Source organism: Mesorhizobium sp. WSM4833 (assembly GCF_055811095.1).
The window spans coordinates 222,486-279,974 of record NZ_JBVVQG010000009.1; the positions used below are offsets into that span (position 1 = coordinate 222,486).

At 61.2% G+C, this 57,489-nt stretch carries 51 protein-coding genes and 2 pseudogenes (2 of these 53 running past the window's edge); 17 read left to right on the plus strand and 36 right to left on the minus strand.

The features are described 5' to 3' along the window. Positions 1-316, minus strand: the 5' end (the start) of a protein-coding gene (gene tagH, locus AC0L2D_RS20235; protein WP_473542110.1) for a type VI secretion system-associated FHA domain protein TagH. Its footprint begins 725 nt before the window's first position; the window shows 316 of its 1,041 coding nt (coding positions 1-316); the start codon lies at positions 314-316; its stop codon lies off the left edge, out of view. Between the two features lie 365 nt (positions 317-681). Here tagH (AC0L2D_RS20235) and AC0L2D_RS20240 point away from each other — a divergent pair, with 365 nt between their 5' ends. Genes AC0L2D_RS20240 through AC0L2D_RS20250 form a run of 3 tightly spaced genes read left to right on the plus strand, consistent with a single transcriptional unit; the run spans position 682 to position 3,787 of the window. Next, on the plus strand, positions 682-3,009 hold the full coding sequence (locus AC0L2D_RS20240; RefSeq protein ID WP_473542112.1) for a type VI secretion system Vgr family protein: 2,328 nt from the start codon (positions 682-684) through the stop codon (positions 3,007-3,009). Positions 3,010-3,020: 11 nt separating this feature from the next. Beyond that, a complete protein-coding gene (locus tag AC0L2D_RS20245) occupies positions 3,021-3,446 on the plus strand; it encodes a DUF6484 domain-containing protein (protein ID WP_473542114.1) in 426 nt (141 codons plus the stop codon). Continuing rightward, a complete protein-coding gene (locus tag AC0L2D_RS20250) occupies positions 3,446-3,787 on the plus strand; it encodes a hypothetical protein (protein WP_224621389.1) in 342 nt (113 codons plus the stop codon). The genes AC0L2D_RS20245 and AC0L2D_RS20250 overlap by 1 nt, the downstream gene beginning before the upstream one ends. A 34-nt stretch (positions 3,788-3,821) precedes the next feature. Here AC0L2D_RS20250 and AC0L2D_RS20255 read toward each other — a convergent pair whose 3' ends face one another. From AC0L2D_RS20255 to tssA, 17 genes are read right to left on the minus strand one after another with little or no spacing between them, the layout of a single operon-like run. Then, entirely contained in the window at positions 3,822-4,772 is a 951-nt protein-coding gene (locus tag AC0L2D_RS20255) for a hypothetical protein (protein WP_473542116.1), read from the minus strand. Between the two features lie 23 nt (positions 4,773-4,795). Then, positions 4,796-5,770, minus strand: coding sequence for a DUF4150 domain-containing protein (locus AC0L2D_RS20260; protein WP_473542118.1), 975 nt, complete (start codon positions 5,768-5,770; stop codon positions 4,796-4,798). After that, positions 5,771-6,796, minus strand: a complete 1,026-nt coding sequence (locus tag AC0L2D_RS20265; RefSeq protein ID WP_473542120.1) for a beta-ketoacyl synthase N-terminal-like domain-containing protein — start codon at positions 6,794-6,796, stop codon at positions 5,771-5,773. It lies immediately after the preceding gene. After that, entirely contained in the window at positions 6,793-7,896 is a 1,104-nt protein-coding gene (locus AC0L2D_RS20270; protein WP_473542122.1) for a DUF2169 family type VI secretion system accessory protein, read from the minus strand. The genes AC0L2D_RS20265 and AC0L2D_RS20270 overlap by 4 nt, the downstream gene beginning before the upstream one ends. Then, entirely contained in the window at positions 7,896-8,438 is a 543-nt protein-coding gene (gene tagF, locus AC0L2D_RS20275) for a type VI secretion system-associated protein TagF (protein WP_473542124.1), read from the minus strand. Before tagF ends, AC0L2D_RS20270 begins: the two co-directional genes overlap by 1 nt. After that, positions 8,420-11,959: a type VI secretion system membrane subunit TssM gene (tssM, locus tag AC0L2D_RS20280; RefSeq protein WP_473542126.1), complete on the minus strand. Its 3,540-nt coding sequence runs from the start codon at positions 11,957-11,959 to the stop codon at positions 8,420-8,422. Before tssM ends, tagF begins: the two co-directional genes overlap by 19 nt. Before the next feature lies 1 nt (position 11,960). Continuing rightward, positions 11,961-13,283, minus strand: coding sequence for a type IVB secretion system protein IcmH/DotU (gene icmH, locus AC0L2D_RS20285; protein ID WP_473542128.1), 1,323 nt, complete (start codon positions 13,281-13,283; stop codon positions 11,961-11,963). 4 nt (positions 13,284-13,287) lie between these two features. Beyond that, a complete protein-coding gene (tssK, locus tag AC0L2D_RS20290; protein WP_013525301.1) occupies positions 13,288-14,622 on the minus strand; it encodes a type VI secretion system baseplate subunit TssK in 1,335 nt (444 codons plus the stop codon). A gap of 40 nt (positions 14,623-14,662) precedes the next feature. After that, positions 14,663-15,115, minus strand: coding sequence for a type VI secretion system lipoprotein TssJ (gene tssJ, locus AC0L2D_RS20295; RefSeq protein WP_013525302.1), 453 nt, complete (start codon positions 15,113-15,115; stop codon positions 14,663-14,665). A 3-nt stretch (positions 15,116-15,118) separates the two neighbouring features. Beyond that, positions 15,119-16,591, minus strand: coding sequence for a type VI secretion system-associated FHA domain protein TagH (tagH, locus tag AC0L2D_RS20300; protein WP_013525303.1), 1,473 nt, complete (start codon positions 16,589-16,591; stop codon positions 15,119-15,121). Continuing rightward, positions 16,588-17,655, minus strand: a complete 1,068-nt coding sequence (gene tssG, locus AC0L2D_RS20305) for a type VI secretion system baseplate subunit TssG (RefSeq protein ID WP_473542131.1) — start codon at positions 17,653-17,655, stop codon at positions 16,588-16,590. Before tssG ends, tagH (AC0L2D_RS20300) begins: the two co-directional genes overlap by 4 nt. After that, positions 17,619-19,493 carry a type VI secretion system baseplate subunit TssF gene (gene tssF, locus AC0L2D_RS20310; RefSeq protein WP_013525305.1) on the minus strand — a complete coding sequence of 625 codons (1,875 nt, stop codon included), beginning with the start codon at positions 19,491-19,493 and terminating at the stop codon, positions 17,619-17,621. Before tssF ends, tssG begins: the two co-directional genes overlap by 37 nt. A 1-nt stretch (position 19,494) precedes the next feature. Beyond that, positions 19,495-20,250: a type VI secretion system baseplate subunit TssE gene (gene tssE / locus AC0L2D_RS20315; RefSeq protein ID WP_013525306.1), complete on the minus strand. Its 756-nt coding sequence runs from the start codon at positions 20,248-20,250 to the stop codon at positions 19,495-19,497. Then, positions 20,237-20,695 (minus strand): Hcp family type VI secretion system effector, encoded by a 459-nt coding sequence (locus tag AC0L2D_RS20320; protein WP_013525307.1) that lies wholly within the window; start codon positions 20,693-20,695, stop codon positions 20,237-20,239. The genes tssE and AC0L2D_RS20320 overlap by 14 nt, the downstream gene beginning before the upstream one ends. Before the next feature lie 46 nt (positions 20,696-20,741). Beyond that, positions 20,742-22,247: a type VI secretion system contractile sheath large subunit gene (tssC, locus tag AC0L2D_RS20325; RefSeq protein WP_024504477.1), complete on the minus strand. Its 1,506-nt coding sequence runs from the start codon at positions 22,245-22,247 to the stop codon at positions 20,742-20,744. Between the two features lie 2 nt (positions 22,248-22,249). Beyond that, positions 22,250-22,789 carry a type VI secretion system contractile sheath small subunit gene (gene tssB / locus AC0L2D_RS20330; protein WP_013525309.1) on the minus strand — a complete coding sequence of 180 codons (540 nt, stop codon included), beginning with the start codon at positions 22,787-22,789 and terminating at the stop codon, positions 22,250-22,252. Between the two features lie 6 nt (positions 22,790-22,795). Next, positions 22,796-23,968: a type VI secretion system protein TssA gene (tssA, locus tag AC0L2D_RS20335; protein ID WP_013525310.1), complete on the minus strand. Its 1,173-nt coding sequence runs from the start codon at positions 23,966-23,968 to the stop codon at positions 22,796-22,798. 327 nt (positions 23,969-24,295) lie between these two features. Here tssA and tssH point away from each other — a divergent pair, with 327 nt between their 5' ends. Continuing rightward, a complete protein-coding gene (tssH, locus tag AC0L2D_RS20340) occupies positions 24,296-27,061 on the plus strand; it encodes a type VI secretion system ATPase TssH (protein ID WP_013525311.1) in 2,766 nt (921 codons plus the stop codon). 421 nt (positions 27,062-27,482) lie between these two features. Here the strand turns inward: tssH and AC0L2D_RS20345 are convergent, their stop codons facing one another. Continuing rightward, a complete protein-coding gene (locus AC0L2D_RS20345; RefSeq protein WP_013525312.1) occupies positions 27,483-27,698 on the minus strand; it encodes a hypothetical protein in 216 nt (71 codons plus the stop codon). 37 nt (positions 27,699-27,735) lie between these two features. Between AC0L2D_RS20345 and AC0L2D_RS20350 the strand changes: the two genes are divergently transcribed. After that, positions 27,736-28,302 (plus strand): hypothetical protein, encoded by a 567-nt coding sequence (locus AC0L2D_RS20350; RefSeq protein ID WP_473542135.1) that lies wholly within the window; start codon positions 27,736-27,738, stop codon positions 28,300-28,302. Here the strand turns inward: AC0L2D_RS20350 and AC0L2D_RS20355 are convergent. Next, positions 28,227-28,409, minus strand: a pseudogene (locus AC0L2D_RS20355) (helix-turn-helix domain-containing protein); the annotation flags it as partial. The gene AC0L2D_RS20350 and the pseudogene AC0L2D_RS20355 overlap by 76 nt on opposite strands. A 458-nt stretch (positions 28,410-28,867) precedes the next feature. Here AC0L2D_RS20355 and AC0L2D_RS20360 point away from each other — a divergent pair. Then, complete coding sequence (locus AC0L2D_RS20360; RefSeq protein WP_013525315.1) at positions 28,868-29,068, plus strand: hypothetical protein; 201 nt, start codon at positions 28,868-28,870, stop codon at positions 29,066-29,068. Between the two features lie 410 nt (positions 29,069-29,478). Further along, the gene (locus tag AC0L2D_RS20365; protein WP_027163183.1) at positions 29,479-32,115 is read left to right on the plus strand and encodes a bifunctional diguanylate cyclase/phosphodiesterase; all 2,637 of its coding nucleotides are present in this window, start codon (positions 29,479-29,481) and stop codon (positions 32,113-32,115) included. Positions 32,116-32,376: 261 nt separating this feature from the next. Here the strand turns inward: AC0L2D_RS20365 and AC0L2D_RS20370 are convergent, their stop codons facing one another. Further along, positions 32,377-32,583 (minus strand): hypothetical protein, encoded by a 207-nt coding sequence (locus AC0L2D_RS20370; RefSeq protein ID WP_245265372.1) that lies wholly within the window; start codon positions 32,581-32,583, stop codon positions 32,377-32,379. A gap of 236 nt (positions 32,584-32,819) precedes the next feature. Between AC0L2D_RS20370 and AC0L2D_RS20375 the strand changes: the two genes are divergently transcribed. Further along, positions 32,820-35,033, plus strand: a complete 2,214-nt coding sequence (locus AC0L2D_RS20375) for a putative bifunctional diguanylate cyclase/phosphodiesterase (RefSeq protein WP_050596337.1) — start codon at positions 32,820-32,822, stop codon at positions 35,031-35,033. Between the two features lie 202 nt (positions 35,034-35,235). Here AC0L2D_RS20375 and AC0L2D_RS20380 read toward each other — a convergent pair whose 3' ends face one another. From AC0L2D_RS20380 to AC0L2D_RS20425, 10 genes are all read right to left on the minus strand, one after another. Then, the gene (locus tag AC0L2D_RS20380; RefSeq protein WP_032809278.1) at positions 35,236-37,215 is read right to left on the minus strand and encodes a D-apionate lactonase family protein; all 1,980 of its coding nucleotides are present in this window, start codon (positions 37,213-37,215) and stop codon (positions 35,236-35,238) included. Then, positions 37,212-38,306 carry an ABC transporter ATP-binding protein gene (locus tag AC0L2D_RS20385; protein WP_013525320.1) on the minus strand — a complete coding sequence of 365 codons (1,095 nt, stop codon included), beginning with the start codon at positions 38,304-38,306 and terminating at the stop codon, positions 37,212-37,214. The genes AC0L2D_RS20380 and AC0L2D_RS20385 overlap by 4 nt, the downstream gene beginning before the upstream one ends. 12 nt (positions 38,307-38,318) lie before the next feature. Next, a complete protein-coding gene (locus AC0L2D_RS20390) occupies positions 38,319-39,167 on the minus strand; it encodes a carbohydrate ABC transporter permease (protein ID WP_013525321.1) in 849 nt (282 codons plus the stop codon). Then, on the minus strand, positions 39,167-40,108 hold the full coding sequence (locus AC0L2D_RS20395) for a carbohydrate ABC transporter permease (RefSeq protein WP_063170586.1): 942 nt from the start codon (positions 40,106-40,108) through the stop codon (positions 39,167-39,169). The genes AC0L2D_RS20390 and AC0L2D_RS20395 overlap by 1 nt, the downstream gene beginning before the upstream one ends. 104 nt (positions 40,109-40,212) lie before the next feature. Beyond that, on the minus strand, positions 40,213-41,868 hold the full coding sequence (locus AC0L2D_RS20400; RefSeq protein WP_024504468.1) for an extracellular solute-binding protein: 1,656 nt from the start codon (positions 41,866-41,868) through the stop codon (positions 40,213-40,215). Between the two features lie 114 nt (positions 41,869-41,982). Then, complete coding sequence (locus AC0L2D_RS20405) at positions 41,983-43,014, minus strand: NAD(P)-dependent oxidoreductase (RefSeq protein ID WP_245267626.1); 1,032 nt, start codon at positions 43,012-43,014, stop codon at positions 41,983-41,985. A gap of 35 nt (positions 43,015-43,049) precedes the next feature. After that, on the minus strand, positions 43,050-43,826 hold the full coding sequence (locus AC0L2D_RS20410) for an HpcH/HpaI aldolase family protein (RefSeq protein ID WP_050596335.1): 777 nt from the start codon (positions 43,824-43,826) through the stop codon (positions 43,050-43,052). Between the two features lie 50 nt (positions 43,827-43,876). Further along, positions 43,877-44,182: a putative quinol monooxygenase gene (locus AC0L2D_RS20415; RefSeq protein WP_050596334.1), complete on the minus strand. Its 306-nt coding sequence runs from the start codon at positions 44,180-44,182 to the stop codon at positions 43,877-43,879. Then, positions 44,179-44,889 (minus strand): transcriptional regulator NanR, encoded by a 711-nt coding sequence (nanR, locus tag AC0L2D_RS20420; RefSeq protein WP_027163180.1) that lies wholly within the window; start codon positions 44,887-44,889, stop codon positions 44,179-44,181. Before nanR ends, AC0L2D_RS20415 begins: the two co-directional genes overlap by 4 nt. Before the next feature lie 52 nt (positions 44,890-44,941). Further along, positions 44,942-45,232, minus strand: a complete 291-nt coding sequence (locus AC0L2D_RS20425; RefSeq protein ID WP_473542141.1) for a hypothetical protein — start codon at positions 45,230-45,232, stop codon at positions 44,942-44,944. Between the two features lie 400 nt (positions 45,233-45,632). Between AC0L2D_RS20425 and AC0L2D_RS20430 the strand changes: the two are divergent. The 6 genes and pseudogenes from AC0L2D_RS20430 to AC0L2D_RS20455 form a co-directional block, all read left to right on the plus strand. Next, positions 45,633-45,947: pseudogene (locus AC0L2D_RS20430) on the plus strand (type IV secretory system conjugative DNA transfer family protein); the annotation flags it as partial. A 939-nt stretch (positions 45,948-46,886) separates the two neighbouring features. Beyond that, positions 46,887-48,089: a plasmid partitioning protein RepA gene (gene repA / locus AC0L2D_RS20435; protein ID WP_013525328.1), complete on the plus strand. Its 1,203-nt coding sequence runs from the start codon at positions 46,887-46,889 to the stop codon at positions 48,087-48,089. A gap of 77 nt (positions 48,090-48,166) precedes the next feature. Further along, positions 48,167-49,132 (plus strand): plasmid partitioning protein RepB, encoded by a 966-nt coding sequence (gene repB / locus AC0L2D_RS20440; RefSeq protein WP_013525329.1) that lies wholly within the window; start codon positions 48,167-48,169, stop codon positions 49,130-49,132. 153 nt (positions 49,133-49,285) lie between these two features. Next, on the plus strand, positions 49,286-50,491 hold the full coding sequence (repC, locus tag AC0L2D_RS20445; protein ID WP_127369049.1) for a plasmid replication protein RepC: 1,206 nt from the start codon (positions 49,286-49,288) through the stop codon (positions 50,489-50,491). Between the two features lie 194 nt (positions 50,492-50,685). Beyond that, positions 50,686-51,075, plus strand: a complete 390-nt coding sequence (locus AC0L2D_RS20450) for an MbcA/ParS/Xre antitoxin family protein (RefSeq protein ID WP_473542144.1) — start codon at positions 50,686-50,688, stop codon at positions 51,073-51,075. Next, the gene (locus AC0L2D_RS20455; RefSeq protein ID WP_473542146.1) at positions 51,072-51,590 is read left to right on the plus strand and encodes an RES family NAD+ phosphorylase; all 519 of its coding nucleotides are present in this window, start codon (positions 51,072-51,074) and stop codon (positions 51,588-51,590) included. Before AC0L2D_RS20450 ends, AC0L2D_RS20455 begins: the two co-directional genes overlap by 4 nt. 23 nt (positions 51,591-51,613) lie before the next feature. Here AC0L2D_RS20455 and AC0L2D_RS20460 read toward each other — a convergent pair whose 3' ends face one another. Continuing rightward, a complete protein-coding gene (locus AC0L2D_RS20460) occupies positions 51,614-52,786 on the minus strand; it encodes a site-specific integrase (protein WP_224673565.1) in 1,173 nt (390 codons plus the stop codon). 124 nt (positions 52,787-52,910) lie between these two features. On the opposite strand from AC0L2D_RS20460, the gene AC0L2D_RS20465 reads away from it, so the two are divergent. Together AC0L2D_RS20465 and scpB are read left to right on the plus strand one after the other, a co-directional pair. Beyond that, positions 52,911-53,864, plus strand: a complete 954-nt coding sequence (locus AC0L2D_RS20465) for a DUF1403 family protein (RefSeq protein ID WP_473542148.1) — start codon at positions 52,911-52,913, stop codon at positions 53,862-53,864. 2 nt (positions 53,865-53,866) lie between these two features. After that, complete coding sequence (gene scpB, locus AC0L2D_RS20470; protein WP_013525335.1) at positions 53,867-54,589, plus strand: SMC-Scp complex subunit ScpB; 723 nt, start codon at positions 53,867-53,869, stop codon at positions 54,587-54,589. A gap of 37 nt (positions 54,590-54,626) precedes the next feature. Here scpB and AC0L2D_RS20475 read toward each other — a convergent pair whose 3' ends face one another. The 4 genes from AC0L2D_RS20475 to AC0L2D_RS20490 all read right to left on the minus strand — a co-directional run bounded on the left by AC0L2D_RS20475 (position 54,627) and on the right by AC0L2D_RS20490 (position 56,620). Continuing rightward, positions 54,627-55,151 carry an RES family NAD+ phosphorylase gene (locus tag AC0L2D_RS20475; protein ID WP_027163175.1) on the minus strand — a complete coding sequence of 175 codons (525 nt, stop codon included), beginning with the start codon at positions 55,149-55,151 and terminating at the stop codon, positions 54,627-54,629. Further along, positions 55,148-55,534 carry a hypothetical protein gene (locus AC0L2D_RS20480; protein WP_013525337.1) on the minus strand — a complete coding sequence of 129 codons (387 nt, stop codon included), beginning with the start codon at positions 55,532-55,534 and terminating at the stop codon, positions 55,148-55,150. The genes AC0L2D_RS20475 and AC0L2D_RS20480 overlap by 4 nt, the downstream gene beginning before the upstream one ends. A 335-nt stretch (positions 55,535-55,869) precedes the next feature. Beyond that, the gene (locus tag AC0L2D_RS20485; protein WP_366216727.1) at positions 55,870-56,367 is read right to left on the minus strand and encodes an N-6 DNA methylase; all 498 of its coding nucleotides are present in this window, start codon (positions 56,365-56,367) and stop codon (positions 55,870-55,872) included. Between the two features lie 4 nt (positions 56,368-56,371). Continuing rightward, entirely contained in the window at positions 56,372-56,620 is a 249-nt protein-coding gene (locus AC0L2D_RS20490; RefSeq protein ID WP_198032133.1) for an N-6 DNA methylase, read from the minus strand. Positions 56,621-57,076: 456 nt separating this feature from the next. Here AC0L2D_RS20490 and AC0L2D_RS20495 point away from each other — a divergent pair, with 456 nt between their 5' ends. Then, a protein-coding gene (locus tag AC0L2D_RS20495; RefSeq protein WP_164920107.1) for an autotransporter domain-containing protein crosses the window boundary here: on the plus strand, positions 57,077-57,489 show its 5' portion. 4,000 nt of this gene lie beyond the right edge of the window; 413 of the gene's 4,413 nt are visible here — the first part of the coding sequence; it begins with the start codon at positions 57,077-57,079; its stop codon lies beyond the right edge, outside the window.

Consider the following 57,489-nt stretch of genomic DNA (forward strand, 5'->3'; position numbering starts at 1 on the left):
GCTCTTCGTCGATCGATACCAAGATGACATAACGGCCGATCAGTATCCGGTCGCCATGGCCAAGCCGGTGTGGCCCGGTCATGCGCTGGCTCGATCCGTTGATGAAAGTCCCATTGCGCGAGATGTCGTGCAGCCAGAACGCGCCCGCCTCGTAGCGAACCTCGCAGTGGCGGCCCGAGATGAACTTGTCGGGATCCGGCAAGGTCCAGTCGCAAGCATCGCGTCCGATTTCGAAGCCGCGATCACGCGCCGCGTAGCTGGTCGAGGTACCAGCGGGCAAGGCGTCGACATTGTTGATTTCCAGACTGATGTGCATCCGAGATCGCCGTCGATCGTTGATCGGTACTCCGCCATTCTAGCAGCTTGCGGGTAAAACAGGACAGAAGCGTTTCAAGTCGATGAACCGGCTGGTTAATGCATGTCGCCCAAAAGTGCCCTCCGTTTGAGAAAACGACATTGCATGAAACAAGACCTGAAGGTGCAGTGCGTGAATCCGACCAACCGCGATACGGTTTGGGTTTCTGTCGCCCCATGTCCTCTTTGGCCAGCAGGAAAACATGTGGTAGGCTCAACATGGCCTGGCGTGGCGGATTTAAGAAGTTCCTGAACGGAATGCTGTTAATATAGCGGGAACTTCAAATCCATCACATTGGCGGCCGCGTCCAGGAGGGGGCTCGACCCATGCCCAATGAACGTGCCACCGTTGTCCGGACACCGGTTGGCTCCGAGCTGTTGACCTTCACGCATCTTGTCGGACGCGATGAGATCAGCCGTTGTTTTGCCTATACGGTCGGATTCGTGAGCACCGACTCCGATATCGATCCGTTGAAGATGCTGGGCGGGCCGCTCTCGATCGAAGCTGAATCTGATCCGAAACGCTGGTTCAGCGGCATCGTCTCCGAGTTCCGGCTCACCCGGCTGGAAGATCGGCTGGCCTACTATGAGGCGGTCATCAGGCCGTGGCTCTGGTTTCTCGGCAACACCACCGATTGCCGTATTTTCCAGAACAAGAGCGTCCTCGACATCGTCAAGGACATCTTCAAGAAATACGGTATCGCGGAATTCGATCTGCGCCTGCAAGGGTCCTATCCCCCGCGCGAATATTGCGTGCAGTACGACGAACCCGACCTGGATTTCGTGCAGCGGCTGCTGGAGCATGAAGGCATCCTGTATTTCTTCGAGCATGATGACGGCAAGCACACGCTTGTCCTGGCCGATGCGATGAGCAAGCTGAAGCCTGCGCCGGGCTACGAGAAAGTGCTCTATAACTTTGAAGGTCAGGGTTCGCGGCGCGATGTCGAATACATCACTGAATGGATACCGGGCAGTTCGGTGCGCCCAGGCGCCTATGCCCACACTGACTATGATTTCACGAAGCCGGGCGCCGATCTCATGGCCAAGTCGGCCCAGCCGTTCAGCCACAAAGAGGCAGCGGGTGAGAACTACCGCCAGCCCGGCGCGCATCTCGAAACGGGCCGGGGAGACAGCCTGGCCGCGATCCGGCGTGAGGAAATCCAGGCCGTCCACCAGCGCATCGCCGCTGTCGGCACCGTGCGCGGCCTCTATTCGGGCTGCACGTTCAAGCTGGATAGCTTTCCGCGCGAGGACCAGAATCAGGAGTATTTGGTGGTCAGCGCCGAATACAGACTGTTTGATCCAGGCTACAGAGCCCATGCTGACGTCGACAGCGAGAACTTCAAGGTGATCCTCGGCCTGGCGCCGACCGCCTTGCCCTATCGTCCACCACGGATCACGCCACGGCCGATCATGCGCGGGCCGCAGACGGCGACGGTGGTCGGCCCGTCCGGCGAAGAAATATTCACCGACAAATATGCGCGGGTGAAGGTGCAGTTCCATTGGGACCGTCTGGGCAAGAACGACCAGAACAGCTCCTGTTTCGTGCGAGTGTCGCAGACCTGGGCCGGCAGCGGCTGGGGCTTCATCCAGATCCCGCGCATCGGCCAGGAGGTGATCGTCGACTTCATCGAAGGCGACCCGGACCTGCCGATCATCACCGGCCGGGTCTATAATGCCTCGCAGATGCCGCCCTATGGCCTGCCGGGCAGTGCCACGCAATCGGGCTGGAAGTCGGACTCCTCCAAAGGTGGTGGCGGCTACAACGAGCTGATGTTCGAGGACAAGGCCGGCTCCGAACTGGTCAATTTCCAGGCGCAGAAGGACCACAACCTTCTGGTCAAGCACGACCGCACCAAGCTGGTGCAGCACGACCAGTCCGACCGCATCGACCACGACGCCAAGCATTCCGTCGGCCACAACCTCGACGAGGACGTCGGCAACAACAAGACGGTCAAGGTCCGCGTCGACCAGACCACCAACATCGGCAAGAACGATACCGAGACGGTGGGCGTCAACCGCTCGCTGACGGTTGGCTCGAACGAGACGATTGGCATCGGTTCGAACTCGACGGAGACGATCGGCTCCAACCACTCGCAGACGGTGGGGATTGTCCAGACGGTGACTGTTGGCGCTGCCCGCATCGACACGGTCGGTGCATCCGAGACACGAAGCGTTGGCGGGCCTCAGACAAACACCATCGGCGCGACACGGTCGGTGACAGTTGGTGCGGCGCAGAGCCATACGATCGGGGCCAGCGACAGCTGGAACATATCCGCCAGCCAGAGCATCGAGATCGGCGCGGATCAGGGCATAAAAATTGGCGGCGCCCAGATGGCCGAAATCACCAAGACCCGCAAGACAGAGATAGGCGCCGACGACAGCACACAGGTAGCGGGCGCACATGAGCTGAAGGTTGGAAAAAAGAGCCTGGTCCAGATCGCCGACGACTCGGCCTTAAACGTGGGCAAGAACTACACGCTTGAGGCGAAGGACTCGATCACGCTGAAGTGCGGAAGTGCCGAGATCATCATGAAGAAGGATGGGACGATCGACATCAAAGGCAAGGATATTTCCATTGATGCGTCCGGAAAGATCAGCGGCAAGGCATCCGGCGATATCAAATTCAAGGGCAGCAAGATCCACCAGAATTAGAGGGACGAAGTATGGCTGAAGTTCGTGATCGCATCGATGGTGTCGTAATCGGCATTTTCCTGGGATTTGGCGACACATCGCCGCTGGTGGTCTTTCCTGGAAACCCTATCGAGACAGCTATCGCCGCGCGAAGCCTGACCAGGCTCGATGCCAGCATGATCGGCGCTGAAGTTGCGCTGCTCTTTCAGGAGGGTGATCCCCTGCACCCGCTGATCGTGGGTAAGCTTGTGGAGCCTTCGCGTCCGGCTCACGCGCAGCAGATCGTGCGCGACGGTGACTTGGTCCACATTGTCGGTAATGAGCGCATCGAACTGCGTTGCGGCAAGTCCGTAATTATCATGGAGAAGGATGGTCACATCACCATCCGTGGAACCTATGTCACCAGCCATGCCAGCGCGGCCAATCGAATCCGCGGCGGCTCCGTGAATCTGAACTGATGCCGGCGCCAATCCTTTACGAGATCGTGCGCCAGCATGTTGAACAGGCCGCCTTCCTGTGGACGGTGTATCATTACCATTTGCTGCATCCTGATGAAAACCCGGACATGGATGATGAGCGCCTTGCCAGGTTGATTGAGCGCCTTGAAGCTTTTCTCGATGGAGCCAGGGTCGCGGGTGAGGCCGGCCGAAAGATCGCGCAACAGCGCTTCGAAGAATTCCCGGAAGCGGGAGAACTGTTCGTGGTTCAGATGCTATCCACTCAAAAGCCGATCCGCATCATTGACCTTGATATTGCCAAGGTGCAGCGCTTTATCGAAGTCAATCTGGGAAAAGCCTGAGGCGACCCTCGACAGGGTAACGTTCCGTGGCGGACTATTCCGATCTTTCGAGAAGTACGGGAGGCACAGGCATGAGAGTCCAGCCCGTGCCGTCGTGACGAGCCAAGCCTTCACGATCGAAGTACCAGATGATGCCTTGCTTGACCTCGATGTTCTTCGGGCTGCGATACTCGGCGGGCAGGGGTAGAGTGTCCAACAGGTTCAGCTTGGTGTCGAATATGAAGATTGCTGTCTTACCCAACACATAGAGTTTCGAGCTGTCCAAGCGGATGCGGAGGAACTTCTCGAGCAAACCTTCGACGGAGGCGTCCTCCATCGTGCCAGGTCCTGTTCCCGTAACAATAGTACCGCCGCCGCCCACGGCAACAACACGCGATGCGTCCACAAAGACGAGATCGTACAAGGCCTGATTGTTTGGGAGTTCTGCCTGGCCCCACTCCCCATCGTTGTAGAAGTAGAGGCAACCTCGCGCGGCATGCTTGGGGCGGCTGTGGGTGTATCCGCAGACCGCCAGTTTGTTCGGGCTGATCGCGGCGATGCCCTCCAAGAAATTGTTTGCCATTCCATCGACGTCACGTTCGCAAATCCGGACCCATTCATCCTTCCTGGGTCTGAAATAGACTTGGGAACCGTCGCCGCAAACATAGAGGATGCCCGCTTTCTGGGTGATGCCAAGCGTCGAACCAAGATCCTCGGCATCCTCACTGAGCACGCCGGCACCGGGGATCTTTTCGTAGTCCACGTCCTCGGTAAGAAAGTAGAGGTCGCCCTCATTGGTTAGAGCGACGAACACATTCTCGTTGTCGCTCTCGAATGGGTAGGCGCAAACGGAAACGACTGTTCGAGGGATGTCGACATCCGCGACCTGTTGCTCCGTCGTGTCCTGAAACATGAGGAAACGCGAATACGGATCCTCGTCGTCGAGCTCGGTTGGGACTGCGGCGATAAGATCTGGAGCAATGTAGCCCGACGCTCGAATCTTCATCTGTGTACTCCTGGTGTATCGGTCTATTTTCTAGGCTTTGGCGGCTTCATCGTCTTCTTGGCCTCCTTGCCGGGCAACGGGTTGGAAGTTCTACCCTTCTGGCTGGCCGCGAATGCGCTTTGCTGCTCCTCGACTGCTTCCTTCGCCTTCTTGATGCAATTCGCATTGAGATCCTGAAGGTCATCGAGACATGAAATGGTCGCTTCGGTAATCTTGCTCATCGGTGCAACGCCTAGTTTGCCCTGCGCTTTCAACTTGGCTTTCGCATCCGCTAGTTTTTTGCCTTTGAGTTTGGCCAGGCCGGGGCGGCCCAGCGTAACGATCTGCTCACGGTCAGCCTCATGAATCCGTTCGTGATCATCAGGACTGAGACAGATGCATACCCCCTCTCCGAGCGTCGGAGCATTGGCGATGCGCGTCGATGCAACATCCGCGTTCGCCCGACTGCCCGTTCGGAAGCACTTGTCCGGTACGATATGATGTGCCTCGCCGCCATTGTCGTTGCAGACTGCGGCGATCGCATCATAGGAGCCAATCAGACATTTTTGCGTGCTGTAAATCACTCCGGCGCCGGTGGCGAGCTTCGGAAACGTCAGCGTATTTCCCTGCGGCGAGGCATGATTGTTGGTCGACAGGTCCGTCATCCGGTTGACGGGCTCGCCGTCGGCCTTGACATTGCTCGACCAGGCGACGGCGTATTCCTTGCCGGTATTCTTCGATGTGATGATGCCCTTCTTGGTCGCGCAGCCCGCTTCAGTGCCGCTTGTCTTGGTGTAGTAGGATTTGTTTTTCTGCGTGATCGTCTGGCCGCCGATCTTGACGGTGCTGGTGCCTTTGTCCGTGTCGCTGTCGAAGCCGAAAGAGGGATAAGGAACCGGAACGCCAGGGGGAGTTGCCGGATTCTCCGGCGGCGTGAAGCAGACATCAGGAAAGGCCGCTATGACCTTGTTGCCCTGCGCCTTGCATGCGACTTCCAGACTGTTGGCGTAGACCGTCATCTATGCAGCCCTCGCAGCAAAGATGGCTGCGCCGCACGCGCCGGAGTCTTCGGACGCCTCGATCAGGACCGGATTGCCCGCCGCGTAGCCCTTCCTTGCCGCCGCGAAGGCCATGCCGATCATCACAGGCGCCGCCGCCGCTCCGATATTTCCAAGCGATTCACCCGGCGACCACAGGTCCTGAAAGTCATGGGCACCTCGCACGAGCCGAAGGCTTGCCAGGGCCGTTTGCTTGAACCAGTACTGCTCGCCGATCAGGTCCGAAATACGGAACCCCAACTGGTTCATCTCGATGCCAGCCTCATTCAGCGCGTGCCGATAGGCGGTCGTCAATCCGTCCCCGCGCAGCGGTTCGTCAGCCTCGTTGTAGATATATGCATTCTCTCGAGCGAGGCCCAGACCGTGCAGCCTAAGTCCGGATCCATGACCAGCATGGGTGCACAGCACGGCGGCCGCGGCCTCGCCGGGAATAAAACCGTTCGGGTTGTTGGTGGCCAATAAGCGACGGTTCGCCAGATAGAAGCCTATCGCCTCGGGAGTGAGGTAGCTGTCTACCCCTGCGACAATGACTGCTGACGTTCCCCCTTCGGCCAGCAGCCGGCGCGCCTGCTCAAGTGCTACCAAACCGGATGGCCGGCCATGCGATATGGTGCGCGATCGTGGGTCGACGGCCATCTCGAGGATCGCACATACATTCCGCAAGAACGCAGAGGCATCCTGGACGGGTGAACCAGGCCGCGACGCCTCCGGAAGGCACAACAACATCGGCGTCCGTTCGCGTGCTTGCGGCACCGCGGTCAATACCTCGCTTATCGCAGCCGCCAGCATATGCGTCATACGCTTCTGGCCGATCCATTTTCGTGGCATGGTGACAGGGGAGCCAAGCAGCCACTCGCCTTCATCGTCGGCGTACTGCGTCTCCTTGAAGCCGTCCAGGCGAGCGCGGAGCGCAGCACAAGACGACGGCGCATCAAGGCCGACAGCCGTGACCATCCCGGTCGCCACAATGTCGAGCTCAGCCGTCATGCGTCCTCGGCCTCCGGCTGAATCGGCTCCGCGATCGACCGCACGTATGGCTTCCTGACGGCTTTGGCGTGGAGCATGCCTGGCGTCGGCGGCCCGACCCAGCATTCCGTAAAGTCGAGGATCGTGCGCTGAAGGCGTTGCGACACACGCCAGACCAATGAAAAGCGACGATTTTCAGTGTCGAACAAAATAGTGTCCGGATGAATATCAGTCTCGAATGCCTTGGTGTAGCCCTTGAACATGGCAACTTTGATGGCCGTGGCTGGCATTCTAAAATGTTCGCGGCCCCTTGGCGTCAAATTGATGAGCTGCATTTCCTCGCCACCGCGCGGCGGATCGATTTGCTGGTCGGGCGGGGCCACCTGGAAGTAGCGTTCGTCGAAGTCCGGCGGCAGAAACGGGAAAATGTTGTTAGCCCAGTTGTCGTCATAGGTGCCGCCATATTCGATACGGCCCGGCCAGCCGCGGCCCATCGGGCCAAAGCTCATCGGCTTGTAGTCGCCGAATGGTGAGCGAATCTCTTCGCCGACAGCTTGCGTGTTCGGTAGACGCAGGCCGGGGATGAGGCGCTGGTTCCTGGTGCGCGACCAGCCGGTTCCGACTGGATTGTATTTGTAGCTGGCGGGGAGCTTGTCCTCCGCATCCAGCCTGTCGACGCCACCCCAGGCGACGTCATAGGAGATGGGCAGTTTCAGGAAGGGTTGCGGCGATGTGGCGGTAAAAACCGGGCCGATGGCGCGCCATTCGCGGTGGCCAACGACCTCGAACAGTTTTGACCAATTGCCAACCTTGATGCCGACCGGCACGCGCTCGGCCGGTCGCCCGCCGGGCGCGTAGGCGCAGCCATTGGCGATCACGTCGCAGCGCGGTTTGCGGAAGGCGAAGTCGCTTTCCCATAGCGTGGCGGAGGAGCCGGGTTCACCGGTTTGCGTGTCAGCAAAAACCAGCGGCACTTGTTCTGCTGAACTTTGCACCAACCCCCCAGGTGTCGCGGGAAAGTCGAACGTGCCCTTGACCACCACGACGACCCACTCACGCCCGGTCGTGTCCGCGCTCACGCTGAACTCGTGCCGGTAACCCATCTGGTTCCAGATCCGCATCAGCCGGGTTCCCAGCTGGCGGCGAGGATCTGTTGCAGCGTCGTCTGAGGCGATTGCGGATCGATATCGAAAACGTCCGAACGAGCTGTCCACATCACCATGCTGCCGATGACCTCGTCGCTCGCCTCGACAGGGGGCAACGGCAGTCCCGAGAGCGCAGCATCCAGCTCGTCGGGCGTCAGCTCGCCGTTTTGAGCGGCGATGGCCGCTCCTTCGATCTGCGAAAACCACGCTTCGGCGTCAGCCAGCTGAATGGGAGCTTCGACAAGCTGCGCAAGGATGCTCAGAGGGAACTTCCTGCCGACCCTGTCGGCGCTTTGCACGATGATGCCCGCCGATGCGCCGAAGGAAGCCGGGCCTGCCAGGAAGCGCAGCGCGGTTGTGCTTGGCCAAAATTCCGAGCCCATCAGCGGGACAAGATGTTGCGCAAGCCAGCGGTCCCAGCCTCGCACAAAGTCACCCGGCAGTCGCCGCGCGACGAAATCGCCGGTGGCGGGCATTTTTCCGTAAAAACCGGGCACATTCATATCTGCGGCGGACATGTGAACTTCTTGAACATTTCGAGGTTGTACGGATTTTCGACGCTGGCGGCCTTGAGCTCGAAATCGGCGTACATGCCTTTCGTGCCCAGACGCAGGCTGTAGACGTCGGTCAGCGAAGTGCTGGCGAAACGGCCACTGCGGAGCATCCTCAGCCACGCCCAGCTGCCGGTTTCGTTGAGCATTATTTCAGGCGATCCGTCGATCGGCTGGAAGGCGAGCGAGATGACGCCCGTGCCGTCCTTGCCGGGCCATGTCATGGGTTGCGGCCGCGTTGCGTTGTTGTAGTAGACGAGGCTCTGGCCATCGAGATTGAGCGTGACGCGCGTGACGTTGGGAGACAGGTCCTTCGGTTCAAGCGTGAAGCTCATCACGGGTCCGCTGCCGCCCGCAAACAGATCGTCGCGGATGTGCCTGGCCTGCTCGAATGCCGCCAGGGCCGAAGCATCAAGGCCGAAATCGGCGCGCCACTTCCACGGCTGGCTGGTCATGTCGACATAGTTGATCAGGTGGTCGTTGATGAAACCGTCGATCAGCCCGGCCGGTCCGAACAGCCTTGCGAAATCCCGCACGTTGACGTCCACCGCGCTCTCGGCGCTGAACGGATAGCGGTCGTTCAGCGCCGCCTGGCAGAAAGGCAGGATATCGGCCCGCCAGATGGCGTTGAGCTCCGAAGTGACCGCCTTCTGAGTCAAATTGCTGGTGTCGCCGGCAATCCCGCCCAGCCAGGCGTTGATAGGGTCGGGCAGGATCTGTGCCTGCCGGGCGACCGCTCCCGTCAGTTCGGCAAGGCCGCCCTGCTTCTTAATGGCATCCTGCGGATTGGGGTTCGCGGTGACTGTCTGCAGCACGTTGGAAAGTGCGGTCAGCGCGACGACCGCAGCATCCAGTGCCGGCGGCTGGCCATCGACCTCGGCAATGGTGCTCTTGAGTGGTTTGAAATGCTCGGCCACAAGATTGCCGGTCAGGTCCACCTCGCTGGCCGAACCCGCCCGTGGCAACAGTTTTGCCCCTGTTTTCACTATCTTGCCAAGCTTGCCCAGTTTGCCGAGCAGTTTCGAGCCGCCTTTGGCTGCCGCCTTGTCATCTCCGGCGGGCGCGTCATCCGAACGGGTGAGCTCCGTCTCTTGCACCACTGCCGTCAGCAGGCGCTTCAGCGCGGAATCGGCGCTCGAAAGATCCTTGAGGTTCTCACTGGCGACGATGAGATCGGTCAATGGCGCGAGCCTCATGTCGCGCAGGAAGCTGTCCCATTGCGCGATATAGTCGTCATAGTAGAGCTTCAGAATATCCTCGGACAGCGCCGAAACCGAGGTTTCGGAGTTCTCCGAGCAGCCGCCGGCGAAAACGGCACGATCGAGCGCCGCCTGTGCGGCGACATCGTCGATGCGATCGAGAATGACGTCGTGGAATCCGGCATAGGTGAAGGCGCCGGAAATGCCGACGCGAAGCGTCTTGGCTGAACGGCGCGCAAACACCTTGCCGCCGTTTGGGCCGGCGAAATTCGCCGGGATCCACTCCTTGAGCCCGGCCACTGCCGGATCGGCCAGCAACTGTTTGTAGGCGCGCGCCGGCAACGAAATGGTACACGCCGTTTTGAGCGCTTCGGCAACCAGGGCCTGGTCGGGCGCGACATAGCTCTCGTCGACCGTCATCCGGCGGATGGCGGCAAGCTGATGCTCTTCGGCATCGGCGGTCGGAAATGGTGCCGCGGCCGCGAATTCGGGCAAGCTGTTCGCCCACCAGTCTTGGGCGTAATCGGGATCCATCTGAGACAAGCCCGTCATCATGCGATAGGTTTTCAGCGCTCCGAGCATGAAATCCGGGTCGCGGATCTGCCGCCACATCGTCGCCTCGAGCAAGGCGATCATGCGTGGCTCAAGAATATTGCGCAGGGCATGATCGTACGTGTCGGTCTGCGCCCGCACCATTTCCGCGGAGGCCGATGGTCCCAGTAGATCCTGGGCGGCGCCAGGCGGTGCTGTCCGGGCGGTTGCGACCGCGTCCATCGCACCGAGCGCGCCGTCCATGGCGGGCTGCTCCACCGATGCCGGCGTTGCAGCGATGGAGGTCAGCGGCGTCTGCAGCGCTTCGAACTGGCCTGCCTGGGCCGTTATCGCGTTGCGGTTGTCAAAATAGGACCAGGTGAACAACCCGCCGGCCAACAATGCCGCCGCCGCGCAAGCGGCTGCCGCACCCCGCCAGATCCAGGCGCGGCGCCGTTGCGCCAGCGGATCGAACGTGCCGAGGCCCGCTTCCTTGAAGATGACTTCGGTCAGCAGGTTCTTCAGGAAGAAGCTGCGTTTTTCGACCCTTGGTGCGGGCAGCGCCCGTCGCGGCGGCAGGCCGAAGGACGAAGACAGCGCCGCGGTCAGCCGGTCGATGGGCGCTCCTTCCTGCGTCGCCGATGTCAGATAGAGCCCGCGCAGCCACGCGACCTCTTCATACCGGCTTTCGCCGAACATTGCCTCGACCAGCACCTGTATCGGTTCGGACAGGCTTGCCAGTTGGGCGGGAAAGCGGAAAATCTCGGCACGGGCGGCGAGTTTGTCCTCATCTTCCAGCCGCGGCACCAGCCTCCGCTCAAGTTCCGTCGCCAGCGCGGAAATTTCCCGTTCAATGGTCTTGGCATCGACACGCGCTTCCAGCGCGAAGGTGGTCCCCCATACCTGCTCGCGCGAAGCCGTGGACAAGCCGCCGAAGAAAGCCTCGAAACCCTTGATCAGATCGGCCTTGGTCAGCATCAGATAGACCGGAAGGCGGATTTCGAGCCGGTCGTTGAGTTCGGCCAACCGGCGGCGGATCTTGCGGCCGTGCGCCTTGATGGCTTCATCGCCCTCCCAAAGCACGTCGATCGAAAGCGCGACGATTACGCCATTCAGCGCGCGGCGTCCGCGGTGCTTTTTCAACAGGTCGAGGAAGCCCAGCCATTCAACCGCGTCCACATCGGGCTGGCTCTCCTGCTGGACATAACGGCCGGCGGTGTCGATCAGAACCGCATGTTCGGAAAAGAACCAGTCGCAGTTGCGCGTGCCGCCGACCCCCTGCAGGTCCTCGGTGAGGTCGATCGGAAAATTCAGCCCGGACTGCCGCAAGGCCGTGGTCTTGCCGGTGGCCGGCGGCCCGACGATCACATACCATGGCATTTCGCGCAGAAACTTTCGTCCGCCCAGCTTGCGGCGCTTCAGTTCGGCCATCACCTCGGCGAACTTGGCACCGACGGCCGCGACATTCTCTTCGCCGGGTCTGAGCGGCTTTTCCACCACCGGCGCGGCAATCTCGGCGACGAACATGCGGTTGGCGCGGATCGCCCGGCGCTGGGCGACGATCAGCCAGGTCAGCCAGAAGATGACCAGCAGCGCAATGATGACGATGCGCACGTTATCAGAGGCGAACGGTTCATAGGGACCGACCCTGACGATCGGACCGAACACCCAGATGACCAGGGAAAGCAGCGTGAGGCCGATCAGCGTCCATAGCCAGCGTGATGTCAGGACAGCCCAAAGGAAGCGCAGGAGGAACATCTCACAGCCTCTTTTCGACAAGCACCTCGACGCGGCGGTTCAAGGCCCGCCCCTCGCGCGTGCTGTCGGTGGCGACTGGATCGGTGGCCGCGCGGCCCTCGGAATGGACGCGATCCCGCGGCACTCCGTTCTGGACCAGCATGTCGGCAATCGTCTGGGCGCGAGCCTCCGACAGTCGCTGGTTGGTCGACAGCGGATTGGTCTTTTGCAGGGGAACGCTGTCGGTATGACCGACGACGGTGATGTTTCCGATCAGCTCCTGGTTGGCGAGGATCACCTTGGCGAGCGACCCGATCAGGGGCTCGAAGCCTTCGGTCAGTTGTGGCCGTGACGACTGGAACAGTTCGGGATTGGAGGCCTGGATCGTCAGCTTGGCCAGCGAAACGCTTTCGGTGCCGCTGAGGGCGGATCTGAGGTCGGCGGGCGCCCCGGCCTGAAATTCCGGCAACAGCGCAAAATCCACCTTCTCCGGCGGCGGGGCATCGACCTTGGGCGACGTGCGGGTGATGTCGCCGCGCGCGGGCGGCGGCAGCGCGCGAACAAGTGCGGAGAGCTCGACCGCCTGGCTGCTCAGTGCCATCGAGAGCCCGACATGGATTGTCATGGCTGCAACCGCCGCACCGAGCGCCATGACCCAGATCGGAACGATGAAGCGCTGCGGCTCGTCAGATGCGATCACGCCTTTCCAGTTTGGCGACAGTGGCGCGCCTTCGGCGTCGGCATCGCGTAGGAAGCGTGCCGCCGCCACGCGAACGGCATTGAGCGAGCGGTCGCCGGATCGGGCCGACACGCGATATTTGCCACGAAAGCCAAGCGCCATGCATTGATACTGCAGTTCCAGCAATTCGCGATCACGGTTGGGATGGCGCTCGAGTTCTTCGAGACGGGTGAAGAACTGCGTGCCGGCATCGACATCGCCGCGCAGCATGACCACAAGCGGCTGCCGCGGCCAGGCGCTGGCACCGCCCCATGGCGTGTTCAGGGCCAGATCGTCGAGCAACGCCGCCACCACCCAGGCCGCCTGGTCGGCGCGCTCCATTGAGGATCCGACCGACATAGCCGTGTCGCGTGCCCGGACCAGTTCTTCGAGCAATCGGGTACGCAATGCTTCCGGATTGTCCGGCGGCAGCGCACTTTCAAGCTCGGGAGCGAATTCGAGCAAGGGCGCAAATGCGTTGACGAGTGCGTTCGGATGGGTGCGGGAGCGCTTTACCGACGCGCTCGGCAAAGGTGGCGCCATCGGCCGCGGCATCGGCGCGCCGGTCAATCGAATGCGGGTGCGTTCGCGATCCTCCGACAGTCCGAACGGATCATCGCGGCTCATGATCTCACCTGTTCACCGAATAGCAGTCCACCTGCGGCTCGCTTGGCAACACGCCCGAAACGCCGATGACGAAGCCGGGAGCGTCGAGCAGCGACGCCCAGTGCTCACTTTTCTGGTCCAGTTCCAGGCATAACCGATCGCCATCGTAAGGAATCTCGCGCGGCTGGGAATGAAGCGGTTTCAGCGGAATGCCGGGCAAGCGCGATTTCCACAGGCCCTCGAACTGGTCGGCCGAGCCGACGGTTGCCTGATTGACGAATATCTTGCGCAGCGCGTCTTCCGACAACTCCGAACCGACCCGGATGACGATCCGGCTGGCCACCAGCAGCTTCGGATTGTCGATGCGGATCTTCCAGACATTGGTCGAATGCCGCATGACAGGCAGCGCACGCGATTTGGGCTCGATGTAACGCAGGCTGAGGATGAGCGAGCGCAGCGCATCCGCCAGCGCCGAATAGGCGGGGCCAGGCGCCATGTGATCGTAGGCGGGCAACTCGCCCAGCCGCCGCGCGCTCGATCCGTAGGTCGCCATCGAACCGGCGAGACCGGCAAGTTCCAGGTAAAGCTCGGCTGGATGGAACACATCCTGAGCCAGCATGTGGGCCAGCCGCGGACGTGCCGCATTGGCGAGATTGAGCATCAGCAAATCTTCGACGCTGCGCCCAGGTCCGCCCATGACCATCTTGCCATGCGCCTCGGCGATCTGGTCGAGGCCGGTGACAACTTCCAGCAGCAATTGCCGGTACCAGGCCACGGCGCCCGTAACCAAGGTCGGTGGCAGGAAGGTCTCGTCCAGGGAGACGCCGCCATCGGCTCGAATCCCCTTGAGGTCGGCGATCGGCAAGGCCGTGTAGCCACCGACCGACTTGCCGGGTGCGAGCAGCAGCGCCTGCGGCCGGGCAATTTCGATTTCTTCAGGGTCTGAACCGCCCTGGACGGCGTCACGCACCGAAACGATCCGCCCATGATATCGCGCACCCGAGGCGGCAGCGTGTGCCGGATCGAAGCCGACACCGCCCGGAGGCTCCAGCGGCAAGGCGATCAGCACCGGTCCGGCGCCCGTGTCAGGGGTGACCGGCAGCGGTCGCGGCGCGTCCATCATGTCCGGGATGGAAAAAGGTGTCCCATCCGGAAAGATGCCCCGCGCGGACAGGATCGAGATCTGGCCGGCTTCCAGCAACGCCTGGTCCAGCGTCAGCTGTTGGAAACCGAACGTATGCAATTGCCCGGCCTGCAACGCGCCGCGCACCGTCGCCTCGAAAAAGCGATCCTGCTGCTGGAAATGCTGGGTCCGCAGGAAAAGCCCTTCGGACCATAGCACCCTGTTTGCATTGCTCATGCCGCTACTCTCTGCATCGAGCTCCCCTTGCCCTTTGCCGCTAGGCGGAAATGCCGCCGCTGCCAAGCGTGACGTTGATCGTGAATTTCGATCCCGACGACACCGACTTGGTTGTCCGCCAGTTCCGGCCGCCGGGCTCGCGGATCAGAGCAACAAAGCCCAGCGCCGTCGCGTCCGGCTCGACCGTGATGGTTTTGGATGCGGATTTTCCCGGCCCGACGGAAATCTGGTCGGATCCGATGAGATCGCCCGCCAGCGCCGTGCCGGTATCCCCCTGCAGCGCGAAATAGTCGGCGGAATTGAATTTGCCGGTGCTTTTCAGCCGCATCACCAGGATCGTTACCGGCCGGTCGCCGCCGCCTGGTCCCGGGTTCATGCCAGCACCGCCGGTTACGTTGACGGTGATCACCGATGGTTTCGGCGGACCACTCTGGCAAGCCGCAAGCAACCCTGTCGCGCCCAAGGCAACAACAAATTCACGTCGATCAATCATCTCTCACTCCTCCTCATATGCATCTCGAAAATCAGCGCCGATTTCGCCAAGGAAGCTCTTTTCAGCACTCTCGGCGATTTCACGATGGCGCTTCTGGTAAAGTTCCCACAGCTTGGCGCCCCGCCCCCCAGAGAGAAGGGTTCCGATCGCGGAATTCGATTTCAGCTCTTCCTCGATCACTACCGGGTCAAAACGGTCGATCATCCGCCGCATGGCGGTCTGTATGCCTCGCCAGGCGCGTACGTGATGTTGCGCGAGATCGCGCACCGCATCGGTGATTGCCGCTTCACCGCCGAGAAATCCTGGGCTGCGCTCAGCGATAAGCGTTATGATGGCGTCGTCGACGGTCGGCAGGAACTTGAGCGGATTGACTTCGGAGGCCCCGACCATGGTCTGCGCGACGCGCGCGTTTCCCTTTTCCTCGGCCCGCTTGCGCAGAAGCTGCATCAGGCCTTCCATCATCATCCGGTATTCGCGACCGAACTTCTCCATTTCCGCGATGCAGTCGCGTCCGGGGAAATCGGCTTCCTCGACACCCATGCCATGCAGGAATGCGGCGCGAAGCGCCATCTCCTCCGGCCGCGCCGCAGCCAGCGCCGGGGCGCCTTTGGGAGCAGCACCCACACGTGGTGATGCAGGGGTAGCTGCGGGCTGCACCGGCAAATCCCAGGGATTGGCTGATTGGGATCGCTGGGCGATGCGCTCGCGCTGTTCGATCGAACTGGCGCCGTTCGCCGAACTGAGCGTGGCGGCTGGTCCGAAAGCAAAGTCATCATGGGTTCCGGACGGCTTGTCACGGGCAGCTTGGGCTGCGCGGTCGGGGGACGGTACCGCGTCGAGGCTGAACGGGTCCGCTTGGCTCGCCGCGCCGCCCGGTTCGCGATAAGGGGCGGGATTTTTCGACACCGGCGTCGAAACCGGATCGAGGCTGAACGGGTCATCGAAAGCGGCCGAGTGGCGCTGGTCGGAGTTGGCACGTTCGAATGCACCCGCAACCGGCTGCTCGAAAGGGTTCGGCAGATCGGCCGGACGTGGCCGTCGCGGCTCTTCTTCGACCTTGGCGGAAAAGAAGTCATCGCGACCGATGCTCACCGGGGCCCGGGATGCTGGCGGCGCGCGTTCCGAAACCGGCTGGCCGGCCGCTGGTGCTTGAGTGGCTGGCGTTTGCAGGTCGACATGGACGACGTAGTCGCCCAATCTCAGCCGCATGCCACTTTGAAGGCGCGTCGACTTGCCGGCACCGAGCGGGCTGTCGGAGTCGTTTATGAACAATCCGCTGCTCGACGTGTCGGTGACGAAATATCCATCTCGCCCGCCAGAGATCTTGCAATGTGCCCTTGAAACGAACATGTCGGGATCGTTGATCTGCCAACCCGCGTCCGCGCTGCGGCCGATCACCAGCTCACCCTCGTCAAGCCGGGCCTGCCGCACCGCCTGGGTGCGTGGCCCTTGCTCCAGTGTCAGCAGCAGGCTCATGCCGCGACCCCCGTCATTTCCGGCCGCCATCCGACGATTGTCCGCAGCCGCATGTCGTCAGCATCGCCCCTTTCGATGGGTCGCGCAAGCCAGGCGGTCCGCCCGAGCCGAACCGCTCCGATTTGGGGCGGCGGTACGGCTTCACGCGCAAGCACGATGCGCAGATCGACGTCGAGCGACTCCCCGACCATGTCGCGAACGGCCTGCTTGAACAGCTTGAGCCGCTCGCCGCCAGGCAGGAACGCCTTGAACTCCTCATACCCCAGCGGGCCGACACGCAGTTCGATCCTGCTTTGGCGGCTGAAAACGCGTGGGCCGATCGTCGCGCCCTTGCCGAGCCCTGCAAAGGCCTTTGCAAGACGGGTCTGGAGACCGGTTGGTACTGTTATCCAGGCGGAGATGAACTCCTTGATCTGTACCGGCGCCTTGAACGCTTCCGCCAGGAACAGCGTCAGCCGTTCCGGGCCGTCGACCTGATTGGCCAGCGAAGCCGCCTGGCGAAGCTTCACCGTATCGAGATTGGGGTCCTGCGTGCCGGGAAGTCCGATCCCGGCCATGGCTTCAAGCATGGCGCGAACGCGCCCGCCGACCGCGCGTTCGGCCTGCACGGCCGGGTGCGCATCCGCCCAGGCCCGATAGTAGAGGGCGATCATACGGTGCTGCAGAATGTTGACGAAGTCGACGAACGTCGTGTCGCTGGTCAGTTGTGCCTCGGCGCCGGCGAACCAGCGTTGCGAGAGCCGGTCGAGCACCCAGCGCGTCAGATGCAGCGGCATTGGACCCTCGGGTCCCAGCAGACCATAATTTGCCACCGTGACCCGGGCCGGTGCCGCATCGCGGGCTTCGCGGAACACAACCAGGTCCCGTGCGGAAAAGGCGAGGCGCACATGCTGGCCGAGCCGTGCCGGCTCACGGTCGGGACGGCCGGAATGGCCGAACAGACCGTTCCGTTGTTCGAGGCGGCGCAGCAGTTCGAAAAAGTCGAACGTCTCGGACAGACCTTCGGCCCTGTTCGGGCCGGGCTTGTCTAGATCAGGTAGCGATTGCCGGGCGTCATCGGCCATGGCACATCCTCCTGCTTCTGCAGCAGCCGCGTGCGAGTTCGCACGAAGCCGTTTATCCCGGCGTGACGAGCAAACAACCGCGCCAGCAAGGCCGAAAGCAGCAAGGTACTTTGGCCGGCCAGGACCGATTGATCAACATGCAACGTGACTTCGGTACCGCGTCCAAAGCACATCGGTCCATCGATTTGCAGACGTTCGATGACCGGCTGCGAGTCGATACGCACGATCGAATGCACATTTCGGGCAAGGCTTGGATCGCCGCGATCGGCATAAAGGTCGAGTAGCGCATGCAGGGGATCGATGCCGCGGCCTTCTTTGGCAAGACTGAGAAAGTTGAGCGCGAGCTGCGCCACCAGCCGCCAGGCGAGATCATCGGCCCGCGATTCCCCGTCGGCCCCAGCAGGCAGTGCCGCAGGAATAGCTGGCTGCGGCGCACGCAAGGCGCCAAGAAGCCTCACGGTTTCGACCGGGTCGCCGGCCTCTAACGTCAACGTCGGATTGTCATCGAGGATCGGCAGATCACGATTGGTGCAAAGCGCCATCACGTCGAGCCGCTTCAGCGGCCGGGTCGCCGGCCTTACGAGCGGCCGGGACACGGCCAGGAAAACGTCATCCCCGGTATAGGACGTTCGCGTCAGGCCTTCGCGGCGCTCCTCCTCCATCGCGCGGCGAGGGCGCCTTTCGGTCGAATAGACCCAACCACTACCGCGGTTCTGACCCAGGCTGAAGAGCTCGGGGATTTCGGCGTCGTTGCCTTCCGTGTCGGCGTCCTCGACGCGGATGACCCGGTAGATTTCGAAGTCACGCGCCCGCGTCCGGTCCGCATGCAACACCTGGCGCGTCTTGCGTTCATCGACTTCGACGACGTTGCACTCGCGTTCGAACAGATTGATGATCGGTGTCGCGAAAAGTTCGAAGTCCGCCGGCGTCAGATCGGCCAGCTCGGGAACCGTGCGTTTGAACAGGAAAATGATCTCGAGTCCGGCCGCGCATTGGCGCACGACAGGCTGCAATCCCAAAACCCGTGCATAGTGAAAACGCTCGGGCATCATGAAGTATTCGCGCAGCAACCGGTATCCTTCGAATGTCGGGCGGGTGCGCGGCATCAAGGCCTCGTCGTCGCTGATGCCGATCATCTCGGGTGCCGGCAACGGCGACAGCGGGTTGGTCTTGCCTTCCGGTCGCGCTGCTGTGGCCGCGCAGGCGCCGAAAATCGCATCGAACAGTAGCGGCGCCTTGGTGCGTCCGGCAAAATAGAGGTCAAGCCGGTCGAGAGCCAGTTCGTCGAGCTTGCCTTTTCCGGTCCTGGCCAGCGTGAGGCGGAGCGCCGACTCGCCGCTGACACCGCCGATCGGTCCTATGCCAGCCATCGCCATCGCACTGCGGTCCTGAAAAAAGCTGACCGAAGTGACCGCGATCGGCCATAGAGTCATTTCCTGGGCGGTTGAGAAAATGCAGCGCGTTGACAGGCCTGGCTGCAGGCTGGAAACCAGCCGTGTGTTGCGCTTGACGACGTGGCCGGCCAGCATGGTCTGGACCTGCTGGCCGGGTTTCAGCACCGCCATCGCCGTTGCCGGCGCCGGCGTGACCAGATCGGGATAGAGAACGTCGAGCACACTGCGGGAAAATCGCGAGCGCTCGGCATCGACCTTTAGCCGGGTGCGCGCGGCCAGGAAGGCTACGCCATCGAGCAGGCGCTCGACATATGGGTCCGGACACGGCACCGTATCGAGGGAAAGGTTGCGCGCCACCGCCGGATGCATGTCTGCGAATTCCGATGCAAGAGCGCGGATATGGCTCAGTTCCTCCTCGTAATATTCGACGAAGACCCGATCCATCTCAGGCCTCCCCAATTTCGGTCCGCGCCAAACCGTTGTCGAGATTGATCGTGGTGCGCAGGCGCATGCGTTCGGGAGTCGGGGTCATGATCAGAACGGCGTCTATCTCGATCTTCAGGCCGACGGTGTTGTCGCCAAGCGTGACCGTTACCTTTGTTGCGCTTTCCTTCAGGCGGGGCTCGAAGGTCGCGAGCACCATGCGGATCTCACGTGCCAACACCTCGCGATCGAAGTCGCGCGACGAGCGGCCCGAGAAGGAGGGCACGCCGTAATTGACCACGCTGCGGCGGACCTCCGGGAAATCGGCAAGCGAAGGGGGATTGTCCGCAACCTGTTCATTTTCCAGGTCGGAAAGAAGCGGCGTCGCCTCGAAGCGCTCTGTGTTGAAGAGCGCCTCGATGTCACGCCGTACCGCTTCCCTGAGCACGCGCGCCGATACCACCACGCCACGGCTTTCGATTTCGACGCGGTGCTGGGTCTGAACGGCCAACCGATGCAGACGGCGTTTCTGATCCGGTGTCAGTACCACATCGGCGTCGATGGCACGCGTGCTGCCGGCAACGAGTGTGTCGAGACGGTCCGCGCCAAGCTCGTCGAGCAGGACATGGCGCAGCCCGTCTATTTCCGAGGTCAGGCCCGGCAGATCATTGACGAGACGATCCCAAAGCGACGGCTGGACGGCTTCGCTTTTCGCCCGCAAGCTGCCAGTGGTCTGCTGCATGCCCGCGCCGGGTCGCCGAACCTCACTTGCCGACATAGACATCCATTTCGGCTTCATCATTGCCGTCATAGACGAATTTGATCTTCTTGTAGGCGAAGCTGACCTCTTCCTGGATCAGGTCTTCCTCATCCTCGGCCTGCGACATGTCGTATTCCATGATCGAGGCGTCGGTGAGGGTAACGACCAGGTAATCCTTGGTCTCGCCATCGATGGTCCGGCGGGCCGAGAACACCACCTCATCAAGGGCCTTGTTTTCGAACAAAGCCTTTTTCAGATAGGGCGATGATTTGTCGTAGTGCTTGGTGAATTTGATCATCCCCATGGAGACGCGGCCACGGCGTGACAGCGAATTGGGATCATAAGGTGCGACCATCTTGTAGTCGACGCCATGGATTTCAATCTCGTCATCGTGGCCGTCGCGGGTGCTGGGGCCTTTGATATCGGGAACCTTCAGGAAGCCATCAATCTTCGTAGTCGGCATTGTGTTTCTCCACCGCTTTCAAAAAACCAGGTTGTCGTTGCTGCGATCAAGTCTTAACGGACGGTAGTTCCGAGACCAGTCGGAGCGACGCATTGATGCCCTCCAGCTGGTAATGCGGGCGCAGATAGAAGCGGGCATTATAATAGCCCGGCCGCCCCTCCACGCTGTCCACCTGGACCTCGGCGGCGGCAAGCGGGCGCTTGGCGCGCGCCTTGTCGTCGGCAAAGGCCGGGTTGGCCAGCACGTATCGATTGATCCACTCGGTCAACCAGATCTGCATGTCGGCGCGCTCCTTGAACGAGCCGACCTTGTCGCGCGCGATCGCCTTGAGGTAGTGCGCAAAGCGCGAGACCGGGAACAGGTAGGGCAGGTTGGCGCTCAGCCGCTCGTTCGACTGTGCATCGGGGTCGACCAGCCGCCCCGCCCGCGTTTCGTCGTCCTGCAGCGAGTGTGCTCCGATGAAGGCCGCGAGATCGGTATTCTTCCGGTGCAGGATGGGCATCAAGCCAAGCTTGGCCAGTTCCGCCTCGCGCCGGTCGTCGATGGCGACTTCCGTGGGACATTTCATCGCGATCGAGCCATCATCGGTCGGGAAGCTATGCACCGGCAGGTTGAGCACCGTGCCACCATTCTCGACGCCGCGGATCTGCGTGCCCCAGCCGAAAAGCTTGTGACTGCGGTTGATGTTGACGCCCATCGGGAAGGCGGCGTTCATCCAGACATATTTGTTGTGATCGCCCTCCACCTCTTCCTCGAAGGTGAAACCCTTCACCGGAACGGTATCGGTGCCGTAGGGCAGCCGCGCCAGGACGCGGGGCATGGTCAGGCCGATGTAGCGAGCGTCCTCACTCTCGCGCAACGACTGCCACGAGGCATAGGCGGGGTTGGAGACGATCTGCTGCAGGTCTTGCGGGTTCGGCAGTTCCTGCCAGCTGTCCATGCGAAATAGGCGCGGCGAAGCGGCCGCGATAAACGGCGTATGCGCGGAAGCGCAGATGCCGGAGATGTTGCGCAGCAGGCCGACGTCACGTGGGTGATTGGAGAACTCGTAGGCGCCGATCACGCAGCCGATTGGTTCGCCGCCAAGCATCGAATACTCGTCTGTGTAGACTTTCTTGAAGATCGGGCTCTGGTCCCACATCTGACCTTCATAGTCTTCAAGCGTATCGGCCAGCTGCTCTTTGGAGATGTTCATCACCCGGATCTTCAGCTTCTGATCCGTCTCGGTGTTGTTGACGAGATACCACAGCCCTCGCCATGTGCCTTCCATCTCACGCACTTCCGGCGCGTGCAGGATTTCGTTGACCTGTGTCGTCAGCATCTTGTCAATGCCGGCGATCAGCGACTTGATCGATTTGATGGCATTGGAAGAGATGGTCGTGGTGTCGGAACGGGACTGCGCCGCGAGCGCGAGATTGCGCACGAGCTGTTGCAGCTTCTCGCTGTCGTCCTTCTTGACCTTGAAATCTTTTTCGAGGAGTCCGCTGAATTCATCGAGGTTTATGGCTTCGGCCTCCGCGGCGACTGAGGCGGTCTTTTGCTGTTCGGCCATGATCATTCCCCAACCTTGTCGTCGTCGGCCAGCGCCTGGCTGGCAATCTTGCCAAGAAGCGGTTCGTTGTTCAGAAGCTGCGCGATGCGCTTTTCAGCATCGACACGGCCATCCATGAAGCCGAGCAATTCCTCGAGTTGTCGACGCATCTTGAGGATCTCGGCCAGTTGCGGAACTTGCTCGGCAATCTTGTCGGGGGCGAAATCACCCATCTTGGAAAATGTAAGATCGAGCGCCAGTTCCTCGTCACGCTCCTGGCCCTCGGCCTGCGGCAGCGTGTTCTTCACCCGCGCTTTGACGCGGGGGCCGAGCGCCTCCATGAATTTTGGGAAGCGGTTCGCGTCGGTCTCGACAAAGGAGCGGTCCAGCACCGACTTTGACGCTTCCTTGGTTTGCGAAGCACCGGCAAGGTCGGCCATCACGCCCATGACAAACGGCAGTTCGATCGTCGTCGGGCTGCCGTAGGTTTCCACATCGTAGGCGATCTGCACCCGCGGCGCGCGATTTCGTTCGATGACCTTGGCTTTGCTTTCGGCTGGCATGTGTTGTTACCTTTCATCCTTCTGAGCCGTCTTCTTGGCATCGGGAACGCCGGCCAGCAGCCTGAACTCCTTCAGCCCCGAAGGGGCGAGATCTTCCATCAGTTCAACGAAATCCATGTGCACCATCCGACGGACCCGCCGAGCCAGGTGCGGAATTGGGCTCGACGGTTCGGTACGGTCATAGAAGGCGACGACCAGGTCGAGGCATTTCACCACGTCGTCGCGCGAGGAGATCCGGTCGGGGAGTCCCGTGCTCGAGTCCGCATAGCTTGCCATACTTGCCATAGCATCGGCTCCATGACCGTTTCGAGCAGGCGTTGCCAGTTCCGTCGGCACCGCCTGCGTGGCTGCGCCATTCGTCACCGCGCCGGCCGCTGAATTCCGTTCAAGTGTCGTCAGCAAACGCTGCAGGAACCGTTTTAAGTCCGGAACGGGAGTGCCGCTGCCCTCGAGACGAGCGTTGAGCGCAGTCTCGAGCGCATCCAGTGCCGTGATCGTCGCCCGGGCGTCGGCGATGAGCTGGACCATCTCCGCATTGGCCTGATCGATCTGTGCCGCACATGCGGCACGCACCCGATTCAAGAGTTGTCCGTGCGCACTGACCAGCTGCGCTTTTTCCGCCGCATTCAGCCCCGAGGCGGCTTCCTGGAGCATGACGCGATCGTCGAGCGCACCCTTCTCCAGGTCCTTGCCCTGAACCGGGCCGATTGCGCGCGGCGCGAAGAACGTCATTTGCCGCAGATTCGCCAACAACCCGTCCTGACCATTCTGCAGGTCGATCAGCGCGTTGATACGGCGCAAGGCGGCATCGCGCGGCGAAGCGTTGGGCCGCATAGCCGGATGCATGGTGTCCCAATGCTGATCGAAGGTCTGCGCGATCAGCGTCAGACCTTGCGCCAATCCGGCCAGCCCGTCTTCATTGGCCAGCGCGCGCGTGACGATGACAAGCAGGCGCAAGTCCCTGCCATGCGCGCGCAATTCCTCCGCCTTTGCGAGCACAGCGGGCCAGTCGACTGGAATCGTGCTTTGCGAGCCGGCCTTATTGTTGCCGTCGTGGACGACCTTGAGTTGGGCTTCGGTCAGGCGCTCCAACTCATGGAAAGCCGGGTCGTTGCGCAAATCTTCCCCGGACGGATTCTCACCGTCTAGCGAAGAAAGCCAGAGTGCGAGATCAATCACACCAACCCCCAGCGAAGGCCCTCAAACCTTATGTGACCTTACGTTATCACACCGGTGCACTTTACCACAATTCAACGAGTGCTCCAAAATTAACAGAAGCTGAACACCGCCATGAGTACCGAACTCCGTGGCGCAATTGTCAATCCGTATGAGAAATGCATCGCGCAGGGCGCGCAATTCCGCTGTTGTTTGCAGCCGGTGGTGCAAGACTTCCACAATACGAGGAAGCTGGCTGAACCAGGCATTGAGGCCTCGTCCACAACGCACTTTGTCAAGTGGCGGCATCTGTGGCAGTTTATCGGCTGGCAGATTGCAGGAGCACGTTCGATGGAACAGCGCCGGTCGTCGCAGAGCTTCAAGCGTAAGGAACTGGTCGGCAAGCTTGATCCTGTCGGGGTGCGCGCCTTCAAGGCCGCGGCCGATAGCGCCAAGCTGCGCGGCAATCCTTACGTCGAACTCGTTCACTTCATCGAGCAGCTGGTGCTTTCCGACCGCTCCGATGTGCAAATGATAATCGCCGATGCGGGACTGGATGCCAGCCGGCTCACGGCAGATATGACCCGTGCCGTCGACAAGTTGCCCTATGGCGCAACCTCGATCGAGGAATTCTCCGATCATATCTTCCATGCAATCCAGGAAGCCTGGAACCTCGCGACGCTGGAGTTCGGCGTCGAGGAAGTCCGCAGCGCCCATATTCTGCTTTCCTGCCTGAAAACCCCGGTTCTGGAAGGCCTGCTGTCGAAGATCAGCGGCGAGTTCGACAAGATCGACGCCGATGCGGTTGTCGCGCGGTTCGCCGATGTCGTGGAAGGTTCGCTCGAAGGCGGCGCAGCCATCGCGGTTCCCGCGGCTGAAACGCCGAAGCGGACCATGGGCGGAGATTCGGCCTTGGCGAAATTCGCCACCGATCTGACCCAACGCGCCCGCGAGGGCAAGATCGATCCGGTCGTCGGCCGCGATCCGGAGATCCGGCAGATAGTCGACATCCTGATGCGGCGTCGGCAAAACAACCCGATCCTGACCGGCGAGGCCGGGGTCGGCAAGACGGCGGTCGTTGAGGGCTTTGCCTTGCGTATCGCTCAGGGCGATGTGCCGCCCACGCTGCAAGGCGTCAGCGTGCGCATGCTCGATGTCGGATTGATGCAGGCGGGCGCCAGCGTGAAGGGCGAATTCGAAAAACGGCTGAAGGCTGTGATCGACGAGGTTCAATCGTCCGAAACGCCGGTCATCCTGTTCATCGACGAGGCCCACACCTTGATTGGCGCCGGCGGTGCTGCCGGAACCGGTGATGCCGCCAATCTCTTGAAGCCGGCGCTGGCACGGGGCGAACTTCGCACCATCGCCGCAACGACCTGGGCCGAATATAAGCAGCACATCGAGAAAGACCCGGCGCTGACCCGCCGTTTCCAGGTGGTCAAGATCGACGAGCCGTCGGAGGCGGTGGCCGTTCTGATGTTGCGCGGGGTGGCAGGGGTTCTGGAGCAACACCACAAGGTGCAGATACTCGACGAGGCGATCGAGGCAGCAGTCGGCCTGTCGCATCGCTACATCCCGGCACGGCAACTGCCTGACAAGGCGGTGAGCCTCCTCGACACCGCCTGCGCCCGTGTCGCCATATCGCAGCATGCTACGCCAGCCGAGGTCGAGGACATCATGCGCCGCCGCCAGGCTCTGGAGGTCGAGCGCGGCATCATCGGGCGCGAGGCCGCGATCGGCATCGAGGTGGCTGAACGGCAGGCGCGCGTCGACACCGGGCTTGCCGAAAGCGAGATCACCCTGGCTGCGGCGCAGCAGCGTTGGGATCGTGAAAAGGTGCTCGTCGCCGAGATACTCGAACTGCGCGCCAGGCTGCGCGGCGAGGGTGTGGCGCTCGATGCGGCCACCGTTGGGGCCGATGCCGAACCGGCAGCGGCGAACGCAGAAAAGACCAAGGTAGCGGAGTCGTCAGAGACTGAGCCGCCCAAGGCCGCCCAGACGGACGCGGAGACACAGGCCGCTGCCGATCCTGCCGCCGATCTCGCCCGATTGCGCGCACTGATGGCCGAATTGGCAGCGGCACAAGGCGAGACACCGCTGATTCTGCCCTCGGTTGACCGCAATGCAGTGGCCGCCGTGGTCCAGGACTGGACCGGGATCCCGACCGGACGGATGCTGTCCAGCCAGACCGAAAAAGCGCTCAAGCTCGCCGCCACGCTTTCGGAACGGGTTGTGGGGCAGGATCACGCCATGGAGATGATCGCCAAACGCGTGCAGACCAGCCGCGCCGGGCTTGGCGCGCCTGAAAAGCCGGTCGGGGTCTTCCTGCTTTGCGGCCCCTCGGGCGTCGGCAAGACCGAAACGGCATTGGCGCTGGCCGAAACGCTTTACGGTGGCGAGCAGAACCTGATCTCCATCAACATGTCCGAGTTCCAGGAGGCGCACACCGTCTCGACACTGAAGGGCGCACCGCCCGGCTATGTCGGCTACGGCAAGGGCGGCATCCTGACCGAAGCGGTGCGCAGAAAACCCTATTCGGTGATCCTGCTCGACGAGGTCGAGAAGGCGCATCCCGACGTCCACGAAATCTTCTTCCAGGTCTTCGACAAGGGCATGATGGACGACAGCGAGGGCCGCCGGATCGATTTCAAGAACACCCTGATCCTGCTCACCTCGAATGTCGGCTCCGAAGTTATCATGGACCGCACAAGGAATGGCACGCTGCGGACCGGGCTCGACGATCTGGATACCGCCTTGCGCAGCCCATTGCTGAAGGTCTTCCCGGCTGCCTTCCTTGGCCGGGTGGTGACCATTCCTTACTATCCGCTCTCTGATTCGATGATCGAAGCGATCACTGGCCACCAGTTCGCCAAGATCGCTCGCCGGTTGCGGGCAACCAACGATGCGGAACTGGTGATCGGCGACGGTGTCATGGATCTGGTCAAGGCCCGCTGCACCGAGATCGAATCCGGCGGGCGGATGATCGATGCCATCCTGACCAACACGCTGCTGCCGGAACTGAGCCGCGGCGTGCTTAACCGGTCGCTCGAGGGCGAAAAGATGACCAAAGTCACCGTCGGCGCCTCCAAGGAAGGTTTCACTTATTCCTTCGAGTAGGTTCTGATCGTGTAGAACCTCGTCGCCCTCGGCTGCCGGCCCGCTATTCGCGATCCCCCGTGGCGCCGCAATTCGAGAGGTGGCGGTCTTGCCCGTGCGCGAGAACGACGTGCGCAGCCGGTAGCGGATCGTCCACGACAGCACCGGCCCGCCGGTAGCATCGACGATCGTCCATCTATTGAAGGTTACCGACTGTCCCGCGCATTTCCAGCTGCGGGGACGCCTGGGCTTGAAAGAAGCTCACTGGCTTATCCGATGTCGCCCAGACGCAAATTCCGCAGGCAATCCCGAAGGAGATCAACAGGGCGGGCGAGATGGGTAAGCGGTGCAGGGATTGGCTGGGCCTCTTTGTTGCAGACCCGCCCAAAACCTCCTGCAACCGGATCGGTTCGACATAAAATATTTACCGTGTTGGCATGGTTTACGAATGGTTTCGCGGGCCATCCACCTCATGGCCGCTTTGGCTTTGGCCGGACCGGTTAAGGTTGAGCCGGATGATTTGACCGGCTGCGAAACTCCTCGCAAATTCCTCGTTGTCGAAAAGCTGTTGGGTGGTCACGCCATCCTCGATGATCTGCACCGCCCATTGGCCGTCTATGTGTTCTACCCGAACACCGTCCTTCTGATCGTCGCCCACGCCCGCACTCCCACACAACGATGTGGGAAAAAACCATGTGATCGGCAATCCAGCAAGTCACAAAACCGTACGAATCCGGCCGCTGGTTAACTTTGTAAAAGCGTCGAAATTTTCGCAAATGCCCGCACCCGCAGGAAACCAATTTTGGAAGGCCCGTAGCTCACACGGCCGCAGCCCGATCATCATCGATCCAGAGAAGCTGTGGACGGCATGTTGCGAGTACTTCGAATGGGTCGACGCGCACCCGCTCTATGGGGCCAAGCCCTTTGCGTATCAGGGCGAGGTGAAGATAGAGAACGTGGCGAAGATGCGCGCCATGACGATTTCACCAGCCAGGTCGAGGAAATCATCCGCACCCAGAAGTTCGAATCGGAACTCACCGGCAAAGACGGCGAACCGTTGCCGCTGGTCCCCGTGGTCAATGTCACAGTCCGCAGTTCTTGACCTGGAGCTGCATCCCAAGCAGGGGATAGCATTCAACACCGAAGCGACCGAAACGCTGTATGGTGGCGCGGCCGGCGGCGGCGGCTCCTCATCATGGCGCCGATTGCTCGGTCGGCCGCGCTCCTTCGACACCAGCCCGCCGGCGCCGTCCTGGTCATAGGCTTGCAACAGCCGGTGAACCTGACTGCGGCTGAGATGAAGAAGCTCCGCCGCCTGGACGCTCAGCCGCCGGTCGCGGATCTTCTGGATGGCTTCAAGACGATGCAGCTCTTTTTTGCGACAAGGTGATCAAAGGCATGCCGGCTCCGCAATACGCCCGGTCTCACGCCAGGCAGTGTGAAGTCGTCAGCCTTCCTTTCCAGCTTCGAGTTGGCCAGAGCATGAGCTGTGAAAGTCGGGGACTGTCGCATCTCTAAATTGCTCAAGTGTCGCATCTCTATATAACTGCTACATCCAGAAGTCGCATAACATACATTATGGAACATGAAATTATGATTTGAAATCAATGTGTTGGCAAAATTTATCGGCTGTTAGCCACCCGCTCCATCATGCTTTCGCCGCACAAGAAAAGCAAAATGCGTTTCATCGTTGGGCCACCGGGCCCCTTTTGTTGCGAATAGCTGCTTTGTGCCGCGAGGACCTTGGGAAGCTATTTCCTTTCGAAAAAACAGATTTTTCCTTTCGGGTAGAGGTTGGGATATGATTGCGCGACAGGAGTGCGATCTATGCAGAGTTTCACCGTCGAGCTGATACGCGACGGCAAAGCTGTGGAACGTGCCGAGGTTCAGGCCGAAAATGTTGTTGAAGCTGCGAAGACGTGGGGACCAGTAACCATCCCGTACGCCGAAGAGCCTGACATCGGCGAATGGATCAGGGTAACGCACCCTTGCGGCAGCACGACAAGTTGGTTCGAGCCGGATCGTTAAGCGCGGCCAATTTAGAGCTCACTGGCCAGGATGCGTCAGGGCTGTGGGTAAGAGCCGTGACGAACGTCACGGCGTCGGGATCATAGCAGAAGATGGACGGATGACCCGGTGCGAACCAGCGATGACAGCATGTAGTAGGCTAATCCATCTTCCTGATGTCGATCTCGCCCCTCCCCTCTCCCAGGCTGTCCGTCTCGCTTTCCCTACCCTTCTTCCGCCCGAGCAGGACGACCCTGCTGTTCGGCGCAGCAGGACTGGCCGGCACAGGCCCAACGGTACTACGCGCAGCGCCCAAGCGCAGCCTTTCGAAACTTGGTGGCACAGACCAGAAGCTTTTATGCAGATTGGAAGTCCAAATTTAAACAGTTCATCCTACGTTGGCCGATGGGCTTTTTGTCAAGGAAACGCAATTGAGCCGGTCGGGCAGAACGGATTTTGACTTTGATGGTGCAAGAAAGGCGGTTTTTTCGACCGCCAACTTGCCGGCGGCAATTGCGTTGGCCGTGCTTGTGATCTGCGCGGTCCTTGCGGACTTGCAGAACACGAAAGTGTCCGATCAACTCGCGCGCGCCGAAGTCCAGGCCAAGGTCAACATCATAAGGGCCAAGCTCGAAGGCAATGTAAACGGTAATCTCCAGCTTGTTCAGGGCCTCGTCTCGGCCATAGTTACAGAGCCGTACATGGGACAGCAGAGATTTGCGTCCCTGGCAAGCAACCTGTTCCGACAGAGATCGCAACTGCGCAACATCGCCGGTGCGCCCGATCTCGTCATCTCGCTGATGTACCCGATGGAAGGCAACCAGAAGGCGATCGGGCTCGATTACCGCAAGAGCGAGGCGCAACGGACGGCGGCGCTTCGCGCGCGAGACCTCGGCGTTCTTGTGTTGGCAGGCCCCGTCGACCTGGCCCAGGGAGGGCGGGGCTTTGTCGGGCGCATTCCCGTCTTTGTGCCGACGGCGGGCGGCGGCAGCCGATTCTGGGGCATCCTCTCCGCTGTCATCGATGTCGATCAGCTTTACGCCGCGAGCGGCTTGAATGACCCCGGGATTGATATTGATGTCGCCCTGACGGGGACCGACGCGCTTGGCGGTGGCGGCAAAAAATTCTTCGGGGGAGACAATGTCCTCGCCGGCAAGCCGGTGTCGGCCGATGTGCAACTGCCTTCGGGCTCCTGGCTGATTTCGGCTATACCGAAGGGAGGCTGGCCGGCCATTCCGAACAATGCGTGGATGTTGCGGGGGCTCATAGCCTTTGCCGGCGCGCTGGTGGTGCTGCCGATCCTGGTGGCCGGGCGACTGTTCGGCGAACGACAGAAAAACTATGCCGAGCTCAGACGTCTGTCTGGCCGCCTTGAGTTGGCCCTGGAAGCTTCTGGAATTGGCGTGTGGGAGCACGACCTGGCCACAAAAGAACTGCTATGGGACGACCGCGTCAACCAGATCTACGGCAAGCCAGCCGATGGCAAACCGCGCGGTTATGAAGACTGGGCGATGGCCATTCATCCCGAAGATTTTGACAGGGCGCGCCAGGAGTTCGACGCGGCCGCCGAGAGGGAGGGACCGTATTCTTCGCAATATCGAGTCCTGCTAGCGGACGGTACCACGCGCCACGTGCGCACGCGCGCAGCCTTCTTCCAGGACATCGGCGGCACGCCGAAGATGATCGGCGCCGAGTGGGACGTCACCAGCGACGTGCTGCTCAATGAGACGCTCATTCGAGAGCGCCAGCTGTCGGAATCGAAAAATGCCGAACTCAAGGTCGCAAAGGCGCATGTAGAGCATGTTGCGCTGCACGACCCGCTGACCGGCCTGCCCAACCGCCGCTATCTCGATGAGTTGCTTGCCGAAAAAAGCGTAACGGGGACCCGCACAGCGCTGCTGCATCTGGACCTCGACCGCTTCAAGCAGATCAACGATACACTCGGCCACGCAGCCGGTGACGCCATGCTGGTGCACGCCTCCAAGGTCATCAAGGTCAACACGGGTCCCGGTGATTTTGTTGCACGCATCGGCGGTGACGAGTTCGTCGTGGTGAGCCATGGACGTGATGACAAGCAACTTTCCGCGCTCGGCGACCGCATCATCACGCAGATGCGCCGACCGGTCGATTTTCAGGGCAACCCGTGCCGGTTCGGGGTGAGCATCGGAATTGCCGCCGGAACCGACGCCAAGCAACTGCTCGTCAACGCCGACCTCGCTCTTTACCGGGCGAAAGGAAGCGGTCGCAACCGACACGAATTCTTTGACGAAGAGCTGCAAAGCGAGATCGTGCGGACCAAGCAAATTGCCGACGAAATCCTGGGCGGGTTGGAGCGCGCCGAATTCACAACATACTATCAGCCGCAGTTCGACGCCAGGACACTTGAGATCGTCGGGGTCGAGGCGTTGTCGCGTTGGAAGCATCCCGAACGCGGCATCCTGGCCCCACAAAGCTATCTCAAAGTGGCCGAAGAACTCAACGTCGTGGCAATCATCGATCGCGCTGTCCTGGAACAGGCGCTTGAGAATTTCGACCAATGGTCGAACAGCGGTCTCAAGATCCCGCACGTCTCGGTCAATGTCTCCGCCAAGCGGTTGGAGGACAAGGATCTGATCGATGGCTTGCGCAAGCTTGCCATCAGGAAGGGCACGGTGTCGTTTGAGCTGGTTGAGTCCATCTTCCTCGATGAGAATGACGACCTGGTCACCTGGAACCTGGAGCACATTAAGGAACTCGGCATCGACATCGAAATCGATGACTTCGGCACCGGCCATGCCTCGATCGTGTCCCTGCTCAAGCTGCAGCCGCGCCGGCTCAAGATCGACCGCCAACTGATCACGCCCGTCACCCAGTCGATCCCGCAGCGTCAGCTGGTCTCGTCGATCATTGAGATCGGCAAATCGCTCGGCATCGAAGTCATTGCCGAGGGTGTCGAGACGAATGATCACGCGCGCATCCTGAAGGAGCTTGGTTGCGATATTCTGCAGGGCTATGTTTTTGGCCGCCCAATGGACGCCAAGGCCTTCACGGCGTTTGCCCAATCGCGCAAATGGTTGGCCGTGGGGTAAGGTCATGCCTCGCGCGGTAAGGCAGGCAGGCCGAGCGGTTCAACCGGCGCCCAGTCGCGAATTGGCTCGAGCACACTGCACTTGCATCGGCAAACCCACCGCCACCCTTGTCCCCAAAGTGCCCGACCGGCTCTGCGTGCCGGTGAAGTGACCGAAAGCAAATTTCTCGTCAGGTCTCTCAGATCTCATGATCCGACGGTCCGGTGGCGCGGCATGGGCTGTTAGCTCCAGACAGCTGAAGATAGCCAAAAGCGTCCGGCGTTATGGGCGAAGGAGCGCGGCACCAAATTGCGCCCACAATCGATCGCAGTCATTTGCCCTGAGGCTTGGCGTTCCCGGTTCGCCGTAGAAGACCATCGCCGAACGGACATCGTAACCGAGCACCGAGGCATTGGCCACGAACTGAATTGCCATTCCCAAATTCATCGCGTTGATCCTTACCTCGGCTTTAGTGCTGAGATCGACCACGCCGAAAATTTCCGCACCCCCACTTCTGCCGGCCATAACCGTCGTCGAGAGCGCGTTCCCCAAAGCGAGTAGCATTCGTGTTCAGTCCCCGCAAAGGCCGCTCTCGAACGCGCGCGCGGCGAATTTGTTCCTTGGCAGTTCAACGCCGGGCTATCGAACTGGCCTTTTCAAACGTGCAGCTTGCCTGATGCCGCGCCTTTAACGGTCCAGCAGTTTTCTTAGCGTAAAGCAGCCTCATGACGCTGCTCCGGCATTTCGGCGAACCAACACGTCGCCTTTTTTTCAAGCGAACGGCTTTGCCCATCATTGTCGTGACGCTGCTTGTTGCGACCCTCACCACAGGCCTTTTGCTGTGGTCGGCGACCCAGTCCGATGGTGTTGCCGTGTCGCGGCAGAAAAGCTTGGTCGCCTTGATCATATCCAAGCTGGAGAGCGGAATAGCCCACGATCAGGAGAGCGTCACCGTCTGGGACGACGCGGTCAGCGCCCTGCGGAGCCAGGATGCCAAATGGGTCGACACCAATCTCGGCACCTGGATGCACACGTATTTCGGCCACGATGAGGTCTACATTCTCGATCCGAAGGACGCGCCAGTCTACGCATTCGCCGATGGATCGGCGGTGGATCCGGCGAGCTATCAATCCATACGCCCGACCACTGCGCCTCTCGTGGAGAACCTCAGGGCGAGGCTGAAACAGGGGGACACCGACGGCGTCACCGAGCAGGTGCTCACGATAGGTGCTTCCGACATGGTCGTCATCTCCGGCCATCCTGCCATTGTCAGCATCAAGCCAGTCGTTTCCGACAGCGGCCACATTGCACAAGTACCAGGTCAGGAATTCCTACACGTTGCCGTTCGCTATCTGGACGGCAGTCTGCTTGCCTCCTTGCGCCAAGACTATCTGCTCGACGACGCACACTTCTCCTGGTCAAACATGCTTAGCTCTGAAGAGGCGTCCTATCCCCTCGTCGGTCGCTCTGGTTCGACTGTCGGCTTCTTTGTGTGGCAGCCATATCGGCCCGGGGCGTTTGTCCTTTTTCAACTGGTGCCAACACTCGTGGCGGTGTTCGGACTGGTACTTGGCGGAATTATTGTAGCTCTGGCCGCTTTGCGCCGGCGGACTTTGAGGCTGATTGAGACCGAGAATCACATCTATCACCTGGCCCACTACGACCTGCTTACAGGGCTGCACAGTCGCGGCCATTTCAACAGTCGTTTGGCTGATGCGCTGACACTGCTGCCCGCGACGGGCGAGCAGCTCGCGATCCTCTATCTTGACCTCGACCGGTTCAAGCAGGTCAATGACAGCTTTGGCCACCCTGCCGGTGACGAGTTGCTCAGGGAGTTCGCAGACCGGCTGAGGCGGCTGACCCTGGAGGTGGACACGGTGGCGCGCCTGGGCGGTGACGAATTCATTATCATCCAGCGCGCGGTCGCAGGCGAGAATGAGGTCAAAACATTGTGCGAGCACTTGATCGAGTCCGCGCGCCGGCCGTTCGAGGTCGCCGGAGTTCAGGTTTTTGTCGGGGTGAGCGTCGGCGTAGCTCTTGCTCCCAGGGACGGGGTGGACCAGGTCGAGTTGGTGCGGAAAGCCGACCTCGCCCTGTATCACGCCAAAGCCGGCGGTCGCAGCGGCTATGCTCTGTTTGAACCCGAGATGGACCAGACGCTGGCAAAGCGTAAGGGTCTCGAACAGGACCTGCGCAAGGCGCTGCAAACGCCCGGCCACATCCGGGTGCATTATCAGCCGCTTTACACCGCCGACACCAACAGGATGACGGGCGTCGAAGCCCTCGCGCGCTGGTCGCACGCAGAGCGTGGTTGGGTCGCCCCTGACTTGTTCGTACCATTGGCAGAGGAAACGGGGCTCATTGAAGTTCTAGGCGAGCTGGTTCTGCGCCAGGCCTGCCTTGACGCGGTGCATTGGCCGATCGAGACCCTGGCAGTGAACGTATCGGGGTTGCAGCTGAACAATCCGAGCTTTGCCATGAAAGTGACGAGCATCTTGTTGGAAACGCAAATGGATCCACGGCGGCTCGAGCTGGAGGTTACGGAAAGCACGCTCTCCCAGCGCCCCACCGAATGCCAGCAGAACATGGCAGCGTTGCGCAGTGTCGGGGTGCGCTTTGCGCTTGACGATTTCGGTACGGGATTTTCCTCATTGGGCCGACTGCAGAGCCTGGAAGTGGACAGGATCAAGATCGATCGAAGCTTCGTGCAGGGCTTTGGCGGCTCGAACGGTGACGAGGCCATCGTTCAGGCGATTATCGACCTGGCTCGCGCGACTGGCCTCAGCACCACAGCGGAAGGGGTCGAGACCGAGAGCCAGTGCAATTATCTGCGCAAGCTCGGCTGTGACCAGCTACAAGGCTTTTTGCTTTCAAGACCGGTGCCAAAAGAGGACCTTCAGGAACTCCTCGACGGCGGATCAAGGCGGGCGACCGCATGAGAATGCGTCTATGTGATTCCCGACGGTCGACGATGCCGCACGCGGATGCAAGCAGCGAATCTTGGCGGCCTGGGACAAGGTGCGTCGACACTCCCCTGGCCAGTGACGCCTGACGATCTGTGTCACCCGCTTCGGGCCAGAGCGATTGATGCGGCTGCGCATGACGTTGGGCTCAACTCTCAACCTCAGCGCACATCGGGCTCTAGGTCGAAAATGGTAGGTCGAGATCAACTCGCGCGACGGCGTAAGCGTCAAGCGAGATGAATTGGTCATCCAGCGGTCTTGCGGTACTTTCCATGAAGTTGGGATCGGTTGCCGCCCGTTCGAACTGCTCGGCGCCAAGAAGAGCTATACGGGCACTGCTCGGCGCATCCGGAAGTTTCACAGATTGCGCCTTGGAGGTGAGGTTGGCGACCCACAGTGTCACGCGCCAATCTTTTTCAGCTGCGATCGTCGCAATGGCGTCAGCGCCGGAAGTTCCTACGGACAGCAGGGTGGCTCCGCCGAGCCTTGAGAGACCCGCCATGACATGGAAAGCGGGATAGACCGTTCGGCCGTCCTGCTGGTCATACCATGGCTGGACGAAATCAGCCTTCCTGTGGATATGGCCAAAGGGGCCGGTGAAGTCCCCTACCGCGACGGCCTCGACCCCTCCGCGAGCGCAGGCCGCGAAATAGCCGAGCGTCCATGCCGCATTGAACAGCCCGCGCTGCCGCGGATCGATGCGGCTCAGACATATGCGGGCGTTCGCTTTGTTCGGCGCGGTGCCCTTTCCGTAGGGGTTCTCGCGGCAGCCGAGCTGACTGGGACCTATGCGCAGCGGCACGCGGTCGCCCGTGAAAGCATGTGCCGAGCGTATCTGATGAGGGATAGCCTGAAGCGTTTCCATCACCGAAATATCATCCGCCGCGTGCACGCTTGGACAGGTGGTGAAGGTCACGTAGTCGAGCGCTTCGGCTGGCGGACGCTTGCGATTGAGTTCGGTGAAGTAAGCGGCCATGCCTCCGCCCAGCCCGATCCCCGGGAAAGCCCGGCGAGCGGCGGAGTAGCATTCGTGGAAGCTGGGCATGACCGGCCGCGGTGCTCCCGGCTGAACGGATTTCATGTCCTGCGCCGGAAAGACGGAGACAGCTTCCAGTTTGAGGCCGATTGTATGGACCGCATCAGCGACGGGCGCCAATTCGCCGAATGGGTCGAGCGTGCCCTTGGTGATGATCTCGAGGACCACGCCTGCGCCGGTCAGCCGTGCAAGCGCGGCGTAGCTTTCGAGTTCATCATGGCCGTGTCCGAATCGGAGATCGACTTGGCAGACCATCCACTGCGGAGCCATTCGTCGTAGAAGCTCGGGGGATTCAAGCGCGTGCCTTGCCTCGTCGCCAGCGACGCCGACGCCAACGCGAGGCACTTGGCCGACGGGTCTGCCGATCGTCAGGTCGATGAGTGGATTGCGGTTTTCAGACGCCCCGGCACGAAGCGTTCCTGACACGTGTAGCCGGACGACCTGGGTGAATTTCTGGCCCTTGGGCAGTCGGTAAGGCCACGGGCGACGCAGAGGGCGGACATAGGTTTTATAGGAAGCGTCAGACCAATTGCGTTGATCCTCCATCTCGAAGGCATCACCGTCCATGGTGCATGTGGCCCAGATCCCAGGCGCGATCTCATGCGACAACGCCCGGATATCGGTGAACGGACATTTAGGGTCGATGTGGTCCGGAAAGAGCGATAGCTCATCATGACCATCCTCATGCAGCACCTTTACCGGCTTGCCCGCCAAGGCTTCGATCGGATGAAGGACGATGAAGCCGGTCCGATTCGTCAAAAGGTCAGTCTCGGGCTCTGCCTCGGCCGCAAAAGCCAGCGCACCATCACTACTGCCCGAGATCCGTACCTGATAAACCAGGCGACCGGATGTTGCGGAACATGTTGCACGGTATGCGACGCTGAACACATCCAGCCTTTCATCGATGTGGAGATCATCGAGAACGGCTGTAGCGGTTCCCCAATTTTCGTCCCGCACAAGGAACGAGATTCCGCGCAGAATCTCAATTCCGTCAAGGCGGATGTAGCGTAACGCCCCATTGTCGAAGTCGACCGACAACGGTCCCGCGCGAAGTGTGCGCAAGGGTGGCTCGACCTGTTCGGTTCCACACAAGCGGATGGCTCGAGATGCTGCCAAGGTCAAATTGCTTGCTCCGTCGCAGCGTCAAAAATCGACGCCCGGTTCATGTTGATGTCGATCGGCAGTCTCTCGCCGGGACGGCTGACGTCGTGCGCCTGAAGCTCCGCCACCACTGGCGCGCCGGCAAGGCGGAAGGTCGCATAGCTGCGCGAGCCAGTCGGCTGCAGCAGGTCGATGGTTGCATCATAGCGCAGCGTGCCCGGCTCGGGGGTAGCAGCGTGTGCGCGTGTCAGATGTTCCGGGCGCAGCCCGAGCAGCACCGACTGCCCATCTATAGCGCCATTTAGAGTCCGCCCGGGGGCGATCGGCAGCAGACCATCGGCCAGCCGGATGGCGGCGGCGCTCCCGTCCAAAGCCAGCGTGCCCGGCAGGAAGCTCATGCGTGGGGAACCGAGAAAGCCCGCGACGAAGATCGAGGCGGGGCGCTCGAACAGTTCGAGTGGCGCGCCCTGCTGCTCGATCAACCCGTCGCGCATCAGCACGATGCGGTCAGCCAGTGTCATCGCCTCGATCTGGTCGTGGGTGACGTAGATCATCGTCGTGGCGATGTCCTGGTGAAGGCGCTTGATCTCGCCGCGCATTTCGTCGCGAAGCTGGGCATCCAGATTGGACAGCGGCTCGTCGAACAGAAAGATGCGGGGGTTGCGGACTATGGCGCGGCCGATGGCGACGCGCTGACGCTGCCCACCGGATAACTGGCGTGGAAATCGCCCGAGCAAGGGGATGATGCCGAGCATACGCGCTGCCTCGGCAACGCGCGCCTCTACCTCGGGCTTCGGCATCTTGCGCGCCTTGAGACCGAAGCCGATGTTCTTCGCCACGCTCATATGTGGATAGAGCGCATAGTCTTGAAACACCATCGCCACGTCACGATCGCGCGGCCGCAAGTCATTGACCACCTCGCCGCCAATCTCGATCGTGCCTTGCGAACTCTCCTCCAGTCCTGCAATCGTCCTCAAAAGGGTACTCTTGCCGCATCCGGAGGGGCCGACCAGAACGGTGAACTCACCGTCGCGAATGTGGAGGTCAATGCCGCGCACCGCATGGAAGGCGCCGTAGCGCTTGTGCAAGCCGGTGATCCTGACTTCAGCCATGCCTGCCTCTTTCTATCCGCGAACGGCGCCGAGCGTCAGCCCGCGCACGAGATGTCGTTGAGCAAGGACTCCCAGAGCGATGGATGGCACGAGGGAAACAATGGCCAGGGCCGCCGCTTCACCATATTGCGCGCCCTGGAAGCCGATGAAGGAGCGGAATACGGTTGGCAGCGTGAACGCAGTTCGACTGGTCAAAATGAGCGCGAAGAAGAACTCCGTCCAGCAAGCGATGAAAGCGAAGACGGCCGCCGCGACGATGCCCGGGGCGGCAAGCGGCACGGCAACACGCCAGAACGCCTCCCAACGCGTGCAGCCATCGACCAGGGCCGCCTCCTCCATCGACTTCGGCATGCCGCGGAAATACGCGAACATCATCCACACCGACACCGGCAGCGTGAAGACCGTATAGGCGATGATCAGACCAATATGGGTGTCGTACAGCCCGACGCCACGATAGATAAGGAATACCGGCAGGACGATGCCGATCGGTGGCAGGAAGCGCTGTGACAGCACCCAGAAAGACAGGTGCTGGCCGCCCGTGTTGTAGCGCGCCAGACTATAAGCCATCAGCGTGCCCAACAACGCTGAAAGCACGGTGGCCGACAGCGAAATGATCAGACTGTTGATGAGCCCGTCGAGGCCGCGATAAGCGAACAGCGCAGCTTTGTAGTGTACAAGGGTCGGCTCGGCAGGGAACCAGACGGGCGGCACGGTGAGGTAGTCGTCGCTCGGCTTGATCGAGGTGTTGAACATCCAGTAGAGGGGCCACAGCACGAACACGAGGAAGAAGCCGAGCAGCAGCATGCGACCGATCGGCACCGACCGGCGTTTCCTGCGGCGGGCGGGCGCGACGGCGGCCATCAGACCGGCTCCACCTTCAAGAGCCGCCGCACCAGCAGCGTCACTACCAGCGCGGTGAAAATCAGGAATAGCCAGCTTCCGGCCGTCGCCTGCGACAGATGAAACTGGGTGAAGCCGACCGTGTAGAGATAGTAGGAAGCCGTGTAGGTTTGCGTACCCGGGCCGCCGCCGGTCATGATAAAAATGGTATCGAACATTCGGATGGCATCAAGCAGGCGGAAGGTCAACGCCAGCAGCATCATAGACCCGAGATGCGGCAGCGTGATCGCCCAGAAGGCCTGCCAGGCATTGACGCCGTCGAGTTCCGCCGCCTCGTAGAGGTTCGGAGGGATTGCGGTAAGCCCAGCGAGCAGGACGACAAACATGAACGGAGTCCACTGCCAGACATCAGCGATGATCAGCGAGACATAAAGCCATGGGCGCTCGGTCATCCAGCCGATCGTCACCTCCTGCCCCAACAGTTGCGTCAGGATGTAGTTGGTTGGCCCGAAAGGCCGCTGAAGCAGCAGCGTCCACGCTTGGCCGACTATCACCGGGCTGATGAAAAGCGGCACGATCAGGATCGACATGACGACACCGCGCCCCGGAAAGCTGCGCACCATGGTGAGCGCCACCAGAAGGCCCAGCACGAATTCGATGGCGACGCTGATGCTCGACAGGCAGGCCGTCAGCAAGAGCGACCACCGTGCCACGGGATCGAACACCACCCGCTCGAAGTTTTTCAAGCCGACAAAGGCGTGGCCCGGCACCTGGAAGTCGTAGTTGATGAAGGACACGACCAGTGAGAACAGCAGCGGATAGATCGACAGCGCCAGTATCAACAGCACCGCGGGCGCGACCAGAATCCATTTGAAGTGGCGGTCCGCCCACTGTGCGAGGGTCGAAAGCCGAGGCGGGGCGCCGGTGGTCGTCATGCGACTGATCGTGGTGGTGTGCGGCATCGATTTATTCCAAAGATCGCCACGCGGTTGAGCCAGGGTGTTGCGAGCAAAGCGCCCGCAACACCGGTCTGGTGCTAGAAACCCGGCTCCCCTCCAGGCGAGTCTCAGAGGGTGACTGCCATGCCAAGCTTCTCCACTGTGTTGTCAGCGGTGGCGCCGGGCAGTTTCAGGAACTCGGTGTAGAATGCCTTTTGCGACTCCATCCCGAGCCGATCGGTCGTCTCGTTCCACTCGGCGGCCGCCGTTTCCAGCGATGCTTTCGGATCCGCACCAGCCCACACTGCGGTGCACATGCGGTCGATGCTCAAGAAATAGTCCTGCGCACCTGGCATGATCGGGTCGAGCAGGCCGACATTCGCCGAGTTGTTGAGGTTGGCCAGGTACTCCTTGGCGCTCGGGAACAGTGCTCCATAGAGCTCCGACTTGAAATGCGAAATGCGGTATGGGTCGCGCAGCGCATAGGGCAACATGCAGCGCGCCAGTGAGACGGGAGGCGAGCAGGCCCACTGCATGAACAGATACGCCGCCTCCGGATTGGGCGAATCCGCCGACAGCGCCTTGTTGTAGCCGGTGGCATGTTCCGGATTGCCCGGCACGACGGCATAGCCAACCTTGCCAGCGATCTGCGACTGGGGAATGAAGTTGATCGCCGTGGCGGATTGCGAATAGTTCGCCGCCATCCGGCCGCTTGGAGGCCAGGAATAGATCATCGCAACCTTCCCCGTCAGGAATGCCGCCCAAAGGGAGACGGCGTCGAGCTCGTTGTTACCGGGGATCGAGGCCTTGTTGGCCGCGAGCATGTTCGTCAGCGTCTTGACGCCCGCATCCGACACCAAGCCGGCCTTCATGTCGTCGCCGAACAGTTTCCCGCCGTTGGCACGGTACTGCTGCAGAAAGTCGAACTGATTGCCCGGGCTGCCCGCCTTGCGGAAGTGGCCTGCACCATAAACCTTCGGTGCCATCTGGTCGGTGATGAATTGGGCGATCTGAGCATATTCCTCCCAGGTCTTCGGTGGTCCGAGCTTCGCGTTGAACTTGGTCTGGTAGGCCTCCATCATCTTCGGATCCTCGAAGATGTCCTTGCGGTAGTAGAGAGCGAACATGTCGCCGTCGTCGAAGAAGCCCCAGATCTTTCCCTTGTAGGTCGGCAGCGCCTTGTAGAGAGGATGATAGTCCTCGAGGTCTGCAGGGTTCATATATTTGGCGATATAGTCGTCGAGAGGTGCGATGACGCCGCCATCGGCGAGCGACGGTGTCCAGGCTGGCGAGATGTCGAGCACGTCATAGGCGCCTGAGCCGGCAATGTGCTCGGCGACCGCCTTGGAGTATTGATCGGGATTCGACAGTTCGACCACATTCGACTTCATGCCCGTAAGCTGCTCCCACATCGGCCCACTGAAATTGCGTGGATCGAGCGCCTGCAGGCCTGCCTCGTAGGTCATGTTGATCGTGACGCCCGCATGCGCCTTGGCCGCCTCGACCGCGCGGAAGGCGGAGCCCTCCGCCGGTCCTTCCTTAGATGCTTTCAGCGCAGCGGCCTGCGCCTGTCCCAGCGGCGACGTGGCGTCGGCCAGTTCGAGCTTCTGCTGCGCCAGCGCCCAATCGGTCATCATACCCAAAATGGGTGCAGACGCTGCCAACATACCGGTCATCTGGCCGAAGCGGGTTATGAAATTCCGGCGGGTCGTTTCGCCACGCATGAAGGCGTCGACCTCTGCTTCGAGACCGGCCTGAAAGTCACGTTTTTCACGATCGTTCATAGTGCTTGGTCCTCCCGTTTCTCATTTGCTCACTCGTCCGCAGGCGCGGCGGTCGAGCATTCCTCCCGTAAGGCCCCCGCAATGGCCGCGGCGGCGCGCCAAATTCTCGCACTCCTAGCTTCCGAAGCGGCCCGCGAAAACGGCCAGCCTATCCTTCCACCGCTCGCTCGAAAGCACCTCGCGATTGACCACACCGCGCGGCTCGCGACCATGTTGAACCTCGATTACCGCTTTGACGTCTGCAGCGCCGTTGCCGGCAAAGCACTGGTCGGTCCAGCACAATGCGTGCGGCGCAAGGATGACGTTGTCGAGTTTGAGGATTGCATCGTCAGCATCCGGCGGCTCCTGCTCCAGCACGTCGAGACCGGCGCCGGCGATACGACGCTCCCGCAGGGCTTGTGCCAATGCCTTCTGGTCGACGATCGGGCCGCGCGCTGTATTGATCAGGTATGCAGTAGGCTTCATCAGGGCGAGCCGCTCGGCATTGACGAGATGGCGCGTGTCAGGCGTCAGCGGGCAACTTACCGACAGCACGTCGGCGCGACGAAACAGATCTTCCAGTCCGACCAGCTCCACGCCTAGTTCGGCAGCGACCTTCTTGTCTGCAAATGGGTCATGGGCGATGAACCTCATATCGAAGGGCTTTGCCAGGCGAAAAACTTCGGCGCCTATGTTGCCGATGCCGAGCGACCCCAGCGTACGCCCCACGAGCCCGACACCCATATGTTGGGAGCGCTCCTGGAAGCCATGAGGTCCCTTACGGGTGAGGGCGTCCTTCGTGAACAGCTTGCCGGTGAGTGCCAACATAAAGGTGATGACGGATACGGCGACCGGCCGTCTTACCCCATCGGGCGTGATGACCAGAGCGATGCCGGCGGCAGTGCAGGCCTCGACGTCGACAGTATCGTAGCCGACGCCGAAGCGGGCAACGACGGCCAGCCGACCGCTCTTGGGGACACTCGTGGAAACGAAGCGATGAGTGAGAAGGATCAGCGCATCGAAGTCCTCAAGCTGGTCGGCGCGAAGCGGGTTATTCGATTCCAGGAATGTCATCTCGAGGCCTGGCGCCTTGCGCAGAGGCTCCAGGTCAAAGTCGGGATAGGTCAGCGAGCCGTCCGGCATGCGGAAATCACCGGAAAGCGCCACCTTGAACTTTAGGTCGCCCATTCTCTCCTCCGTTCTTACTGGCACCCGGCCCGGATTTTGGAGACCGCGTCGGCGATCGCGTCGTGCAGTATCCAGACGTCGCCCGAATAACAAATGAAGTCGAAGCCTTGTGCGTAGAACTCGTGGCCCTGCTGGACGTTGGGCACCAGGCGCCCGAGCGACTTGTTGTGCCTTTTGGCGGCGGAAACGATTTTGGCCATCGCGGCGATGAAGGTCGGGTGCGCGAAGTCGCCGGGAATGCCGAGCGAGACCGACAGATCAAAGTGACCGACCCACAGACAATCGACGCCGTCCAATCCCGCAATGCCGTCGATGTTCTTGACGCCGTCGGCGGTCTCGATCAGGCAGATGAACACCGAGCGCTGGTTGGCCGCCTCGAACTTATCTGCAACCGAGCCCGGACGGTAACGGTCATGCGCGATCTGCAGCGCCACGCCGCGAGCGCCAGCCGGATGGTATTTCATGGAATTGATGATGTGCTGCGCCTGCTCGACGGTACTCACCATCGGCGCGATTAATCCTTCGGCCCCCATATCCATGGCGCGGGCGAGGAAATGGTAGTCCTGCGATGGCACACGCACCATAACCGGCAGGTCGGCCGCCTCGAAATAGCGGATCGCGCTCTTGACCGTTTCCAGGCTGAAGCCCGAATGCTCCATATCGAAAAAGGCGAAGTCACAGCCAGCGGACTTCAGGATGTGGCCTATCCCCGGCGTCGCGAACTCGGCGACAAGGGTCCCGAGCTTGACGCGTCTGTGAGACGCTAGCGCCTTGAGACTTGGCTCCGACATGAACTTCCCTCCCGTTCGCCCACAAGGGGCGCATTGCGCCTACGCGTTCTTCAAGACGAAGCTTCGACAACAAGGTCGCAGATCGTCACCAGCTTGGTGTCGACGAGCGGCGCGCTCTGCGAATTGAATTCCTCGAAATGGGCTGTCCGGCAGTGGAGCATGAATGCCGCCTCGCTGTCGTAAATCTCGTAGAGCAGGACCCGGTCGGGCTCGCCGCGCGCCTGCGTCACATCAAAGCGGCGGCAGCCGGCTTCGCTGCGAACCGACGCGGTCGCGTTGGCGTCCACGAGCTCTCGGAATCTGCCCCGGGCACCCGGCTTGAGGCGGAAATCGACCCAGACTACGAAGCCGCTCATCCCTTGCCACCCGCAATTTCAAGATAGCGTCTGGAGACATATTCCAGATGCCTGCGCATAGCCGCTTCGGAGGCGTCTGGATCGCGCGCGGCGACGGCATCAAAGATTTCGCGATGAGCCTCGTAGGCCTTTCGGTCTTCACCTTTGGCCAAAGTTGTGCGCCGCTGTTCCAGCAGCCATTCGGCCAACGCCGCGTGAATGGCTGTGAAGATACGATTGCGGGTGATCACCGCCAGCACGTAGTGGAAGTCCACATCGGTGCGCTCGAAGCGCGTCAGGTCCCCGATCGACTGCCGGTTGATTTCGAGCGCCTCCTTGAGGCCCTCAATATCCTCTGACGTGGCATTGATGGCGGCGTTGCGGGCAAGCCCGACTTCGAAAAACAAACGCGCGCTCTGGAAGTCATGAACCCCGCCAGGAGCCGAAATCATGTGGCGCGCCGGCCCCGAGAGGGCGTCGATCACGAATTGGGGGGTTGGCCGAGTGACGCGGGCGCGCTCACCGGATTTCACCTCGACAAGCCCCATCTTGCTCAGATGCAGCAGGGCCTCGCGGATTGAAGGGCGCCCGACCCCGAACTGCCGCATGAGTTCCCGCTCGGATGGGAGCCGGTCGGCTTCGGCCAGCTCTCCCTTGCGGATCATCCGCTCGAGGTGCGCTGCAACCTCCTCCGAAAGCTTCCGCGGTTTGATCAGAACGCCGATCATGTGGCATACCTGTTATACCAGTCAGGTACGCTAGGCTCCCAGAGCGCCTCTGTCAACGATCAATTGGGCTGGATAGAGACTGAACAGGGATGCCCAGGCTCGCGCGGCCCGCCTCTTGGATGGCAAGGACGACGATGGGCTGCTCGTAGCAGATCAGCGGCGCAACCTTCACGCCCTCGACCTCGACCACGGGAGTGGCACAGACATGTGCCCTCGCCCCGCTGCGCTGCCTGACCCAGGCAAGCCAGGGCTGCCAAAGGGCGAGCGGATTTCCGCTCCAGCCGATCGCGCCAGCGGCCACACCGCCGGTGATGAAACCAAGCGAATGCAGCGCTTCAAGCATGAAAGTGAGCAAGGCCGAGAATGCCGTCGACCTGAACCCGTCCAGCGTGAGTCATATGAACCTGGGAATCTGGAGTGAAGGAAGCCATCGCCCGGAGGAACCACACCGCCGACAAGGCTGTGATGATCCTACCCTCGGAACAGATTGTGCGAAGTTCGGAATTCCCAAAGCGGACCGGTTCCGCGGGCGCGCAGACCTCGCGGGAGATAGCCGCGCACAACCGCAAGGTCAGAGGCCTGCGACCGGGGCGGACAGATATGGCGATGTCACCGACTCTGGGCTCGTGCTGAATTGCTTCGATTCGCCGAAGGCCAAGCGGATAGCTCGGTGTCATGTTCAGCCGACACCCACTCCATGCGACGTGGTCGAACCACTGCTGCGCGGCGTGACGCAATGGGTTCCGGAACCAAAACTGCGACCCCATTGCAGGATTGCGACTCGTCGCCAAGCGCATTTGTCCGCGAAAACGTCGCCCGCTTCATCAACATGACACCGGAGACATTCTCGGGCATCTATGGGGCCGCATCCAGGGAAACGCACTGGCTGTCCTACGAGAGCTACGCCGCGCTCGTCTCGGGCAGAAGTTTGCGACCGACGAGGTTGCAGCGGGCAAAATCGACATCTTCATCAACGTCGACTCAACACACTCGAGAACCATCCGGACCTCGCCCGGGTCATCATTGGCTCACTGATGAATGCCATCTATAATCGCAATGAAGCAGGCCAGTTCGGATCTTGTCGATGAGCTGATTTCCATGAAATTCGTTCAGGAGATGAAATCCACCCAACGGCGCGTTGGCAAGCCTCCGACCCCGCTTGAAGATGGGCCCCCCTCCCCTTCCCGAGATCAGCTGTTCAACGGTGTCCGCGGCAGCCTACGGCGACAGCGACCTCAAGGGCCAAGAGTGACACCATAGAGCCGGGAATGATGGTCTTGGCATCGTTGTTCCCGAGCCGACAAATTCGGTTTCTACCTCAGGCCGGATTTCATCACCAAGCGTCTGTTGTCAACGCTCGGGTGGCACCCTGGTCGGTTGCGAACGCTCCCTTGGCGAGCAGATAAAGGAAGTTTCGGGCGCTCGCCCGCACCGCTCAAAACGATGGTGCGCGAACTGCGGTCTCCAGCGACCGGCTTTCAGTCGGGTAACGGTTGACCTCCGCATGCAAACGCACCTGCAGGAGGCACGCTGACCTACCCTATGTCAGCGAATATCGTTTGAGGCCGCTAGAGACGAATTGGGGTCGGTCCGAGCTTTGGACGTTTGCGTCTCGTCATGATGGAGGAGGTCGGCCATTGCTTTTGATGCCTGCCACCAAGCCCCAGCCGGCAAAGCGAGCCCGCCTACCGCCTTGAGCGGGTGGAAGCGCCCTCCCCTCCCCTAAGCCGCTCCGCTGATGGGGCGGTTTTTACTGCCGTAAAGACTGCTCTTTGTGTCAGAAAAACCAGGCGTTTAGCCAGATGAGCGGGAGAGTTCCAGTCGAACGACAACCCGCCATTATCCGACGACAGCAGGAATCGGCCGCAAGGAAGCCCGCTAGTGCTGTTCACCTTCTGTTAACCTAAAACTTCTTGCCGGGCTTTCCGAATCGGAGCTTAATGGCGCTTGTTGAATAATTTCATCGCAAAAAGCGCCAATTCAGGTTTTCGACGAGAATGAATATCGCCATGCGGCTACCGAGCTTCGAGTTCGATGAGAAAATCCTCGAGCAGGGTGCTGAGATATCACGGCGCCTTAACCAGCTTCGGATGGAGAAATTTCCCCCCGATGCGGCGAAGACGCTGCGTTCGTTTTCGATGGCAGAAGTCGCTCACTATCTTGGTGTCTCGCAGAACAATCTGAAGCGCCTTCATCTGGAGGGCAAGGGCCCCCTGCCCGAGCAGATCCCATCGGGACGCCGGTCCTACACTGCCCAGCAGATGCTTGAGCTGCGCCATTTCCTGGACCAGCATGGCAGGACCGAAGTCAAGAAGTATGTCCCGCACCGCAAGTCCGGCGACAAGCTCCAGGTCGTTGCTGTCGTCAACTTCAAGGGCGGCAGTGGCAAGACAACGACTGCCGCCCACCTCGCCCAGCATCTGGCCTTGACCGGCCACCGTGTTCTTGCAATCGATCTCGATCCTCAAGCCTCACTGTCGGCCCTGCATGGCTTCCAGCCGGAACTTGATAACAACCTCTCGCTCTATGAGGCGATTCGTTACGATGACGAACGCCGCTCGATTGCGGACGTAATCCTTCCGACGAATTTTCCAGGTCTCGATATCATCCCCGCCAATCTCGAATTGCAGGAATACGAATACGACACGCCCCTCGCCATGCAGGATAAGACGTCAAATGCCGGGCGCCAGTTCTTCACGCGCATGGCGAAGGCGTTAACGGAGGTCGACGATCGCTATGACGTTGTCGTGGTTGATTGCCCGCCCCAGCTTGGCTACCTGACGTTGACGGCCATGTCGGCGGCGACGTCGGTTCTCATTACAGTTCATCCGCAGATGCTCGACCTGATGTCGATGAGCCAGTTCCTGCTCATGCTCGGCGGCATATTGAAAACCATCAAGGCCGCCGGTGCGGCAATCGAGCTCGATTGGTTTCGATATCTGATCACACGCTACGAGCCGACGGATATCCCGCAGGCGCAGATGGTAGGCTTCATGCAGTCCATGCTTGCCGGCCAGATCCTGGAGAACCCGATGTTGAAGTCGACGGCGATTTCGGACGCGGGTCTCACCAAGCAGACGCTCTACGAGGTGGAGAAGTCGGCCTTTACCCGTTCCACCTACGACCGTGCACTGGAATCCCTCGATGCGGTCAATGCTGAAATCGCGACGCTGATCCATCGTGCGTGGGGACGGTCATGACGGCGAAGTTTACGGCAGTAAAAACTGGAAATTTTGTCTTTGAAATCAAATCGCTAACCGCGATTGGAGGCGGTTAAATGGCACGCAGGGACATTTTCGGCAGTGTGTTGGGCCCTGCGACGGCAGTGGCTGATGCGAAGGACGTATCCGGGTATGCCGTTCGCGGGGCGTCGCGCTCCATCATGCAATCCTTCGAGGAGCTCTCCAAGAGCTCGGTCGTGGATCTCGATCCGGCATTTGTAGACACCTCCTTCGTTTCGGATCGCCTGGACGAAGACGATGAGGCATATCAGGAGTTGCTTGCGGCCATTCGGGAAAGAGGACAAGATTCTCCGATCCTGGTCAGGCCTCATCCTGAGCTCTCCGGTCGCTTTCAGACCGTCTTCGGGCATCGGCGCGTCAAGGTTGCCCGCCAGCTGGGACGGCCAGTACGCGCGGTCGTCAAGAAGATGGGCGATGAGGATCATGTTATTGCCCAGGGCCAAGAGAACGCCGCAAGGGCCAATTTGTCCTTCATCGAAAGGACCCTGTTTGCCGATCGCATTCTCAAGCGCGGCCACACGCCCGACACGGTGAAGTCGGCTTTGGCGCTCGATGACACGACCTTCTCGAAGATGCGTTCTGTTACCAGCAACATTCCAGAGCCAGTCATTGTGGCCATTGGCGCCGCCAAGACTGTTGGTCGGGACAGATGGTGGCAGCTCGCCAAGCTCATGGAGCATCCGGATAGCGCGGGCAGGGCGGCCGACTATGTGGCAAGTCCAGAGTTCGCCACGTCAGGCAGTGACGCACGATTTGCGCGTCTGTTCGACTTCATGAGCGCGCCGGCAAAACGCGCGCCAGCAGCATCGAAGACACAGGAAAAGGCTTGGGCACCGCACGACAGATCCGTGCGAGCCAAGATCACCGACACAGGAAAAGTGTTTACGCTTGCCCTGAAGGCCAAGGAAGCCTCGCCGTTCGGAGCGTTCATAACCGATCGGCTGGACGAGCTTTTCGAGGCTTTCCGGCAATCGGAAACAGCCAAGAAAACAGGAGACTGAAACCGCAAAAGAAAAAGGCCCCCGAACGTCGCCGTCGCGGAAGCCCTTCTCGTCTGTAGCAAGCTGAGAATCGCACTTCCCCGAATCACTGTCAAGAGTCGTGGCGCCATTTCGGCGAGCAGATTTCTTTTGCCTGATTGAAAGGCGAGGGAAATGGAGAGTGGGTTTGCGACGACGCCCTTTGGGCGGCGGCCGATGACGCTTGCGTTGGTGAAAGCCAACACGGCGTCAAGGCAGATACCTCAGGGGTCTGTCGTCGAGAAATGGCAGGTTTATCGGTGGCTGTGCGAGGGCAAGTCGATTGTCGGCGTCGGCGATCGCGCCCTGGCGGTGCTCAGCGGGCTTTTGACGTTTTATCCAGACGACCAGATCAGCGAGGAAAACGGGTTGATGGTCTTTCCGTCCAACGCTCAGCTATCGCTGCGGGCGCACGGCATGGCCGATTCCACGCTGCGCAGGAACCTGGCGGAACTGGTAAGTTGCGGCCTCATCATCCGCAGGGACAGCGCCAACGGCAAAAGATTTGCCCGCAAAGGGCCGGGCGGGGCTGTGGTGGAGGCCTTCGGCTTCTCCCTGGCCCCGTTGATCACCAGGGCAGCGGAGTTTCAGCAGGCGGCCGACCAGGTTCGAGCCGACGGTCGGGCGCTCAGACTGATGAGGGAGCGCATCACGCTGCACCGCCGCGACATCCATAAGCTGATCGAGGCCGCTGTCGAGGAGGATGTGCCCGGGGACTGGGGAACGCTGTGGAAGCGGTTCCGGGCCATTGTGGACGCAATTCCACGCCGGGCAGGCCTGTCGGAGCTGGAAGGGGTCGTCGCCGAGCTGGTAGAGCTGCACGAAGCGGTCAACAAGATGCTGGAAAGCTTCACAAATGCCAAGAATCCTAGCGGCAATGAGTCCCATAATGAGCGGCAGCAATCTGATTCAAACACAGACTCCACTTTTGTATTTGAACCGGCTTTCGAGAAAAGCAGGGCGGAGGCCGAGCCAACATCCCACCCGCCCGAGAAGCCGAAAGGCTACCCGATTGGACTGGTGCTGCGGGCCTGTCCCGATATTGCCGACTATGCCGTCAACGGGATCGGAAGCTGGCGCGACTTGATGATGACCGCCGCCCAGGTGCGAGGGTACCTTGGCGTGTCGCCTTCAGCCTATGAGGAGGCTTGCCATGTGATGGGCCAGGAAGTTGCCGCGATCGTGATCGCCTGCATTCTGCAAAGAGCGCAGCATATCAACTCGGCTGGCGGTTATCTGCGCGTGCTGACCGAAAAGGCAAAAGCGGGTGAGTTTTCTGTTGGACCTATGCTCATGGCGGCGCTGAAAGCCAATGGCGCGTCAGCACGGATGACCGGATGAGCATGGGCAAGGCAAGATATCGCGGGGCAGCGGCGTAAGGATGTGGCCGGTGCTGTTGAGGTGGCCTGGCACATTCCCACCTGTCGGCGGCGTTTGCGGCGCGGCCACTGAGCGGGTTCGTTCTTGAAAACAGTCTAGAAGTGCCATATCTTTTGCACACGAAATATGACTCCCGATATGGTAGGATGAACACCATGGGCCAGGCACTCAAGATAGCCGAGCAGAATGGACCTCTCATCTTGTCCTACATGGACCGGAATGGGAAGATTGCGATTGGGCAGGTCGCGGACGGTTTTGGCATGTCCAAAGGCCAGTTGGCCCAGACTGCAGGTCTTGCGCGCGAGACGCTTTATCGGTCAGAGCGTAGCGCCACGGTAAAGGCCCAGGGGCGTCTGCGAGAAATGCTCGAGATCATCAGCCGGGTGACGGATTGGGCGGGTGGCAAGGAGCAGGCGATGGCCTGGTATCGGGCTCAGCCGCTTCCGGCATTTGGGGGACGCACCGCTGAGGCGCTGGTGAAGGACGGCAAGGCAGCAGCGGTCCGTGATTATCTCGATCACATGGCCGTTGGCGGGTTTGCGTGAGGTTCGTCGGAACCTGCTACCGCGCACATGATCCACGTTGGGCATTCAAGCCGACTTCCGGCGAAGGAGCGGCGATCCGAGGGGCTCGATTCAATCCCAGAGGCGTGCCGGCGCTCTATCTGGCGCTGACCATCATGACAGCGATCAAGGAAGCCAACCAGGGCTTCGCACAGCGGATCGATCCCTGCGTGCTTTGCTCCTATGAGATCGATTGTGACGACATCGCGGATCTGACAACGGAAGAGCGGAGAGGAGAGTTTTCTGTGACGCTCGAAGAGATGGCCTGTGCCTGGGCGACGGCTCTCAGCAACGGAGAACGTCCAGCGTCCTGGTCCATCTATGAGCGGTTGCAACCCCGAAATATTGCCGGCATCGTGGTTCCGAGCTTCGCGCCGGGGGCCGAGATGGAGGATCGCAATCTGGTCCTTTGGAACTGGGGCCCCGATCTCCCGCACAAGGTGGCTGTATTCGACCCCAGTGGTCGGCTGCCGAGGGATCAGCTGTCTTGGCGATAGACCGATCCGCCAGGGGAGGGGGCCTACAGTCCACTGGCCCTGGTGAGATTGACGCGAAACTGGTCCCTGCGCCGCTGGTACCGGCGGGTCATTTCGGCCGACGTATGGCCAAGCTGCTTTTGAACGTAACGCTCGTCGACCTCAGCCGATGAGGCAAGACCGGCGCGCAAGGAATGACCGGAAAATTTCTCTGCACGATCGCCTTCGGACAGGTCGCCACGAACCCCGGCTGCGAGGGCGCTGCGTTTGACCAGCCGCGCCACTTCCTGGTCGTTGAGCCGCTCGGCTGCAACTGCTTTGCCGTTTCCGGTGACGCGTCGAAACAACGGCCCATGGCCGACCCTCGCCAGTTTCAGCCAGGTTTGCACCGCCACAACCGGGCATGTGGCATCGGACGAGCCACGGCCGATCTCGACCTCGCGCCAGCCGGTCTTTCCGCGCAATGCGACGAGAACGCCTTTGTCCAAAACCTCGATCCAGCCGCGGCCGTCCTGGGTTTGGTCCCTGGCAACGTCCAGGCCAACGATTTCAGAACGCCGCAGGCCGCCGGCGAAACCCAACAGGAGCATGGCGCGGTCGCGCAGGCCGCGCAACGTTCCACGGTCAAGGGTCTCGAGCATGGCAATCAGGTCTTCAGTCAGAATGGCTTCCTTTTGCCGGGGAGGGGAGGCGTGAGTGTTGCGAATGCCGGCCAGCACAGTGGCGATATGCCGGTCCTTCCTGTCCAATGGCTGGCCACGCTGAGAAAAATTCCAGGTGATCGAGGAGAGACGTCGCTCGATGGTCGAGACGGCGTTCGGCTTCTTGTCGCCCGTCACCTTACCGGACGCGCAGGCCGTGATGTAAAGGCCAACGACCTGCGGGTCGGGCGGCAACACATCGAGATGCTGGCGGCGCGCCCAGGCGCAAAAATGCTTCCAATCGGCGGCGTAGGCGCGCCGGGTGTTCGCCGAGCTTGCTGCCTCGACGTAATCGCGCGCGCGCTCGGCGAGCCCTTCCAGGTGCGCCGGCAGGGGAGGGGCGTTTTGCGGCTCGCAGGGTGCCTGCGCCATTTCCATGACGATATCGACAATATCAGGCAAGTCGTCAGCTGGAGGCGAGGGAGGGGAGGTGCTGGCGATCGCGGTCGTGCTGTGGGACGGCGCTTTGCTCTCCTCAGGACGATTTTCGCGGCTCAGGTCGACGATAGGGGCCATTCTGCTAGCATGGCTTGTAACGAACGATAATGCAACATTATCGTTCGTTTTGTGCTTTCGACAGCCTGTGCGTTTTGGGTCGAAATTGATGGCGCAAAGCGCACGGGCGCTTTACGCTCCAATCATGATTCGCCTCGATCCCGTGACCGCCAGCCTCGCCGCGCCGCCGACCGTACCGGCCTGGGCGCTCGCGTCCGGTCGTGACGCCAGCGAGATCGACGCCGCCTTCCAGGCCGGCGCCGCCCTGGGTGCCCTCGACACGCTTGCCCGCGCGCAAGCCAGTTGGGCCGGGACCTGGCGGCAGCGGCTGGCGCTTCGCTGTGCCGCCGCCAGCATGCGGTTGGCTGGGCGCGCCGAAGACGAGGCCGCCCTGCGCGACGCCTGGCACCTGCGCCCGGCCGGCGCCGATCCCGGCCCCGCCGGCGCCATCCTTGGCGCCTGGCGGCAGTTGGCCGGGCAGCCGCCCGGTGCCAGCGCCGATCGACTCGAAAACATCGTCGGCCAGCTCGGCCTCCATTGGGAAGGCGCCGCGCTTGCCGACCTGGGCACGGAGATCGAACAAGTGGTGAGGTCGCAGCGGCCGGCGCCGTTCGCCGCGGCGGCGATCGCCGCTCACGTCGTCGCCGTACGCCCCGACTGCGAGCTTTTGGCTTGGTGGCTGGCCGACCTGGTGCTGGCGCACGGCCTGCGCTGGCCGCGGCCGGTGCCGCTGCTGATGGCGCAAGCCTTTGGGCCGACTTTTCGCGGCGAGGCCGGCGGCAAGCGCATCCGACCCGCGGACAAGAATTTTGAGCGCGCGGTCTGCGTCGCGCTGGTTCACGCGGCGGCGGACGCGTGCCGGCTGGCGGCCGAGCTGTCGCGTCGCGCGGAGCGGCTCATCGCCGTCGCACCGAAGCTCAGGGCGAAGGGGGCGGGCGATGTGATCCAAAGACTGCTCGACGACGACGCCGTCTCCGGATCGCTGACGACCAAAAGCCTGTCGCGCTTTGCGGCGCGACGCCTGTTCGAGCGGCTGCAACAGCTCGATGCCGTGCGCGAGCTTTCCGGCCGCACTACTTTTCGGCTGTTTGCGCTGTAGCGATGAGCGAAGCGTCCGCCCGCCGCAAGCCGAACGAACAGCCTGTGCTGCTCGACACCGAACTCGCCCACCTGCCGCCGGAGCTGCGCTGGCGCGAATGGATGGGCCGCGTCGAAGCGGTCATTTTTGCGGCCAGCGAACCGGTGACACGCGGTGTCCTCGCGCGGGTGGTGGGAAAAAACTGCAATCTCGAGCTGATCATCGACGACATTCGCGCCGAGCTCGCCGGCCGCCCCTACGAGCTGGTCGCGGTCGCCGGCGGCTGGCAGCACCGGACCAGACAGATCTTTGGCGACGCCATCCGCGCCGCATTCGGCACGGCAGCGGGCGAGCGGGCAAAAGAACTGTCGCAGGCGGAGGCGCTGGTTTTGATGTGCATCGCCTATTTCCAGCCGATCACGCGTGGCGAGCTGTCTTCCTTCTTCGGCAAGGAGGTGTCGCGCGACCTGATCGGTGTGCTGCGGGGGCAGGATCTCATCGCCTCGGGGCCGCGCAGTCCGCAGCCGGGCGCGCCCTATACCTATGTGACGACCAAAAATTTTCTGTCGCAATTCGGGCTCGACACGCTGCGCCAGCTGCCGGATTTCGAGGCGCTCGAGGACGCCGGGCTGCTGTCGAAGGAGAAGCTGCTGGCCGGGGATATACCGACCGGTCTTGTCCGGGGGGAGGGCGACTTCGAAGAGGGCGACCCAACGACTGGCGTCGTTGAGGATGAGGCGCTCTGAACTGATCGGAAATGGGTTGCTTACGACAGCTAGCAACTCAGGGCCATGATGACTGATCGGTCGGTAGCCGGTGATCGGGATCGTGAACCGCGACCTTATCACCGTCGACAAGATTGGCCGGAAAGATCACCAGATTGGTGCCGCCGGCGTGACGCAGCGACGGAAACAGAATACCGCGAAGCCCGGTCGTAACGACCAGGTCCGCAAGCTTCCACGATGACGGTATCTTGCTGTCGATGCGAGCGATCTGGCGCCAGGCACAATCCCATTCCTTCCAGGCACTATCCCAAACATTCGGGTCGAACCCCTGAGAAAGATCGGCGATCTCGGAAAGCGTGATCTTGTAGGCGGCAAGGGTGGCGGGCGGGGTGATGCTGGCACCCTGCTTGTATTCCTCCAACGCTGTCTGAGGCGCGCGGGACAGGTAAACGGCTTCGACGCCGGGCCGATTGAAGCGCCCGCCATCGATCGCCGCGCCCCCACCACTGGTGGGCAGGAAGGCCCATTTGGGTGTCAGATAGCGATGGAAGATCTCGTCCGGCCCGACGCGGGTGACCTTCACCCGCGCGCCCCGTTCTCGAGATCCCGGATGAAGGCCAGCACTGCTTCGACCTGGCCGCCCGCGACGAGTTCGGCCGCCGTGCGATGGCCATAGTCGGCGATCGGCTCATTGCGATACCAGTAGATCGCCTTGTCGACGTCGCCGGTGAGTTCCGTTGCGGCCGAAATCACCTTCACCATCTCGCGCATCCGACCCTGCAGTCGCTCCGACGACGGGTTACGGAGCGTGTTGCGGTGGACGCCGGTCAACTGCGCCAAGTTGGCCACCTTCACGCCCAGCGCCTGCGACAGGCGCTTCGGCGAGATATAAGGCGTGCGCGGCTCCTGCAGGCTGTCGACAAAACCTGAGACCACTTTCGATTGTGCGAGCTGTGCGTGGGTCATGACAAATCTCCGACCTCTCTCTTACGCACAATATATGCACATTCCTAGGCATAGCAAGTGAACAGAGCCCGACGCCATTTCCAGCGCACTGCTTGTGCTTCCCCATCCTCGTAGCGGATGATAGCTAGCTGTGAGCTAGCGGCAGCAATGCGCCTCATTACCGCCGTACAAGCCAACATCGATATAGACCGAAAGCGGACGTGGGAAATCAGCAGCTCTCAAGGCGCACCGGCGCGCTGCTTGATGGTCGATTCGAGCCTGCTTCGCTGTCGCTGCGCGAACTGCTTCTGACCAAGTCTTCATTGGCGGCTATTAGATCGATTTCGAGCTCATCCTCAGCCGTTCTGATGTAGCGGGAAATATTGAGGTTGTGACCCTCGTCGGCGATACGATCGATGCTGACGCGCTTGGAATAGGTCCTCCTCCTTACGGAACTTGTAGGTTTCGATGATCTTGCCGATATGGTCCGTTGTCCCGTTCTTGCCATCCCCTAATTTGTTCTGACGCTTGTCCTTCAAAAAGTGCTCGGCTGCGTTGATGAAGAGAACATCGTCGGGCTTCTTACACTTCTTCAGAACAAGGATGCAGACCGGGATACCCGTCGAATAGAACAGGTTGGCGGGCAGTCCGATGACGGCGTCGATGTGACCGTCCTTCAGCAGCTTGGTTCGAATGCGCTCTTCCGCCTCACCTCTGAACAGCACCCCGTGGGGGAGGATAATGGCCATTACGCCTTCATCCTTCAGGTAGTGGAAACCGTGCAACAGGAAGGCAAAGTCCGCGGCCGACTTGGGCGCCAGCCCATAGTTCTTGAACCGCACATCGTCGCCCATCGCCTCAGTCGGATCCCAGCGCAAACTGAAGGGCGGGTTGGCCACAAATGGCATCGAAGGAAGGCTTCTTTGCAGGATTCAATTCGCGCAGGATGTCCCAGTCATTGGAAAGCGTATCGCCGTGGTAGATCTCGAATTCAGTGTCCTTCACGCCATGCAGCAGCATGTTCATGCGCGCGAGGTTGTAGGTGGTGATGTTCTTTTCCTGCCCGTAGATTCTGCCGATGCCGTGCGGCCCCATGCGCTTGCGCACGTTCAGCAGCAGCGAGCCGGAGCCGCACGCGAAGTCGAGGCGCAGATCACCCGGTCTCTCTGGAGCGAATATTCGCCAAACCGGAAGCCGCCGGCAGAGCCGGCTCGTGGCGTTGTTGAAAGGGGCGTAGGCATTGTGCGGACAGAGCTCTGACGGGTGGCGTCAGCTCTGCCTGCCACTATTTTCACCTTGGTCGATAATTAGCACAACAGAATATGTGGCCAGCCGGCAACAAGCCGGCCAGCAATCTATTGCTTACCCACAAACCGACGAACAGTCGTCATATGACGACTGTTCGGTCCACGGCCTTGGCCGCAGTCTCCGCCGCATTCGAGAATTCGACGGGAACTGAGCGTGATGGCAAGAATGATCGGGCACAGGCAGGCTGTTCTTTCGCCTTCGATTCCGGGAAAGGCTTCCACGAATTCGGCTTTGCGGTGGAAGCTGCGTTCTCAAGTGAGCCGGCTTGCACTGCGATCCGCTGTTGGCGTTGCCGCAGCTGCGGGCGCGACCCTGCTGGCACCGGGACAGGCCTGGTCGGCTTGCTTCGTTGTTGGCGCCACGATCCAATGCGACAATACCACCACCATCGACACGACGTATCCTGATAACCCGCCCAATGACCGAGCTTACTCTGGTGCCATCGCAACACCGATCATCCTCAACATCGATGCAGGAACGACGGTAAGCGGCAATGGCCTCGCAGTTTCCAACACTGGCGCCGGTGGTCTCAACGTCACCAACAATGGCACGATCAGCATTGATGCCGGCAACATGCCAACAGCTGGCGGCACCGCGGCGCTCTCGCTCTCGGCAGCCGGCGGCGTGATCACCTACACGGGTGGGAGCATCATCAACAACGGCACCGG

What these genes read in the sequence shown, in the direction of transcription:
- AC0L2D_RS20270 (WP_473542122.1), bottom strand. Translation starts at nt 7,896, where the DNA reads ATGCGGATCTGGAACCAGATGGGTTACCGGCACGAGTTCAGCGTGAGC.
- repC (WP_127369049.1), top strand. Translation starts at nt 49,286, where the DNA reads ATGGAGAGTGGGTTTGCGACGACGCCCTTTGGGCGGCGGCCGATGACG.
- AC0L2D_RS20485 (WP_366216727.1), bottom strand. Translation starts at nt 56,367, where the DNA reads ATGGGCGACGATGTGCGGTTCAAGAACTATGGGCTGGCGCCCAAGTCG.
- AC0L2D_RS20260 (WP_473542118.1), bottom strand. Translation starts at nt 5,770, where the DNA reads ATGACGGTCTACGCCAACAGTCTGGAAGTCGCATGCAAGGCGCAGGGC.
- AC0L2D_RS20265 (WP_473542120.1), bottom strand. Translation starts at nt 6,796, where the DNA reads ATGACGGCTGAGCTCGACATTGTGGCGACCGGGATGGTCACGGCTGTC.
- AC0L2D_RS20385 (WP_013525320.1), bottom strand. Translation starts at nt 38,306, where the DNA reads ATGGCTGAAGTCAGGATCACCGGCTTGCACAAGCGCTACGGCGCCTTC.
- AC0L2D_RS20450 (WP_473542144.1), top strand. Translation starts at nt 50,686, where the DNA reads ATGGGCCAGGCACTCAAGATAGCCGAGCAGAATGGACCTCTCATCTTG.
- tssK (WP_013525301.1), bottom strand. Translation starts at nt 14,622, where the DNA reads ATGAGCAATGCAAACAGGGTGCTATGGTCCGAAGGGCTTTTCCTGCGG.
- repB (WP_013525329.1), top strand. Translation starts at nt 48,167, where the DNA reads ATGGCACGCAGGGACATTTTCGGCAGTGTGTTGGGCCCTGCGACGGCA.
- scpB (WP_013525335.1), top strand. Translation starts at nt 53,867, where the DNA reads ATGAGCGAAGCGTCCGCCCGCCGCAAGCCGAACGAACAGCCTGTGCTG.
- tssE (WP_013525306.1), bottom strand. Translation starts at nt 20,250, where the DNA reads ATGTCGGCAAGTGAGGTTCGGCGACCCGGCGCGGGCATGCAGCAGACC.
- AC0L2D_RS20390 (WP_013525321.1), bottom strand. Translation starts at nt 39,167, where the DNA reads ATGGCCGCCGTCGCGCCCGCCCGCCGCAGGAAACGCCGGTCGGTGCCG.
- repA (WP_013525328.1), top strand. Translation starts at nt 46,887, where the DNA reads ATGAATATCGCCATGCGGCTACCGAGCTTCGAGTTCGATGAGAAAATC.
- AC0L2D_RS20415 (WP_050596334.1), bottom strand. Translation starts at nt 44,182, where the DNA reads ATGAGCGGCTTCGTAGTCTGGGTCGATTTCCGCCTCAAGCCGGGTGCC.
- tssB (WP_013525309.1), bottom strand. Translation starts at nt 22,789, where the DNA reads ATGCCAGCCGAAAGCAAAGCCAAGGTCATCGAACGAAATCGCGCGCCG.
- tssC (WP_024504477.1), bottom strand. Translation starts at nt 22,247, where the DNA reads ATGGCCGAACAGCAAAAGACCGCCTCAGTCGCCGCGGAGGCCGAAGCC.
- tssM (WP_473542126.1), bottom strand. Translation starts at nt 11,959, where the DNA reads ATGTTCCTCCTGCGCTTCCTTTGGGCTGTCCTGACATCACGCTGGCTA.
- AC0L2D_RS20255 (WP_473542116.1), bottom strand. Translation starts at nt 4,772, where the DNA reads ATGAAGATTCGAGCGTCGGGCTACATTGCTCCAGATCTTATCGCCGCA.
- tssG (WP_473542131.1), bottom strand. Translation starts at nt 17,655, where the DNA reads ATGGCCGATGACGCCCGGCAATCGCTACCTGATCTAGACAAGCCCGGC.
- AC0L2D_RS20245 (WP_473542114.1), top strand. Translation starts at nt 3,021, where the DNA reads ATGGCTGAAGTTCGTGATCGCATCGATGGTGTCGTAATCGGCATTTTC.
- tagH (WP_013525303.1), bottom strand. Translation starts at nt 16,591, where the DNA reads ATGAGCCTGCTGCTGACACTGGAGCAAGGGCCACGCACCCAGGCGGTG.
- nanR (WP_027163180.1), bottom strand. Translation starts at nt 44,889, where the DNA reads ATGATCGGCGTTCTGATCAAACCGCGGAAGCTTTCGGAGGAGGTTGCA.
- AC0L2D_RS20465 (WP_473542148.1), top strand. Translation starts at nt 52,911, where the DNA reads ATGATTCGCCTCGATCCCGTGACCGCCAGCCTCGCCGCGCCGCCGACC.
- tssH (WP_013525311.1), top strand. Translation starts at nt 24,296, where the DNA reads ATGGAACAGCGCCGGTCGTCGCAGAGCTTCAAGCGTAAGGAACTGGTC.
- AC0L2D_RS20360 (WP_013525315.1), top strand. Translation starts at nt 28,868, where the DNA reads ATGCAGAGTTTCACCGTCGAGCTGATACGCGACGGCAAAGCTGTGGAA.
- AC0L2D_RS20375 (WP_050596337.1), top strand. Translation starts at nt 32,820, where the DNA reads ATGACGCTGCTCCGGCATTTCGGCGAACCAACACGTCGCCTTTTTTTC.
- AC0L2D_RS20240 (WP_473542112.1), top strand. Translation starts at nt 682, where the DNA reads ATGCCCAATGAACGTGCCACCGTTGTCCGGACACCGGTTGGCTCCGAG.
- AC0L2D_RS20400 (WP_024504468.1), bottom strand. Translation starts at nt 41,868, where the DNA reads ATGAACGATCGTGAAAAACGTGACTTTCAGGCCGGTCTCGAAGCAGAG.
- AC0L2D_RS20410 (WP_050596335.1), bottom strand. Translation starts at nt 43,826, where the DNA reads ATGTCGGAGCCAAGTCTCAAGGCGCTAGCGTCTCACAGACGCGTCAAG.
- icmH (WP_473542128.1), bottom strand. Translation starts at nt 13,283, where the DNA reads ATGAGCCGCGATGATCCGTTCGGACTGTCGGAGGATCGCGAACGCACC.
- tssF (WP_013525305.1), bottom strand. Translation starts at nt 19,493, where the DNA reads ATGGATCGGGTCTTCGTCGAATATTACGAGGAGGAACTGAGCCATATC.
- tagF (WP_473542124.1), bottom strand. Translation starts at nt 8,438, where the DNA reads ATGTCCGCCGCAGATATGAATGTGCCCGGTTTTTACGGAAAAATGCCC.
- AC0L2D_RS20480 (WP_013525337.1), bottom strand. Translation starts at nt 55,534, where the DNA reads ATGACCCACGCACAGCTCGCACAATCGAAAGTGGTCTCAGGTTTTGTC.
- tssJ (WP_013525302.1), bottom strand. Translation starts at nt 15,115, where the DNA reads ATGATTGATCGACGTGAATTTGTTGTTGCCTTGGGCGCGACAGGGTTG.
- AC0L2D_RS20425 (WP_473542141.1), bottom strand. Translation starts at nt 45,232, where the DNA reads ATGCTTGAAGCGCTGCATTCGCTTGGTTTCATCACCGGCGGTGTGGCC.
- AC0L2D_RS20250 (WP_224621389.1), top strand. Translation starts at nt 3,446, where the DNA reads ATGCCGGCGCCAATCCTTTACGAGATCGTGCGCCAGCATGTTGAACAG.
- AC0L2D_RS20460 (WP_224673565.1), bottom strand. Translation starts at nt 52,786, where the DNA reads ATGGCCCCTATCGTCGACCTGAGCCGCGAAAATCGTCCTGAGGAGAGC.
- AC0L2D_RS20320 (WP_013525307.1), bottom strand. Translation starts at nt 20,695, where the DNA reads ATGCCGACTACGAAGATTGATGGCTTCCTGAAGGTTCCCGATATCAAA.
- AC0L2D_RS20395 (WP_063170586.1), bottom strand. Translation starts at nt 40,108, where the DNA reads ATGCCGCACACCACCACGATCAGTCGCATGACGACCACCGGCGCCCCG.